The sequence below is a fragment of the Terrabacter sp. Ter38 genome (assembly GCF_024519435.1).
Taxonomy (GTDB): Bacteria; Actinomycetota; Actinomycetes; order Actinomycetales; family Dermatophilaceae; genus Terrabacter.
In genome coordinates, this window is the sequence record NZ_JALJRZ010000001.1 from 460,044 (window position 1) to 515,961 (window position 55,918).

At 71.7% G+C, this 55,918-nt stretch carries 55 protein-coding genes and 1 riboswitch (2 of these 56 only partly in view); of the genes, 18 read left to right on the forward strand and 37 right to left on the reverse strand.

The annotated features are described in order from the left end of the window. The 4 genes from NR112_RS02135 to NR112_RS02150 form a co-directional block, all read right to left on the reverse strand. Positions 1-177, reverse strand: partial view of a regulatory protein RecX gene (locus NR112_RS02135; protein WP_256792332.1) — the start only. 738 nt of this gene lie to the left of the window's left edge; the window shows 177 of its 915 coding nt (coding positions 1-177); the start codon lies at positions 175-177; the stop codon falls past the left edge of the window. Positions 178-179: 2 nt separating this feature from the next. Further along, the gene (gene recA / locus NR112_RS02140; protein WP_028785358.1) at positions 180-1,229 is read right to left on the reverse strand and encodes a recombinase RecA; all 1,050 of its coding nucleotides are present in this window, start codon (positions 1,227-1,229) and stop codon (positions 180-182) included. Between the two features lie 219 nt (positions 1,230-1,448). Further along, positions 1,449-1,997, reverse strand: a complete 549-nt coding sequence (locus tag NR112_RS02145) for an O-acetyl-ADP-ribose deacetylase (protein WP_256792333.1) — start codon at positions 1,995-1,997, stop codon at positions 1,449-1,451. Next, a complete protein-coding gene (locus tag NR112_RS02150; RefSeq protein ID WP_256792334.1) occupies positions 1,997-2,245 on the reverse strand; it encodes a DUF3046 domain-containing protein in 249 nt (82 codons plus the stop codon). The genes NR112_RS02145 and NR112_RS02150 overlap by 1 nt, the downstream gene beginning before the upstream one ends. Positions 2,246-2,401: 156 nt before the next feature. Between NR112_RS02150 and NR112_RS02155 the strand changes: the two genes are divergently transcribed. Next, a complete protein-coding gene (locus NR112_RS02155; RefSeq protein WP_256792335.1) occupies positions 2,402-4,012 on the forward strand; it encodes a DUF3352 domain-containing protein in 1,611 nt (536 codons plus the stop codon). 66 nt (positions 4,013-4,078) lie between these two features. On the opposite strand, the gene NR112_RS02160 is transcribed toward NR112_RS02155, so the two are convergent. Genes NR112_RS02160 through rimO form a run of 6 tightly spaced genes read right to left on the reverse strand, consistent with a single transcriptional unit; the run spans position 4,079 to position 9,171 of the window. After that, positions 4,079-5,185: a dipeptide epimerase gene (locus NR112_RS02160; RefSeq protein WP_256792336.1), complete on the reverse strand. Its 1,107-nt coding sequence runs from the start codon at positions 5,183-5,185 to the stop codon at positions 4,079-4,081. Position 5,186: 1 nt separating this feature from the next. Beyond that, positions 5,187-6,071, reverse strand: a complete 885-nt coding sequence (locus NR112_RS02165) for a serine hydrolase (protein WP_256792337.1) — start codon at positions 6,069-6,071, stop codon at positions 5,187-5,189. 17 nt (positions 6,072-6,088) lie between these two features. After that, on the reverse strand, positions 6,089-6,391 hold the full coding sequence (locus NR112_RS02170) for a helix-turn-helix domain-containing protein (protein ID WP_020142618.1): 303 nt from the start codon (positions 6,389-6,391) through the stop codon (positions 6,089-6,091). 11 nt (positions 6,392-6,402) lie between these two features. Then, positions 6,403-6,987 (reverse strand): CinA family protein, encoded by a 585-nt coding sequence (locus tag NR112_RS02175; protein WP_256792338.1) that lies wholly within the window; start codon positions 6,985-6,987, stop codon positions 6,403-6,405. A gap of 1 nt (position 6,988) precedes the next feature. Further along, positions 6,989-7,705 (reverse strand): CDP-diacylglycerol--glycerol-3-phosphate 3-phosphatidyltransferase, encoded by a 717-nt coding sequence (gene pgsA / locus NR112_RS02180; RefSeq protein ID WP_256792339.1) that lies wholly within the window; start codon positions 7,703-7,705, stop codon positions 6,989-6,991. Continuing rightward, a complete protein-coding gene (gene rimO, locus NR112_RS02185) occupies positions 7,702-9,171 on the reverse strand; it encodes a 30S ribosomal protein S12 methylthiotransferase RimO (protein ID WP_256792340.1) in 1,470 nt (489 codons plus the stop codon). Before rimO ends, pgsA begins: the two co-directional genes overlap by 4 nt. Positions 9,172-9,208: 37 nt before the next feature. Between rimO and NR112_RS02190 the strand changes: the two genes are divergently transcribed. Beyond that, the gene (locus NR112_RS02190; RefSeq protein ID WP_256792341.1) at positions 9,209-10,420 is read left to right on the forward strand and encodes a dipeptidase; all 1,212 of its coding nucleotides are present in this window, start codon (positions 9,209-9,211) and stop codon (positions 10,418-10,420) included. 69 nt (positions 10,421-10,489) lie between these two features. Here NR112_RS02190 and NR112_RS02195 read toward each other — a convergent pair whose 3' ends face one another. Next, the gene (locus tag NR112_RS02195) at positions 10,490-11,236 is read right to left on the reverse strand and encodes an ion channel (RefSeq protein WP_256792342.1); all 747 of its coding nucleotides are present in this window, start codon (positions 11,234-11,236) and stop codon (positions 10,490-10,492) included. Positions 11,237-11,337: 101 nt separating this feature from the next. On the opposite strand from NR112_RS02195, the gene NR112_RS23155 reads away from it, so the two are divergent. The 6 genes from NR112_RS23155 to NR112_RS02220 are packed head-to-tail and all read left to right on the forward strand — an operon-like array spanning position 11,338 to position 19,168. Further along, complete coding sequence (locus NR112_RS23155; RefSeq protein WP_374511446.1) at positions 11,338-11,424, forward strand: potassium-transporting ATPase subunit F; 87 nt, start codon at positions 11,338-11,340, stop codon at positions 11,422-11,424. After that, positions 11,424-13,070, forward strand: a complete 1,647-nt coding sequence (kdpA, locus tag NR112_RS02200; protein ID WP_256792343.1) for a potassium-transporting ATPase subunit KdpA — start codon at positions 11,424-11,426, stop codon at positions 13,068-13,070. The genes NR112_RS23155 and kdpA overlap by 1 nt, the downstream gene beginning before the upstream one ends. Next, positions 13,067-15,235 (forward strand): potassium-transporting ATPase subunit KdpB, encoded by a 2,169-nt coding sequence (gene kdpB, locus NR112_RS02205; protein ID WP_256792344.1) that lies wholly within the window; start codon positions 13,067-13,069, stop codon positions 15,233-15,235. Before kdpA ends, kdpB begins: the two co-directional genes overlap by 4 nt. Positions 15,236-15,255: 20 nt before the next feature. Then, the gene (gene kdpC / locus NR112_RS02210) at positions 15,256-15,828 is read left to right on the forward strand and encodes a potassium-transporting ATPase subunit KdpC (protein ID WP_256792345.1); all 573 of its coding nucleotides are present in this window, start codon (positions 15,256-15,258) and stop codon (positions 15,826-15,828) included. 17 nt (positions 15,829-15,845) lie between these two features. Next, a complete protein-coding gene (locus tag NR112_RS02215) occupies positions 15,846-18,494 on the forward strand; it encodes a sensor histidine kinase KdpD (RefSeq protein ID WP_256792346.1) in 2,649 nt (882 codons plus the stop codon). Next, a complete protein-coding gene (locus tag NR112_RS02220) occupies positions 18,491-19,168 on the forward strand; it encodes a response regulator transcription factor (RefSeq protein WP_256792347.1) in 678 nt (225 codons plus the stop codon). The genes NR112_RS02215 and NR112_RS02220 overlap by 4 nt, the downstream gene beginning before the upstream one ends. Positions 19,169-19,302: 134 nt before the next feature. Here the strand turns inward: NR112_RS02220 and NR112_RS02225 are convergent, their stop codons facing one another. Further along, entirely contained in the window at positions 19,303-22,233 is a 2,931-nt protein-coding gene (locus NR112_RS02225) for a DNA translocase FtsK (protein WP_256792348.1), read from the reverse strand. 202 nt (positions 22,234-22,435) lie between these two features. Further along, positions 22,436-22,560: riboswitch (SAM riboswitch) on the forward strand. Positions 22,561-22,596: 36 nt separating this feature from the next. Between NR112_RS02225 and NR112_RS02230 the strand changes: the two genes are divergently transcribed. Beyond that, positions 22,597-23,994: an aminotransferase class V-fold PLP-dependent enzyme gene (locus tag NR112_RS02230; protein WP_256792349.1), complete on the forward strand. Its 1,398-nt coding sequence runs from the start codon at positions 22,597-22,599 to the stop codon at positions 23,992-23,994. 114 nt (positions 23,995-24,108) lie between these two features. Here the strand turns inward: NR112_RS02230 and NR112_RS02235 are convergent, their stop codons facing one another. From NR112_RS02235 to NR112_RS02255, 5 genes are all read right to left on the reverse strand, one after another. Then, on the reverse strand, positions 24,109-25,194 hold the full coding sequence (locus NR112_RS02235) for an endonuclease/exonuclease/phosphatase family protein (RefSeq protein ID WP_256792350.1): 1,086 nt from the start codon (positions 25,192-25,194) through the stop codon (positions 24,109-24,111). Position 25,195: 1 nt separating this feature from the next. Then, positions 25,196-26,881, reverse strand: a complete 1,686-nt coding sequence (locus tag NR112_RS02240) for a ribonuclease J (RefSeq protein WP_256792351.1) — start codon at positions 26,879-26,881, stop codon at positions 25,196-25,198. 54 nt (positions 26,882-26,935) lie between these two features. Then, entirely contained in the window at positions 26,936-27,850 is a 915-nt protein-coding gene (gene dapA, locus NR112_RS02245; RefSeq protein WP_256792352.1) for a 4-hydroxy-tetrahydrodipicolinate synthase, read from the reverse strand. Positions 27,851-28,053: 203 nt separating this feature from the next. Continuing rightward, positions 28,054-28,533 carry a dihydrofolate reductase gene (locus NR112_RS02250; RefSeq protein ID WP_256792353.1) on the reverse strand — a complete coding sequence of 160 codons (480 nt, stop codon included), beginning with the start codon at positions 28,531-28,533 and terminating at the stop codon, positions 28,054-28,056. Between the two features lie 28 nt (positions 28,534-28,561). Further along, positions 28,562-29,377, reverse strand: a complete 816-nt coding sequence (locus NR112_RS02255; RefSeq protein WP_256792354.1) for a thymidylate synthase — start codon at positions 29,375-29,377, stop codon at positions 28,562-28,564. Positions 29,378-29,551: 174 nt separating this feature from the next. Here NR112_RS02255 and NR112_RS02260 point away from each other — a divergent pair, with 174 nt between their 5' ends. After that, complete coding sequence (locus tag NR112_RS02260; protein WP_256792355.1) at positions 29,552-30,526, forward strand: type IV toxin-antitoxin system AbiEi family antitoxin domain-containing protein; 975 nt, start codon at positions 29,552-29,554, stop codon at positions 30,524-30,526. Between the two features lie 69 nt (positions 30,527-30,595). Here NR112_RS02260 and paaE read toward each other — a convergent pair whose 3' ends face one another. Genes paaE through paaA form a run of 5 tightly spaced genes read right to left on the reverse strand, consistent with a single transcriptional unit; the run spans position 30,596 to position 34,579 of the window. Beyond that, positions 30,596-31,756: a 1,2-phenylacetyl-CoA epoxidase subunit PaaE gene (gene paaE, locus NR112_RS02265; protein ID WP_256792356.1), complete on the reverse strand. Its 1,161-nt coding sequence runs from the start codon at positions 31,754-31,756 to the stop codon at positions 30,596-30,598. Next, the gene (paaD, locus tag NR112_RS02270; protein WP_256792357.1) at positions 31,757-32,251 is read right to left on the reverse strand and encodes a 1,2-phenylacetyl-CoA epoxidase subunit PaaD; all 495 of its coding nucleotides are present in this window, start codon (positions 32,249-32,251) and stop codon (positions 31,757-31,759) included. An 11-nt stretch (positions 32,252-32,262) separates the two neighbouring features. Further along, positions 32,263-33,174: a 1,2-phenylacetyl-CoA epoxidase subunit PaaC gene (paaC, locus tag NR112_RS02275; RefSeq protein WP_256792358.1), complete on the reverse strand. Its 912-nt coding sequence runs from the start codon at positions 33,172-33,174 to the stop codon at positions 32,263-32,265. Continuing rightward, entirely contained in the window at positions 33,171-33,512 is a 342-nt protein-coding gene (gene paaB, locus NR112_RS02280; protein WP_020142640.1) for a 1,2-phenylacetyl-CoA epoxidase subunit PaaB, read from the reverse strand. The genes paaC and paaB overlap by 4 nt, the downstream gene beginning before the upstream one ends. Further along, positions 33,509-34,579: a 1,2-phenylacetyl-CoA epoxidase subunit PaaA gene (gene paaA, locus NR112_RS02285; RefSeq protein ID WP_256792359.1), complete on the reverse strand. Its 1,071-nt coding sequence runs from the start codon at positions 34,577-34,579 to the stop codon at positions 33,509-33,511. Before paaA ends, paaB begins: the two co-directional genes overlap by 4 nt. Before the next feature lie 93 nt (positions 34,580-34,672). Between paaA and NR112_RS02290 the strand changes: the two genes are divergently transcribed. The 4 genes from NR112_RS02290 to NR112_RS02305 are packed head-to-tail and all read left to right on the forward strand — an operon-like array spanning position 34,673 to position 36,803. Beyond that, on the forward strand, positions 34,673-35,446 hold the full coding sequence (locus tag NR112_RS02290) for a GNAT family N-acetyltransferase (RefSeq protein WP_256792360.1): 774 nt from the start codon (positions 34,673-34,675) through the stop codon (positions 35,444-35,446). After that, positions 35,443-36,132 carry an AzlC family ABC transporter permease gene (locus tag NR112_RS02295; protein ID WP_256792361.1) on the forward strand — a complete coding sequence of 230 codons (690 nt, stop codon included), beginning with the start codon at positions 35,443-35,445 and terminating at the stop codon, positions 36,130-36,132. The genes NR112_RS02290 and NR112_RS02295 overlap by 4 nt, the downstream gene beginning before the upstream one ends. After that, positions 36,129-36,443: an AzlD domain-containing protein gene (locus tag NR112_RS02300; RefSeq protein ID WP_256792362.1), complete on the forward strand. Its 315-nt coding sequence runs from the start codon at positions 36,129-36,131 to the stop codon at positions 36,441-36,443. Before NR112_RS02295 ends, NR112_RS02300 begins: the two co-directional genes overlap by 4 nt. A 3-nt stretch (positions 36,444-36,446) precedes the next feature. Next, entirely contained in the window at positions 36,447-36,803 is a 357-nt protein-coding gene (locus tag NR112_RS02305; protein ID WP_256792363.1) for an MmcQ/YjbR family DNA-binding protein, read from the forward strand. A 111-nt stretch (positions 36,804-36,914) separates the two neighbouring features. Here NR112_RS02305 and NR112_RS02310 read toward each other — a convergent pair whose 3' ends face one another. Together NR112_RS02310 and dapB are read right to left on the reverse strand one after the other, a co-directional pair. Continuing rightward, positions 36,915-37,778, reverse strand: coding sequence for a rhodanese-related sulfurtransferase (locus NR112_RS02310; RefSeq protein ID WP_256792364.1), 864 nt, complete (start codon positions 37,776-37,778; stop codon positions 36,915-36,917). Between the two features lie 26 nt (positions 37,779-37,804). Further along, positions 37,805-38,593 carry a 4-hydroxy-tetrahydrodipicolinate reductase gene (gene dapB / locus NR112_RS02315; RefSeq protein WP_256792365.1) on the reverse strand — a complete coding sequence of 263 codons (789 nt, stop codon included), beginning with the start codon at positions 38,591-38,593 and terminating at the stop codon, positions 37,805-37,807. Positions 38,594-38,720: 127 nt separating this feature from the next. Here dapB and NR112_RS02320 point away from each other — a divergent pair, with 127 nt between their 5' ends. Continuing rightward, positions 38,721-40,325, forward strand: a complete 1,605-nt coding sequence (locus NR112_RS02320) for an FG-GAP-like repeat-containing protein (RefSeq protein WP_256792366.1) — start codon at positions 38,721-38,723, stop codon at positions 40,323-40,325. Positions 40,326-40,489: 164 nt separating this feature from the next. Here NR112_RS02320 and NR112_RS02325 read toward each other — a convergent pair whose 3' ends face one another. Further along, entirely contained in the window at positions 40,490-42,733 is a 2,244-nt protein-coding gene (locus NR112_RS02325) for a polyribonucleotide nucleotidyltransferase (protein ID WP_256792367.1), read from the reverse strand. 170 nt (positions 42,734-42,903) lie between these two features. After that, a complete protein-coding gene (gene rpsO / locus NR112_RS02330; protein WP_020142650.1) occupies positions 42,904-43,173 on the reverse strand; it encodes a 30S ribosomal protein S15 in 270 nt (89 codons plus the stop codon). Between the two features lie 262 nt (positions 43,174-43,435). Between rpsO and NR112_RS02335 the strand changes: the two genes are divergently transcribed. Continuing rightward, entirely contained in the window at positions 43,436-43,591 is a 156-nt protein-coding gene (locus NR112_RS02335) for a DUF6131 family protein (RefSeq protein WP_196805932.1), read from the forward strand. Positions 43,592-43,778: 187 nt separating this feature from the next. Here NR112_RS02335 and NR112_RS02340 read toward each other — a convergent pair whose 3' ends face one another. Next, positions 43,779-44,570, reverse strand: a complete 792-nt coding sequence (locus NR112_RS02340; RefSeq protein ID WP_256792368.1) for a hypothetical protein — start codon at positions 44,568-44,570, stop codon at positions 43,779-43,781. A gap of 22 nt (positions 44,571-44,592) precedes the next feature. Further along, positions 44,593-45,990 (reverse strand): dihydrolipoyl dehydrogenase, encoded by a 1,398-nt coding sequence (lpdA, locus tag NR112_RS02345; protein WP_256792369.1) that lies wholly within the window; start codon positions 45,988-45,990, stop codon positions 44,593-44,595. Between the two features lie 175 nt (positions 45,991-46,165). On the opposite strand from lpdA, the gene NR112_RS02350 reads away from it, so the two are divergent. Together NR112_RS02350 and mctP are read left to right on the forward strand one after the other, a co-directional pair. Then, complete coding sequence (locus NR112_RS02350) at positions 46,166-46,471, forward strand: DUF3311 domain-containing protein (RefSeq protein ID WP_256792370.1); 306 nt, start codon at positions 46,166-46,168, stop codon at positions 46,469-46,471. Next, positions 46,468-48,141: a monocarboxylate uptake permease MctP gene (gene mctP, locus NR112_RS02355; protein ID WP_256792371.1), complete on the forward strand. Its 1,674-nt coding sequence runs from the start codon at positions 46,468-46,470 to the stop codon at positions 48,139-48,141. Before NR112_RS02350 ends, mctP begins: the two co-directional genes overlap by 4 nt. 148 nt (positions 48,142-48,289) lie before the next feature. Here the strand turns inward: mctP and NR112_RS02360 are convergent, their stop codons facing one another. The 9 genes in view from NR112_RS02360 to NR112_RS02400 are tightly spaced (at most 48 nt apart) and all read right to left on the reverse strand, a layout consistent with a single transcriptional unit that may run on beyond the window. Beyond that, positions 48,290-49,426, reverse strand: a complete 1,137-nt coding sequence (locus NR112_RS02360; RefSeq protein WP_256792372.1) for an aromatic acid exporter family protein — start codon at positions 49,424-49,426, stop codon at positions 48,290-48,292. Between the two features lie 48 nt (positions 49,427-49,474). Continuing rightward, positions 49,475-51,481, reverse strand: a complete 2,007-nt coding sequence (locus NR112_RS02365) for a penicillin-binding protein 2 (RefSeq protein WP_256792373.1) — start codon at positions 51,479-51,481, stop codon at positions 49,475-49,477. Further along, on the reverse strand, positions 51,478-51,978 hold the full coding sequence (locus NR112_RS02370) for a rod shape-determining protein MreD (RefSeq protein ID WP_256792374.1): 501 nt from the start codon (positions 51,976-51,978) through the stop codon (positions 51,478-51,480). The genes NR112_RS02365 and NR112_RS02370 overlap by 4 nt, the downstream gene beginning before the upstream one ends. Then, a complete protein-coding gene (gene mreC / locus NR112_RS02375; RefSeq protein WP_256792375.1) occupies positions 51,975-52,799 on the reverse strand; it encodes a rod shape-determining protein MreC in 825 nt (274 codons plus the stop codon). Before mreC ends, NR112_RS02370 begins: the two co-directional genes overlap by 4 nt. 4 nt (positions 52,800-52,803) lie before the next feature. Continuing rightward, complete coding sequence (locus NR112_RS02380; RefSeq protein ID WP_256792376.1) at positions 52,804-53,838, reverse strand: rod shape-determining protein; 1,035 nt, start codon at positions 53,836-53,838, stop codon at positions 52,804-52,806. Between the two features lie 18 nt (positions 53,839-53,856). Continuing rightward, complete coding sequence (ndk, locus tag NR112_RS02385) at positions 53,857-54,285, reverse strand: nucleoside-diphosphate kinase (RefSeq protein WP_256792377.1); 429 nt, start codon at positions 54,283-54,285, stop codon at positions 53,857-53,859. Further along, positions 54,282-54,701 carry a DUF4233 domain-containing protein gene (locus NR112_RS02390; protein WP_256792378.1) on the reverse strand — a complete coding sequence of 140 codons (420 nt, stop codon included), beginning with the start codon at positions 54,699-54,701 and terminating at the stop codon, positions 54,282-54,284. The genes ndk and NR112_RS02390 overlap by 4 nt, the downstream gene beginning before the upstream one ends. Before the next feature lie 40 nt (positions 54,702-54,741). Continuing rightward, on the reverse strand, positions 54,742-55,188 hold the full coding sequence (locus NR112_RS02395; protein ID WP_256792379.1) for a ribosomal protein L7/L12: 447 nt from the start codon (positions 55,186-55,188) through the stop codon (positions 54,742-54,744). A gap of 36 nt (positions 55,189-55,224) precedes the next feature. Further along, on the reverse strand, positions 55,225-55,918 hold the 3' end of the coding sequence (locus tag NR112_RS02400) for a folylpolyglutamate synthase/dihydrofolate synthase family protein (RefSeq protein WP_256792380.1). The gene runs 698 nt beyond the window's last position; the window shows 694 of its 1,392 coding nt (coding positions 699-1,392); the start codon falls outside the window, past its right edge; the stop codon is at positions 55,225-55,227.

Genomic DNA, 55,918 nt, shown 5'->3' on the forward strand with positions numbered 1-55,918 from the left:
CCACGGCACTCCGGGTAGGCTCGCGACGTCCTCGGACGCCGACTCCCCCGACGCTGCGCTCGAGCCGTCACCCGACGCGCCGCCGGCTCGCACCCCCGCCACCCCCTCGGCCTGCGCCAGGGCGGCCGCGGCGCGAGCCAGACGGTCCCGTGCGGTCTCCTCTTCGGAGAGACCCATGGTCAGAAGTCGACAGGCACGTCCGAGACCTCGGCGGGCTGGTCGACGCGCGGCCCGACGCCGAGCTTCTCCTTGACCTTCTTCTCGATCTCGTCGGCGAGGTCGGGGTTGTCCTTGAGGAAGTTGCGGGCGTTCTCCTTGCCCTGGCCGAGCTGGTCGCCGTCGTAGGTGTACCAGGCACCGGCCTTGCGGACGAAGCCGTGCTCGACGCCCATGTCGATGAGGCCGCCCTCACGCGAGATGCCGTGGCCGTAGAGGATGTCGAACTCGGCCTGCTTGAACGGCGGGGAGACCTTGTTCTTGACGACCTTGACGCGGGTGCGGTTGCCGACCGGCTCGGTGCCGTCCTTGAGGGTCTCGATGCGACGCACGTCGAGGCGGACGGAGGCGTAGAACTTCAGCGCCTTGCCACCGGTCGTCGTCTCGGGCGAGCCGAACATGACGCCGATCTTCTCGCGGAGCTGGTTGATGAAGATCGCCGTGGTGCCGGTGTTGTTGAGGGCACCGGTGAGCTTGCGCAGCGCCTGGCTCATGAGTCGCGCCTGCAGACCGACGTGGCTGTCGCCCATCTCGCCCTCGATCTCGGCGCGCGGCACCAGAGCAGCCACGGAGTCGATGACGATGATGTCGATGGCGCCCGAGCGGATCAGCATGTCGGCGATCTCGAGAGCCTGCTCACCGGTGTCGGGCTGCGACACGAGCAGGGCGTCGGTGTCGACACCGAGCTTCTTCGCGTAGTCCGGGTCGAGCGCGTGCTCGGCGTCGATGAACGCGGCGATGCCGCCGGCCTTCTGCGCGTTGGCGACCGCGTGGAGCGCGACGGTCGTCTTGCCCGAGGACTCCGGGCCGTAGATCTCGACGACGCGTCCGCGCGGCAGGCCGCCGATGCCGAGGGCGACGTCGAGGGCGATCGATCCGGTGGGGATCACCTCGATGGGCGGACGGATGTCGTCGCCGAGGCGCATCACCGCGCCCTTGCCGTAGCTCTTCTCGATCTGGCCCATCACCGAGGAGAGGGCCTTGTCCTTGTCCTTTTCCTGCACCGAAGCCATGTCGGTCACCTATCTGCCGTCTGCGTTGCGGTCGTCTACCTTCGACCCGGGCCACGGCCTCGTGCTGCGAGGTCCGCTGTCGGGTCAGACGCTAGGTGCCGGCGCCGACATCGGGAGGATCCACGAGACGGCCTGTGGACGATGCGGGTGGTGGCGCAGGACCTGTGGAGAACACTACCGAACAGGTGTTCGAAGTCCGCACGACACGCCGATCCCGGGTCAGCGTGTCTCTCTCAGCTGCCTCAGCGCCCGGTCGAACGCGGCGTAGGCCGGGTCGGAGAAGAGCCAGAACCGCGCCTCGCGCACCCCGACGTGCACCGTCAGCGCGGCCGCGAGCGCCTCGAGCGAGACCGCCGCCGCCGCGTCGAGCGGGTAGCCGTAGACCCCGCACGAGACGGCGGGAAAGGCGAGCACCGCGCAGCCGGCGGCGTCGCCCACCTCGACCGACCGCACGTAGCAGCTCGCCAGGAGCTCCGGCTCACCGGCCCCTCCCCCGCGCCAGACCGGGCCGACCGTGTGGATGACGTGCCGCACGGGCAGCCGCCCGGCGCCGGTGATCTTCGCGTCGCCGGTGTCGCACCCGCCGAGCAGCCGGCACTCGGCGAGCAGGGCCGGTCCCGCCGCCCGGTGGATCGTCCCGTCGACACCGCCGCCGCCCAGCAGGGACCGGTTCGCGGCGTTGACGATGGCGTCGGCCGAGTCGTCGCTCGTGATGTCGCCGTGCCGCAGGGTGATCCGCGACAGACCGGGGTCGAGCGGCGCCGGCATCAGCGACCGGCCTGACCGCCCTGGGCTCCCCGGGCGACGCGGGTGTCACGTCCGAGACGTCGCTCCGGTGGCACGTCCATGTCGACGCACAGCGCCTCCCACACGGCGCGCGGCGCCTCGCCCTCGGCGAGGGCCCGCACCACGGTGCGGTTGCCGAGCGCACCCAGCACGTGGTCACGGGCGAGCGACCCGGCATACGCCGCGCCGAACTCGTCGTCCATCAAGGTCCAGAAGTGGCTGATCCGCACCACTGCAGTGTGCCACCCGTGGCACCGGAACCGTTCCGCGCGAACCCGTCGTCGGAGCGTTACCGGAACCGGCCGCGAACGTCCGGCGCTGCCGGTATCGTCCTCTCGTCCCGCGCGCAGCCGCGAGGCACATCGAACTCTTCAGGGGAGCACACCATGACCGAGCCCACGAGGCCCAGCGAGCCCACCGACCCCAGCGCCGAGGCGCACGGAGCGAGCCGGCCCTACACCTACCCGACTCCCACCGAAGCAGCCGAGACCGTCCCCGGCGAGGTCACCCTCACGGACGACCCGCAGCCGCCCACGTCCGGAGGCCGCAGGCGCACGGGTCTGATCGTCGGCGGCGTCGTCACCGCCCTCGTCCTCGGCGGCGCGGGCGCCTTCGCCTTCCAGACGCTGAGCGGCGGTGGCTCCCAGCCGGCCGACGTGCTGCCCGGCGACGCCTACGCCTACTTCCGTCTCGACATCGACCCGTCCGCCGGCCAGAAGATCGCCGCCGTGCGCTTCCTGGGCAAGCTGCCCCAGGTCAAGGACACGCTCGGTGCCGACGACCCCCGCAAGCAGCTGTGGCAGCTTGCCTCGAAGGACGCGAGCAACGACTGCGTCGCCAAGTTCGGCTACGACACGGACATCGCGCCGTGGCTCGGTGACCGTGTCGGCGCCGCGATCCGTCCCGGGGGCACGGCGGACGCGCCCAACGTCGCCATCGCGATCCAGGTCAAGGACGAGTCCGCCGCCAAGGACACCCTGACCCGGCTGTTCGCCTGCGACAAGGGTGGGTCCGACACCGAGCTGCGGATGAAGGACGGCTACGCCATCGTCACGCCGCGCGGCGTGGGCGACGCCACCCTCGCGGCTGCCACCAAGGGCACGCTCGCGCAGAATGCCGACTTCACCTCCGACATGGCGGCCCTCGGCGAGCAGGGCATCCTGTCGGCCTGGTTCGACATGGGCACCGGCCTGAAGGAGATCCAGAAGTTCAGCGGCACGACCGGTATGGACGCGACGGCCCTGGCCTCGGCCAAGGGACGCTTCGCGACGGCGGTCCGCTTCGACGCCGACTACGTCGAGATGGCCGGCGTCGTGCGCGGCGCCGACGCGACGAAGTCCGTCAAGGGCGACGGCAGCGAGGTGGCCTCGCTGCCCGCCAACACGATGGCTGCCGTCAACGTCTCCGGCGCCGACCAGATGCTCGACTCGGCGTGGCCCCAGCTGAAGAAGCAGATCGAGAGCCTCGCCGCCGCCGACGGTGAGTCCGACCCGATCGGCATGGTCGAGAAGCAGCTCGGCATCACGCTGCCCGACGACCTCAAGGTGCTGCTCGGCCGGTCCTTCACCCTGGCCATGCCCGAGCAGGACCTCAAGAGCGACGTGCCGGTCCTCGGCGCCAAGGTCGTCTCGAGCGACGCCAAGCGCGCCGACGAGCTCGTGGGCCGACTCATGGAGTCGGCCGGTGTCGGCAACGACGTGCTGACCCACAAGGTCGAGGGCGACAAGGTCTTCGTGGCGACGACGCCCGACTACGCCGACGACCTCAAGGCGGGGGGCAAGCTCGGCGACAGCGACACCTTCAAGGTCGCCGTGGGTGACGTCAGCAACGCGACGGCGACGCTTTTCGTCGACCTCGACAAGGTCGACGCCATGGTCAAGGGCGACGTCCACGGCGAGGCCAAGTCCTTCCTCGAGTCGATGCGTGCCGTGGGCTTCACCGCCACCAACACCGGCAACGGTGAAGGCTCCTTCACGCTGCGCGTCCTGGGCGACTGACAGCATCGGCAGCACACGAAGGGCCCCGCTCCAGCAGGGCCCTTCGTGCGTGCGGCGTGCGATGCGTCAGTCGCGGTGGACGAATCCGCTGATCCCCAGACCGTCGGCCATCGGCACCCGGATCTGGTTGCCCGAGTAGTCGATTCCGCCGACGACGGGTGAGGTGACCGACCACCAGGCGGCGTCGAGGTCGCTCACCTCGGTCGTGGGTTCGGCAGCCACGAGCGCTGCCGCGGCCCCGACCCCGACGTGGCTCTCCATCATCGATCCCACGATGGTGCGCAGGCCTGCGTCGTGGGCGCGGCGCAGCATGTCGCGCCCCACGGTGAGCGATCCGCACTTGGCGAGCTTGACGTTGACGAGGTCCGCCGCGCCGAGTCGGATGATCCGCTCGAGGTCGTAGAGCCCGTAGCAGGACTCGTCGGCCATGACCGGCAGCCCGACGCGCTGCCGCACCCACGCCAGGCCCTCGACGTCGTCCGCCACGACCGGCTGCTCGACGAACTCGACCCCGAGGTCGGCGACCTCGAGCGCGCGGATGACCTGGACGGCCTCCTCGCGGGTCCACCCCTGGTTGGCATCGAGCCGGATGGCGACGTCGGGTCCGACGGCGTCGCGCACCGACGCGACGCGCTGCACGTCGGTGCTCGCGTCGGTGCCCACCTTCATCTTCAGGGTGCGGAAGCCGTCGGAGACCCGCGCACGGGCCGTGTCGGCAAGCGCGTCAGCCGCACCTGCCGACAGGGTGACGTCGGTCGTCAGCACGTCGCGTATGCCGTCCGGCCGAGTCGCGAGCAGCGCCGCCACCGACGTGCCCTCCGCCTGGGCGACGAGGTCGTGCAGGGCCGCGTCGACAGCGGCCTTGGCACCGAAGTTGCGCGCCACGGCCCGCTGGACGGCGGCGGCGGCATGGGCGAGGTCGCTGCGGTCGTCGAGCCGGTGGCCCGTGACGGCGGGCGCAAGCATCTGCTCGACGCACGCCGTGGCGCTCGCGAGCGACTCACCCGTCACCTGCCACACCTGGGGCGCCTCGCCCCAGCCCGTGCGGCCGTCGCTGTCGGTGACCGTCACGACGACCGTGTCGGTGGTCTCGGTGCGGCGCAGGGCCGTGACGAACGGCGTGTGGAGCCGCACGGACGAGGTCGTCGTCGTGACCCGCGCGACGGTCGTCATGTCAGCTCTCCTCGGTGGGGTGCTCGGCGCGCCAGAGGTCCCGGGCGATGCCGGAGACGAAGACGGCAGCCTCCGTCTCGTCGAGGTCGATCGTCGTGCAGACGGCGATGACGAACGGTTCCTCGCCCACCGGCCGCACGAGCGCGACGTCGTGGGAGACGCCCGGGATCCAGCCCGACTTGCTCGCGGTCGGGGTGCCGGGCGGCAGGCCTGCCGGCACCTGGTCGACGTGCACCTGGCGGGCCAGCATCTCCTCGACGGGCGCCAGCACCTCGTCGCCACCGAGCGCGGGCTCGCGGCGCCCGACGGCGGCCATGACGAGCCCGAGGTCGGCGGCGGTCACGGTGTTGGTGATACCGGCTCGACGGGCCACGGCGTCCTCGATGCCGCGCCCGACCACGGTGGCCGGCGAGCAGCCGACGATGCGCAGCACCTCGGCGACCTCGTCGAGACCGACGGCGTCGACGAGCAGGTTGGTCGCGATGTTGCTCGAGTGGGTGATGGCCCGCTCCGCCAGCTCGCCCAGCGTGCAGCTGCCACCGAGCGCCGCCCACGTCTGCGGGTCCTGGTCCTCGGACTCGTCGAGGTCGAACGAGGAGCCGTCGTGCACGGAGGCGAAGGTGCCGGTCACCGTGACCGGCGCGTCGAGGTCGAGCTCGCCTCGCACGACGCGCCGGAAGGCCGCGATGACGAGGGGGAGCTTCATCGTGGACGCGGCGTAGTGCGGCGTCAACGCGTCGTGCTCGTAGCGGGGCCGGCCGTCGAGGTCGCCCAGCCACACCGACACCGCGGCGTCAGGGTTCGAGGGGTTCGAGGGGTTCGAGGGGTCCGAGGCGGACACGGCGCGGTCGAGACGTGAGTCGAGGTCCGAGAAGGGGCTGGGCACCCCAGCACGGTAGACGATCAGGCAGCGGAGGCGGACACCACGTCGCCCGACGGGACGGGCAGCGAGACGGTCGGGGCGAGGCCCTCGCTCTCGGCCATCCGGCTGGACACGTCGATGAGGACCTGCGACAACGGCAGGGCCAGCGCCCCGCAGATCGAGGCGAGCAGCTCGGACGAGGCCTCCTTCTCGCCGCGCTCGACCTCGCTGAGGTAGCCGAGGGAGACGGAGGCCGTCGCGGAGACCTCACGGAGGGTGCGGCCCTGGGCGCGCCGGCGCTCACGGAGGACGTCGCCGAGCTCGCGCCGCAGCAGTGTCGTCATGTCGTCCTCCTTCAGGTCGCTGGTGTCGTGCGTCCAGATGCCGTGCCGTCGTCAGGGTGACCCGACAGACCTACCGTACCCCGAGGCTCCCACGGCGGCGCAGGTGTTTGGCGCGTGGCGCCCGTCTCCTCCACCGCGAGCCGGAGCACCGCGTCGACGGTGGCCGACCGGATCTCGGCCCTGGTCCCGTTCAACTCCAGCGCACGCGTCACTGTTCCCGACGGACCGGAGACGGCCACGTGGACGGTGCCCGCGGGCTTGCCCTCCGAGGGTCCCGGGCCGGCCACACCGGTGGTGGCAAGGCCCCACGTGGAGCCGAGCCGACGGCATACGCCCTCGGCCATGAGCGCAGCCACCTCGGGGTCGACGGTGCCCACCCGCGCGACGAGGTCGGCGGGCACGTCGAGCAGCGCCGTCTTCACCTCGGCGGCATACGCGACGACCCCACCCAGGAGCACCACGGACGCGCCGGGGGTGTCGGCCACCGTGGCGGAGACGAGTCCCGCGGTCAGCGACTCGGCGCAGGCCACGGTCTCGCGCGCCTCGGTCAGCAGGGCCACGAGACGTGCCCCTGGCGCCTCGGACACGTCGTCCACGTCAGTCCCGCTTCGCCGTCCGAGGCGGTGCCGGGTCGCCCGTGGAGCCCTCCGGCCTCTCGGACCTCGCCTCCCGGGCGGCGGCGCGCGCGGCCCGCCGGGCCAGCGTGCGCTCGCTCGTCTCGCGCAGCCGTGCCGCCTTGAAGACGTAGTCGACGCCGCTGACCACGGTCATGACGAGCGCCGCGCCGAGCACGACGTAGGCCACGAGCAACCACGCACTGCCGAACGGGAGCACCCAGAGCGGGAAGGTGAGGGCCCCGAGAGACAGCGTCTGGAGCATCGTCTTGAGCTTGCCGCCGCGACCGGCCGGCATGACGCCGTGCCGGATGACGACGAAGCGCAGCACGGTGATGCCGATCTCGCGGACGAGGATGACGACGGTCACCCACCACCAGACGACCCCGAGCAGCGACAGCCCGATGAAGGCCGTACCGGTCAGCGCCTTGTCGGCGATGGGGTCGGCGACCTTGCCGAAGTTCGTGATCTCCCCACGTCGCCGCGCGATCTTGCCGTCGACCCCGTCGGTGACGGCAGCGAGCGCGAAGACCACCCAGGCCCAGAAGCGCCACCACGGCTCGTCGCCGCCGTCCTGGAAGAGCAGCACGGCGTAGACCGGGACGAGCAGGAAGCGCAGGACCGTCAGGGCGTTGGGCAGGTTCCAGTCGGTCGGTCGGGGCGCCGGCCCCTCCCCCCGGTGGAAGGTCTGTGGCGTCATCGCGGCTCCGCGACGAGGTCGATCCCCTCGGTGCCGACGACGACGGCCGGCACGAGGTCGCCGACCTGAGGGGCCGGAGCGCCCTCGGGGACGTGCACGATGGTGACGCCGTCGACGTCGGGGCCCTGGAAGTCGGCGCGGCCGACGACGGTGCCCTCCTCGTCGTCGATCTCCTCGACGAGGACGAGGACGCGCTCGCCGACGCGCTCCTCGGCGCGCTGGGCGTTGAGCTCCTCGACGAGGCGGGTGAAGCGGTCGAGGCGCTCGGCGACGACCTCGGGGCCCAGCTTGCCGGCATACCCCTCGGCCTCGGTGCCGTCCTCGTCGGAGTAGCCGAAGACGCCGACGACGTCGAGGCGGGCCTCGGTGAGGAAGGCCTCGAGCTCGTCGAGGTCGGCCTCGGTCTCGCCGGGGAATCCGACGATGACGTTGCAGCGGATGCCGGCCTCGGGGGCGTCGGCGCGCACCCGGCCGAGGAGCTCGAGGAAGGCCTCCCGCGAGCCGAACCGCCGCATCGAGCGCAGGAGCGGCTCGGACGCGTGCTGGAAGGAGATGTCGTAGTAGGGCACGACCCCGGGGGTGTCGGCCATGGCGCGCAGCAGGCCCGGGCGGATCTCGGCCGGCTGGAGGTAGGAGACGCGGACGCGCTCGATGCCCTCGATCGCGGTCAGCTCGGGGAGCAGCTTCTCGAGCAGGGCGAGGTCGCCGAGGTCCTTGCCGTAGCTCGTGGAGTTCTCGGAGACGAGGAAGAGCTCCTTGACGCCCTGCTCGGCGAGCCAGCGGCCCTCGGCCACGATGTCGGCGGGACGGCGGGACAGGAAGGCGCCGCGGAACATCGGGATGGCGCAGAACGAGCAGCGCCGGTCGCAGCCCGACGCGATCTTGAGCGGCGCCCACGGGCGGCCGTCGAGGCGAGCGCGGATGACGCGGGGACCGGAGGCGGGGGTCGGGACGTCGCCGAGGTCGGGGCGGGCGTCGCCGTGGCCCGGCAGGGCGACGGACGCGGAGCCCTGCTGGCGCTCGACCGGGGTCAGCGGGAGCAGCGTGCGGCGGTCGCCGGGTGTGTGGCTCTCGACGTGGCCGCCCGCGAGGATCGTCTGCAGGTGTGCGCTCATGTCGCGGTAGGAGTCGAAGCCGAGCACGGCGTCGGCCTCGGGCAGCTGGTCGGCGAGCTCCTTGCCGTAGCGCTCGGCGAGGCAGCCGACGGCGACGACCTTCTGCGTGCGGCTGCCCTCGCCCTTGAGGTCGGAGGCCTCGAGCAGGGCGTCGATGGAGTCCTTCTTGGCCTGCTCGACGAAGCCGCACGTGTTGACGACGGCGACGTCGGCCTCGGACGCGTCGTCGACGAGACGCCATCCCTCCGCGAGCAGCCGACCGGCCAGCTCCTCGGAGTCGACCTCGTTGCGCGTGCACCCGAGGGTGACGAGTGCGACGCTCTTGTCGGCGCTCGGGTGGGGAGGGGTCATGCGTCCACTCTAGATGCCGGGGTGTTCAATGGCCGACATGCTCGGAACCGCCCCCCACGGCCACGACGACCTGCTCACGAAGGCGCGCGACCTGCTGCGAGCGCACCCCCTCGTCGACGGCCACAACGACCTCCCGTGGGAGGCGCGCGAGCAGACCGGCTACGACTTCGAGACCCTCGACATCTCCGGGCGCCTCACGACGACGCAGACCGACCTGCCTCGCCTCACCGAGGGCGGGGTCGGCGCACAGTTCTGGTCGGTCTTCGTGCCGAGCACGCTCCAGGGCGACTCGGCCGTCACGGCGACGCTCGAGCAGGTCGACGGCGTGCACCGGATGATCGGGTCGTATGCCGACCGGCTGGCGCTCGCCCGCACCGCGGACGAGGTGGAGGCCGCCACCGCGACGGGCCGCGTGGCGTCGCTCCTCGGCGCCGAGGGCGGGCACTCGATCGGCTGCTCGATCGGCACCCTGCGGATGCTCCACGTGATCGGCGTGCGCTACCTGACGCTGACGCACAACGACAACACGCCGTGGGCCGACTCGGCCACCGACGTCCCCGTCGTCGGCGGGCTCAGCGAGTTCGGCCGCGAGGTCGTGCGCGAGATGAACCGCCTCGGGATGATGGTCGACCTCAGTCACGTCGCGGCGACGACGATGCGGGACGCGCTCGCGACGACCGACGCACCGGTCATCTTCAGCCACTCCTCGGCGCTGGCTCTGTGCGACACCCCTCGCAACGTGCCCGACGACGTGCTCGGCGCGCTGCCCGCCAACGGCGGCGTGTGCATGGTGACCTTCGTCCCCGAGTTCGTCTCTCCCGCGACCGCCGCCTGGCGCGTCGAGGCCGCTGCCGCCGCGGCGGAGGTCGGCGTCGAGGCTCGCGACTGGGAGGCGTTCGGCCGCTTCACCGCCGGCTGGCAGCGTGAGCACCCCAAGCCCGACGCGACGGTCGAACAGGTCGTCGCCCACCTGGAGCACGTCCGCGAGGTCGCCGGCATCGAGCACATCGGCATCGGCGGGGACTACGACGGCACCGACACCTTCCCCGTCGGGCTCGAGGACGTCAGCGGCTACCCGCGACTCGTCGCCGCCCTGCTCGCGCGGTCGTGGTCGGAGTCCGACGTCGTCCAGCTCGTCCGCGGCAACACGTTGCGCGTCATGCGCGACGTCGAGGCCGTGGCCCGCGACCTCCAGACGACCCGCACCCCGAGCCTGCGGACCTTCGCCGAGCTCGACGGCACCCGCTGAGCCGGCCGCCGAGCACCGCTGCAGCGCGACCCGGGCACACGGCATACGCCCTCGGTGGGGCGTGATCCGCTACTGACGGAAGCGGGCGATGGTGAGCCCGACGAGGCGGGCGACGACGAGGGCGACGTAGAGCATGCCGGCGATCTGCTGGAGCAGCACGAACGAGCGGGCGTGCGGGGTCACGGCGTAGATGTCGGAGAGGCCGGTGGAGGTCATCGTCGTGATCGAGAGGTAGAGCAGCTCGTACCAGGTGCGCACCCCCGGCAGGGTCTCGCCGTAGATGGTGAACGAGTTCGGCCAGAGGAACTGCACGGCGACGTAGAGGTAGGCGAAGCCCCAGGCGACCACGGTGAACGTCGCGCCCGTGGCATAGAGCTCGTCGCGGGTCACCCAGTTGTCGGCGAACATGTACCGCAGCAGGCCGTAGCCCGTGTAGAAGTAGAAGAACGCGTGCAGCAGGGCGCTCCAGAAGGCGATCGGGTCGCTGTCGGGCCAGACCGCCTCCGCCACGGTGAGCAGGACGACCGGTCCGCCCAGCACGACGGCGACCCACGTGAGCGCAGGGGTCGCCCGCACCGCGCGCACGGCGAGGAAGAGCACGAGCAGGCCGATGAGGCCGAAGACCGCGCGTCCCGCCTCGCGGTAGTCACCGAGGGTCGCGGTCTCGACGAAGGGGTAGGCCAACAGCGCACCCAGCTGGACGAAGAGGAGCAGGGCGCACGGCAGCTCGTTGACCTTGCGCCGCAGCTGGTCGAGCCGTGAAGGCGGCCCGGCGCGACGGGGCGATGACGGCCAGAGCTCCAGCGACGCACTCACGACTCGGACTCTAGTGGCGGGCCCGTCAAGAACGCGTCAAGAGCCGTCAGCGCGCGGTCAACGGCTGCAGGGCGCCCGGCGGGCGACCTTAGGAAGGAGTCATGTTCACCTCCCTCCTCCTGTTCGTGGTCGGGGTCGCCGTGCTGGTGTACCTCGTCCACGTGCTCCTCCACGCGGACCGCTTCTGATGAGCGACACCGTCAGTGGGCTGCTCACGATCGCCGTCCTCGTCGCCGCCCTCGCCGCCGCCCACGTGCCCCTCGGGTCGTGGATGGCGAGGGTCTTCACCGACGCGCGCCACTGGCGGGTCGAGCGCCTCGTCTACCGCCTGTGCCGTGTCGACCCGTCGTCGGAGCAGCGCTGGAGCACGTATGCCGTCGCCGTCCTCGGCTTCTCCGTCGTGGGGGTCGTCCTGCTCTTCACGCTCATCGCCCTGCAGGGTGTCCTGCCGTTCGCGCGCGGGGCGACGATGAACCTCGACACCGCGCTCAACACGGCCGTCTCGTTCGTGACGAACACGAACTGGCAGTCGTATGCCGGTGAGTCCGGCACGTCCCCGCTCGTCCAGACGCTCGGACTGACCGTCCAGAACTTCGTCTCCCCGGCCGTGGGCCTCGCGGTGGCCGTGGCGCTCGTGCGCGGCCTCGCGCGCTCGAGCGGGGCCGAGATCGGCAACTTCTGGGTCGACCTCGTCCGCGGCACCGTGCGCGTGCTGCTGCCGCTCGCCGTCGTCGGTGCGGTCGTCCTGCTGCTCGGCGGCGTCATCCAGAACCTCGCGTCGCCGACGGAGGTCACGACCCTCTCCGGCGGGTCGCAGGTCATCCAGGGTGGCCTCGTCGCGTCGCAGGAGGCCGTCAAGGAGCTCGGCACGAACGGCGGTGGCTACTTCAACGCCAACTCGGCCCACCCCTTCGAGAACCCCACCGCCTTCACCAACCTCGTCGAGATCTTCCTGCTGCTCGTCATCCCGTTCTCGCTGCCGCGGACCTACGGGATCCTCGTCGGCGACCGCCGGCAGGGCTGGACGGTGCTCGGCTTCATGGCCACCCTCTGGGGGCTCATGGTGGCCGCCGTGACGTGGGCCGAGGTCAGCGCGGCGAGCGGCCCGCTCGGCGGCCTCGAGGGCAAGGAGGTGCGTTTCGGCGTCTGGCCGTCCGCCCTCTTCGCGGCGAGCACGACCGGCACGTCGACCGGCGCCGTCAACTCGATGCACGAGAGCTACAGCGCCCTCGGCGGAGGCGGCGCACTCTTCTCGATCCTCCTCGGCGAGGTCTCCCCCGGTGGCGTCGGCTCCGGGCTCTACGGCGCGCTGCTGCTGGCCGTGCTGACCGTCTTCATCGCGGGCCTCATGGTCGGGCGCACTCCCGAGCTGCTCGGCAAGCAGGTCGGTCGCCGAGAGATCACCCTGGTCGCGCTGGCCCTGCTCGTCATGCCGTCGCTCGTGCTCGTCTTCACGGGCATCGGCATGGTTGCGCCCCTGGTGTCGTCGCAGATGCTCGCGAGCGGCCCGCACGGGCTCACCGAGGTGATGTACGCGTACGCCTCCGCCGCCAACAACAACGGCAGCGCGTTCGCCGGCTTCTCGGCCGACACGCCGTACACGAACCTCACCCTCGCCCTGTGCATGTTCCTCGGCCGCTTCGTGCCGATCGTCCTCGTGCTCGCCCTGGCCGGTTCCCTGGTGGCGCAACGACGTCGGCCGGTCAACGCCGGCACCCTCCCCACCCACACACCCACGTTCGCGGGCCTCTTCGTCGGAGTGGCGATCATCGTCGCGGGACTCACGTTCTTCCCGGCACTGGCCCTCGGTCCCCTCGCGGAGGCACTGTCATGACCCCGTCCCCGACGACGACCCCGTCGTCCCCCGACGCCACTGCCCCGCATGTCGGCGGCGCCCACGGCGGCTCGACCCACCGACGCGGGGACTCCGTCCGCGAGACGTCCCTCATCAGGTCGGGAAAGGCGCTGTCGCTCGGCACGCTCGCGCGCCAGCTGGTCGCGACCTTCCCCGAGGCCGTGCGCAAGCTGGACCCGCGTCACGTGTGGCACAGCCCCGTCGTCTTCGTCGTGTGGATCGGGTCGCTCCTGACCACGGTCGACGCCGTCGTCGACCCTTCGTGGTTCGCGTGGAGCATCACCGTGTGGCTGTGGGCCACGGTGCTCTTCGCCAACATGGCGGAGGCCGTCGCCGAGGGCCGTGGCAAGGCGCAGGCGGCCACCCTGCGCGCCACCCGGACCACGACGACCGCGCAGCGCCGGCGCGCCGACGGCTCCGTCGAGGCCGTGGCTGCCTCCGACCTCACGATCGGCGACGTCGTCGTCGTGCGTCCAGGCGAGGTCATCCCCGGCGACGGGGACGTCGTCGAGGGCATGGCCACCGTCGACGAGTCGGCGATCACCGGTGAGTCCGCTCCCGTCATCCGTGAGTCCGGTGGCGACCGCTGCGCCGTCACGGGTGGCACGACGGTGCTCTCCGACGGCATCACCGTGAGCATCACCACCCGCCCCGGCGAGACGTTCATCGACCGGATGATCGCCCTCGTCGAGGGCGCCGCCCGGCAGAAGACGCCGAACGAGATCGCCCTGACGATCCTGCTCACGACCCTGACGATCATCTTCGTCCTGGCCGTCATGGCCATCCAGCCGCTCGCGATCTACTCCGGCCAGGAGCAGTCGGTCGTCGTCCTCGTCGCCCTGCTCGTCTGCCTCATCCCGACGACCATCGGGGCCCTGCTCTCGGCCATCGGCATCGCCGGCATGGACCGTCTCGTGCAGCACAACGTCCTGGCCATGTCGGGACGGGCCGTGGAGGCGGCCGGTGACGTGTCGACCCTCCTGCTCGACAAGACGGGCACCATCACCTTCGGCAACCGGCGCGCCAGCGAGCTGCTCGCGGCGCCCGGGCTTCCCGGCGTGGAGGTCACCGAGGCGGCATACCTCGCGTCACTGGCCGACGAGACGCCCGAGGGGCGCTCGATCGTCGAGCTGGCCGGGCGTGGACTGGCCGACGAGACGCGTGCCCGCCTCGACGGAGTCCGGCGCGAGGGTGCCGTGTTGGTGGAGTTCACCGCCCACACCCGCATGTCGGGGATCGACCTGCAGGACGGCACGGCCGTGCGCAAGGGCGCCTCCGATGCCGTGTGCCGCTGGGCTTCCGACCACGGGGGTGGCGTCCCGTCCGGGGTGCTCACCGAGGTCGCCGGGATCGCCAGCTCAGGCGGCACCCCTCTGGTCGTCGCGTCGATGCAGCCCGGCGAGCCGGCCCGGGTGCTCGGCGTCATCCACCTCAAGGACGTCGTCAAGCCCGGCATGAAGGAGCGCTTCGCCCAGCTGCGCGCGATGGGCATCCGGACCGTCATGATCACCGGCGACAACCCGCTCACGGCACAGTCGATCGCGGCCGAGGCCGGCGTCGACGACTTCCTCGCGGAGGCGACGCCCGAGGACAAGATGGCGCTCATCAAGAAGGAGCAGGCGGGCGGTCGGCTCGTCGCGATGACGGGTGACGGCACGAACGACGCCCCCGCGCTGGCGCAGTCCGACGTCGGCGTGGCGATGAACACCGGCACCTCTGCGGCGAAGGAGGCGGCCAACATGGTCGACCTCGACTCGGACCCTACGAAGCTCATCGACATCGTCTCGATCGGCAAGCAGCTGCTCATCACACGGGGTGCCCTGACGACGTTCTCGATCGCCAACGACATCGCGAAGTACTTCGCGATCATCCCGGCGATGTTCGTCGTGCTGTTCCCCGGCCTCGACGCGCTCAACATCATGGGCCTCTCGACGCCGAAGTCGGCGATGCTGTCGGCCGTCATCTTCAACGCTCTCATCATCGTCGCGCTGATCCCCTTGTCGCTGAGGGGCGTTCGCTACCGGCCATCCGGCAGCACCGCCCTGCTTCGACGCAACATCCTCGTCTACGGCCTCGGGGGCGTGATCGCCCCCTTCATCGGCATCAAGCTGATCGACCTCGTCGTGAGCCACCTCCCGCTGTGAACAGGAATGATGTGAGACTCGTGAACACCGTCATCAGGCAGTCCGTCGCCGGCCTCCGGGCCATGCTCGTCCTCACCGTGCTGCTAGGCGTGCTCTACCCCGCGGTCGTGTGGGGCGTCGGCCAGGTCGTGGCTCGCGACCAGGCCGCCGGGTCCCCCGTGTCGTTCGGCGGGAAGGTCGTCGGGTCGAGCCTCCTCGGCCAGCAGTGGCAGGGGGACGAGTGGTTCCACGGTCGCCCCTCGGCCAGCGACTACGCCGGGGACACGAGCGGTGGAACCAACCTCGGGCCCGGTGCTGACCTCGACGCCGAGGTCAGCACGCGCGCTGCAGCAGCGGGTCTCGACCCATCGACCGCTCCCGCCGACGCACTGACCGCATCGGGCAGCGGGCTGGACCCCCACATCACCCCGGCCTATGCCGCGGCGCAGGTCGAGCGGGTCGCCGCAGCCCGTGGCCTCGACGTCGGGCAGGTGCGATCGCTCGTCGTCTCGCAGACACAGGACCGCTCGGTCGGCTTCCTCGGACAGCCGCGCGTCGACGTCCTCGAGCTCAACGTCGCGCTCGCGCGCCTCACGGCGCCGAGTGCGGGGTGACCTGAGAGGATCGACGCATGGGGCGTGGGTCGCTGCGGATCTATCTCGGGGCAGCGCCGGGAGTCGGCAAGACCGTGGCGATGCTGGATGAGGCGCACCGGCGCCTCTCGCGGGGCACGGACGTCGTCGTCGGCTACGTCGAGACGCACGGGCGGCCCCACACGGCGGCCATGCTCGACGGGCTCGAGGTCCTCCCCCGTCGCACGGTCGAGTACCGCGGCAGCCGCCTCACCGAGCTCGACGTCGCCGCTGTCCTCGCCCGCCGACCTCACGTGGTCCTCGTCGACGAGCTCGCCCACACCAACGTCCCCGGATCGCCCGCCGCGTCGGGGGACGGCGACGCGTCGGATGACCGGCACGGGAAGCGCTGGCAGGACGTCGAGGAGATCCTCGAGGCCGGGATCGACGTCATCTCGACCGTCAACATCCAGCACCTCGAGTCACTCAACGACGTCGTCGAGTCGATCACGGGCATCCGCCAGCAGGAGACCGTCCCCGACGAGGTCGTGCGCCGGGCCGACCAGGTGGAGCTCGTGGACATGTCACCCGAGGCGCTGCGCCGTCGGATGGCGCACGGCAACATCTACGGGCCCGACAAGGTCGATGCCGCCCTCGCCAACTACTTCCGCACCGGCAACCTCTCCGCGCTGCGCGAGATCGCGCTGCTGTGGCTCGCGGACCGGGTCGACGAGGCGCTCGAACGCTACCGGGCCGACCAGGGCATCAGCGAGCAGTGGCCCACTCGCGAACGCGTCGTCGTGGCGCTCACCGGGGGCGCCGGCAGCGAGACGCTGCTCCGACGTGGTGCCCGCATCGCCACCCGGGCGGCCGGCGGTGACCTCATCGCCTGTCACGTTCGGTCGTCCGAGGGCCTCACGTCGACCGACCCTGCCGTGCTGGTCCGTCTGCGCCAGCTGGCTCGCGACCTCGGGGCGGAGTTCCAGGACGTCTCGGGCCCGGACGTCGCCGAGGCGATCCTCGACCACGCCCGCGGCGTCAACGCGACGCAGATCGTCGTCGGCGTCAGCCGGCGAGGCAGGTGGCAGCAGATCCTGCGTCCGAGCATCGCCTCCGAGGTCGCCGACGGCTCGGGCGACATCGACGTCCACCTCGTCCCCCACGAAGGGTCGAAGGTCGCCAGCCGTCGCCGGAACGCCACTGGCCTGCCCGCCCGCCGGGTGCTCGGCGGGATGCTGTTCGCTGTCGTGGCCCTCGTCGGCCTGACCGCCGTGCTCGTCGCGACCCAAGAAGGGCACACCCTGTCGCTCGACCTGCTCCTCTACCTCGCGCTGACCGTCGTCTGCGCGCTCGTCGGCGGCATCTGGCCCGCGCTCTTCTGCGCCGTCGTCGGGTCGCTCGTCGTCAACTGGTTCTTCACCGAGCCCCACGGCACCCTGACGATCAGTGACCCACCCAACGCCCTGGCGCTCGCCGTCTTCGTGCTCGTGGCCACGGCCGTGTCGTCCGTCGTCAACGTCGCCGCCCGCCGCACCGAACAGGCGATCTCGGCCGAGCGCGAGTCGTCGGCGCTCGCCGCGATGAGCCGTGACCTGCTCGCGGAGCCGCGCCCGCTGCCCGCCCTGCTCGACCGGGCCCGCGACGACCTGGGCATGCGGGCCGCCGTGCTCGCCGAGATGCATGCTGACAGGCCCTCGACCGTCGTCGCCTCGACCGACCCGAACCTGCCGGCCGGTGGCGTGCTGCCGCCCGGCGGCGCGTGGTCGCTCGACGTGACGGTCGACGACGGCGTGCACCTGCTGCTCGACGGACCGCCCGTGGCGGCAGAGGACCAGCGCGTCGTCAACGCGTATGCCGCCCACGCCGCGATCCTGCACGGCCGCGAGCAGCTCGTCCGGGCTGCCCGCGAGGCGGCCGGGCTCGCCCGCGACAACGCCGCGCGCACGACGCTGCTGGCCGCCGTCTCGCACGACCTCCGCACGCCCCTCGCGAGCATCAAGGCCGGCGTCTCGACCCTGCGCCAGTCCGGTCTCGACCTGACCGCCGACGACGAGGCGGAGCTGCTCGAGTCGATCGAGGAGAGCGCGGACCGCCTCGACGCCCTCATCGGCAACCTCCTCGACCTGTCCCGGCTGGAGACCGGTGCCGTGCGCGCGCACCACCACTCGATCGACCTGCTCGACGCCGTCGTCTCGACGGTGCGCACCACCTCCGCCCCGCAGCGCGTCGAGGTCGACCTCGAGCCGGACCTCCCCCTCGTCCGCACCGACCTCGGGCTGCTCGACCGGGTGCTCGCCAACGTCGTCGAGAACGCCCTGAGGCACAGCGGCGACGCAGAGGTCCGCATCACGGCGGGTCGCATCGGAGACACGGTGCAGCTGCGGGTCATCGACCGCGGACCGGGCGTGTCCGACGCCGACAAGGAGCGGATCTTCGCCGCGTTCCAGCGCGCCGGGGATGCCCCGCAGGGCGACGGTCTCGGCCTCGGGCTGGCCGTCGCCCGGGGGCTGATGACCGTGCTGGGCGGCTCCCTCGAGCCGGAGGACACCCCGGGTGGTGGGCTCACCATGGTCGTCGAGCTGCCGCTCACTCCGGTCCGGCAGACCCCGACCGGCCCCTCGGTTCGAGGTGATGGCGACACCGACGTGGCCGACGGCATCTCCTCGAACGCGCCGACGGAGCCGGCCGACACGAAGGAGGACGCGTGACCCGAGTGCTCGTCGTCGACGACGACCCGCGGCTGCAACGCACCCTGACGATCGCGCTGCGGGCCCATGGCAACGAGGTCGTCACGGCCGCCGACGGTCGCACCGCGGTGCAGTCGGTGCTCGAGGACGCACCCGATGTCGTCATCCTCGACCTCGGGCTGCCCGACCTCGACGGCACCGAGGTGTTGCGCCGCATCCGCGCCGCGTCGGTCGTCCCCGTCATCGTCCTGTCGGCGCGGCACGAGTCCGACGACAAGATCGAGGCGCTCGACCTCGGTGCCGACGACTACGTCACGAAGCCCTTCGGCGTCGAGGAGCTCCTTGCCCGGGTGCGCGCGGCCGTGCGCCGCGGCGGTGACCTCGGCCGACACCTCGGCCCGATCGTCACCGACCACTTCGTCCTCGACTTCGCCGAGCGGAGGGCGACCGTCGAGGGCGAGGACGTCCGGCTCACGCCCACCGAGTGGCGGGTGCTCGAGGCGTTGTGCCGCGAGCCCGGTCACCTCGTCCAGCAGCAGGACCTGCTCCGAGCGGTCTGGGGCCCGTCCTACGGTCGCGAGTCCAACTACCTGCGCGTCTACGCCAACCAGCTGCGCCGCAAGCTCGAGCCCGACCCGGCGAACCCGCGTCACCTCGTCACCGAGCCTGGCCTCGGCTACCGCTTCAACCCCTGACCCCACCTCCACACCGTCGAGGGGCCACGTCCTGCCGTCTCCCGCGCGTCGAGAGGCACTTTCGTACGCGGCGAGTCGTGGCCTCTCGACGGTTGCCTCAGGGCGAGTCGTGGCCTCTCGACGGTTGAGAGGGGTCAGTAGCGCTCGCGGGGGCCGCGATCGGTGAGGTTCCAGGCGTCCTCGGACTCCTCGTCCTCCTCGTCGACGGTGCGCGTCATGTCGCCCGGCGTCCACCGGGTCGTCGGCACCGCGGTCGTCTCGTCCTCGTGGGCGCGCTGCTCGCCCCGCTCGGCGACGAGCGCGGCCGTGCGCTGGGGCGCGGCCGCCTCGGGGTCGTCGGTGTAGCCCGCCGACATGTCCGGGGGCTCCACGTCGACGGCAGGTGCGGCATACGGCTCGGCGGGCTCGATGATCCCGGCGAGCTCGTCGGCGTCGACGGGCTCGTTGGGGTGCGGCACGTCCTCGCCGCGCAACAGCGCGAGCGTCTGCTCGAGGTCGTCCGGGCGCACGAGCACGTCGCGGGCCTTGGACCCCTCGCTCGGGCCGACGACGCCGCGCGACTCGAGCAGGTCCATGAGCCGCCCCGCCTTCGCGAAGCCCACGCGCAGCTTGCGCTGGAGCATCGACGTCGAGCCGAACTGGGTCGTGACGACGAGCTCTGTGGCCTGGAGCAGCACGTCGAGGTCGTCGCCGATGTCGTCGTCGATCTGCTTCTTGGGCGCCGCGACGGTGACGTTCTCGACGTAGTTGGGCTTGAGCTGGGTCGTGACGAACTTGACGACCTCGTGGATCTCGGACTCGTTGACCCACGCGCCCTGGACACGCATCGGCTTGCTCGCGCCCATCGGCAGGAAGAGCGCGTCACCCTGGCCGATGAGCTTCTCGGCCCCGGGCTGGTCGAGCACGACGCGGGAGTCCGCGAGCGAGGACGTCGCGAAGGCCATGCGCGAGGGGACGTTGGCCTTGATGAGGCCCGTGACGACGTCGACCGACGGACGCTGCGTCGCGAGGACGAGGTGGATGCCGGCGGCGCGCGCGAGCTGGGTGATGCGCACCACCGACTCCTCGACATCGCGCGGGGCGACCATCATGAGGTCAGCAAGCTCGTCGACGACGACGAGGAGGTACGGGTAGGTCGTGATCTGGCGCTCCGAGCCCGGCAGCGGCTTGACCTTGCCGGCACGGACCGCCTTGTTGAAGTCGTCGACGTGCTTGAAGCCGAAGGCCGCCAGGTCGTCGTAGCGCTGGTCCATCTCCTTGACGACCCAGGCGAGGGCCTCGGCAGCCTTCTTCGGGTTCGTGATGATCGGCGTGATGAGGTGCGGGATGCCTTCGTAGGCCGTCAGCTCGACGCGCTTCGGGTCGACGAGGATCATCCGGACCTCCTCGGGCGTCGAGCGCATGAGGATCGAGGTGATCATCGAGTTGACGAAGCTCGACTTACCGGAACCGGTGGCGCCGGCGACGAGCAGGTGGGGCATCTTCGCGAGGTTGGCGATGACGTAGGCGCCCTCGACGTCCTTGCCGACCCCCATGACCATCGGGTGCTCGTTGGTGCGGGCCGTGTTGCTGCGCAGCACGTCGCCGAGCGACACGTTCTCGCGGTCGAGGTTCGGGATCTCGATGCCGATGGCGGACTTGCCCGGGATGGGGCTGAGGATGCGCACGTCGGCCGAGGCGACGGCATACGCGATGTTCTTGGAGAGCGCGGTGACGCGCTCGACCTTGGTGCCGGAGCCGAGCTCGACCTCGTAGCGCGTCACCGTCGGACCACGGGTGAACCCGGTGACGGCGGCGTCGATGTCGAACTGGTCGAAGACGTTGGTCAGCGACTCGACGACGCGGTCGTTGGTCTCGCTGCGCGTCTTGTGCGGCGGGCCCGGCGTCAGCATCGAGTGGTCGGGCAGCTGGTAGGTGATGTCGCCGCCGAGGCTCAGCTGCTCGACACGAGCCGGCAGGTCGGACATGGGCGGCGGGATGAGCTCGGCCTTGGGACCGACCTTGCTCGTGTCGGGGGCGCCGAGGGTCTTGGGGTCGGTGGCGTCGATGACGCGCTCGGCGCCCTTCTCGCCGCCGGGGCGCGGAGCGAGCAGACCGGGGGGCGTCGGGCGCTTCTCGCCCGGTCGCAGCTGCGTCGTCGCTTCGTCCTCGAGCGCCTTCTGCGCGGCCTGGCGGAACGCCTCGTCACCGTCGCGGTCGGCGAGGTCGACGGCCTTGCGTCGCGCCCGCTTGACCGCGGCAGCGGGGGCGTCGAGCGTCTCGTCGGGCCGCTCGTCGACGTGGTCGCGGTCGATGACGAGGGCTCGCAGCTGCCGCAGGCGGGTCGGGATCATGTTGACCGGCGTCGCCGTGATGACGAGCAGGCCGAAGAGCCCCAGCAGGATGAGCAGGACGAGCGCGCCGTAGGTCGAGACGGCCGCCGCGAGGGGGCTCGACGCGAGGAAGCCGAGGATGCCGCCGGCGGCCCGCATGCCGTCGGCGCCGTCGGGCGGGTTGGGGATGCCGTCGGCGAGGTGCGAGAGGCCGCACGCGGCGAAGGTCAGCGCGATGGTGCCGACGACGATGCGGTTGGTCGCCGCGTCGTCCTGCGAGGCGCGCAGCATGCGCAGGCCGAGGGCGAGCAGCACGAGCGGGACGGCGTACGCGACGCGGCCGAAGGTGCCGGCGAAGACGGCGTGCACGACCTGACCGAAGGTGCCGGAGACGCCCCACCACTCACGGGCGGCGACGACGACGGCGAGCGCGATGAGCGCGAAGCCGATGCCGTCGCGGCGGTGCTCCGGCTCGAGGTCGGCGGCGCTGTGGCCGACGCGGCGCACCGCTCCCCCCGCCATGTGCGAGACGCCCATCCACGTGTTGCGCATCGCCCCCAGCGGGAAGGGGAGGCCGCCGCCCCGCGTCTTGGACGCGGCCTTGGCGGCAGGCTTGCGGGCCGCGGGCTTGCGCTGCGCGGGCCGGCCACCCCGGGCTGCCGGAGGGCGCGACGAGGCGCTGCCCGCCGACCCCTTGGCGCGGGTGGCCGCGGCGGAGCTCGAGCGCTGGCTGGTGGACGGACGTGACGCCATGCTGGCACCGTACGTCAACGCACCCCTGAACTCACGCGTCACACGCGCAACAGGACTGACCAGTCGGACAGGTCGCGGCATGCCGTGGACGCACCGGTCGGCCGGGACGGGCCTCCCCTCGCCACGGTCGGCGTCTCAGATCGCGACACCCACGGACCGACGGGTGGACAGGCGCCGACCGAGCCCTTTATCGTCGTGCGCAGGTCATGAGTGCCAGTGACAAGCCCCGGCTCGCTGGCCAGCAACCCTCCTCCGCGGTGGGGTGCTCCGGGTGACGACCAGGCCGCCCTCGGTCCGATACGTCATCGAGGTCGGCAAGCGCGGACCTGCACCGGGCGGGTCCCATGACCCAGGAGCACTCCCATGTCGGTCCTTCCCTCGACGCACCCCGCCGCCTCCCTCTGCGGCGGCTCGCCCGCACCCGTCGTGCGCACCCGCGCCCTCCACGTCGTTCCCGAGGCGCGAACCCTGCCCTCCGTCGTGGGCGCGGGACTGCGCGTGCCCACCCTCCACGGCGAGACGGCATACGCCAACCTCGACCACGCGGCCTCGACACCGGCGCTCGAGACGGTCAAGGCCGCCGTCGACCGCGCTCTCGAGACGTACTCCTCCGTGCACCGCGGCGCCGGCTTCGCCTCGCGGCTGACGAGCGCGTGGTACGAGCAGGCCCGCGCCGAGGTCGCCGCCTTCGTCGGCGCCCGCGAGGGTGACGCCGTCATCTTCACCCGGACGACGACCGACTCCTGGGCGTTGCTGAGCAAGGCGCTGCCGAGCCGCACGACGGTCTTCGTCTTCGGCACCGAGCACCACTCGACCCTGCTGCCGTGGGGCCGCTTCCGCACCGTGCGCCTCCCCGTCCCGCAGACGGTCGAGGACGCGCACGCCCTGCTCGAGGAGGCGCTGGCCGACCACCCGTCGCGCCACCGCCTCGTCGTCGTCGCGGCCGCCTCGAACGTGACCGGCGAGGTCTGGCCGATCGAGCGCTTCGCCACCCTGGCCCACGAGCACGGCGCCCGGATCGCCGTCGACGCCGCCCAGCTCTCGGCGCACCGCCCCATCGACCTCGCCGCGTGGGACGCCGACTACGTCGCGTTCTCGGGGCACAAGACGTACGCCCCGTACGGCGTGGGCGTCCTCGCCGGGCGCTCAGACTGGCTCGACGCCGGCAACCCCTACCTGCTCGGTGGCGGCGCGACGCGCTCGGTGACCGAGGACGGCACGACGTGGGCCACGGGTCCGGCGCGCCACGAGGGCGGCAGCCCCAACGTCATCGGCGCCATCGCCCTCGCGGCGGCCTGCTCGACGATCAGCCGTCACCGCGAGGCCATCGAGGAGCACGAGACCCGCCTGCTCGAGCGGCTCCGCGCCGGTCTCGAGGGTGTCGCCGGTGTCGAGGTGCTCTCGATCTTCGGTGACGACAGCGACCGGGTCGGCGTCGTGGCTTTCACCATCGACGGCTGGGACTCCTCGCTCGTCTCGCAGGTCCTCTCCGTCGAGCACGGCATCGGCGTGCGGGACGGTAAGTTCTGCGCCCACCTGCTCATCGACGAGCTCCTCGAGGACCCGTGGGGCGAGCGATCCTCCACCGCCGTCCGCGCCAGCATCGGCCTGGGCAGCACGCTCGAGGGGGTCGAGCGTCTCGTCGCGGCCGTCGCGACGCTCGTCGAGCACGGCACCGACGCCGACTGGACGCTCACCGAGAGCGGTTGGGCGCTCGAGGGCACCGACCCGCGCGACGTCGAGGTCGAGCGACCCTGGTGAACGCGGGCCGACGGTCCTGAACCGGTCCTGAGCCGGTCCTGAGCCGGTCCTGAGGTGGACTGCCCCTGTCAGTGCGCTTGCGCTGCCAGGGAGTTCGGGGTCTCTGGTGTCAAGTCAGCGCGCCGGCAGGGCGTAGCTCGCCCAGACCGCGGCGTGGTCGGCCCGGTTGAGAGCCACCTGCCCGGCCTCGACGACGGTGAGGCCGCGGCTCAGCACGTGATCGAGCTGCACGAAGGCCGGGAGCCGGTTGCCCGCGAAGGGCCAGGTGCGCACCCACCCCTGCCCGTCCGTGCGCTGCGCGTCGTCGAGGCCCGCGGCGAGGTCGCGGAAGCCGGGGTGGCCGAAGCCGGCGTTGAAGTCGCCGGTCATGACGAGGAGCTCGTCGCCGTCGAGACGCTGCTTCCACGACTGGAGCGCCCGCAGGCCCGCGCGCCACTCGACGGTGTCACCGGGCACGGGCGCCGCGGGATGGGCGACCTTGAGACGCACCGTGCCGTTGGGAACGGTCACGTCGACCTCGGGTTGGACGCTCCGGGTGCCCTCGATCGCCGGGTCGGTGCCGAGACTGCGCACCGAGAGCGGGTAGCGCGACAGGACCATCGTCCCCGTGGAGGTGCTGGCCCGGGCGACACCCTGCCGTTGGCTGAAGTAGTCGGCCGCACCCTCGGCATCGAGCCGCCGCAGGAACGCCGGTGTCGCCTCGGTGAGGACGAGGACGTCGACGGAGTGGAAGTGCACGGCATCCATGAGCTGGCCCGCGTTGGCAGACCCGATCCAGACGTTGGCCGACATGACCGTGAGGTCGCGGTCGGCCTTCGGCGAGGTGGTGGCCCGGAAGGCCGGCGCCGCGACCGTCGTCGCCACGACGAGCGCGACGACGACGGGGACGACCATCCACCACCGCCGCAGCACGAGCGTCGCAACGGCGAGCAGGCCCAGGCCGATGACGACGAAGGGCCCTGCCGTCTGGAGCACGACGACGACGTATGCCGTCGAGTCGTACCAGCGCAGCGCGCCGACCGCGACGAGCCCCAGCAGGACGACGCCGATGACGACGTCGAGCCATCGCCGGCGGGGACGACGCCCGAGGGGCTCCGCCGTCGACGACTCGGCGGGCTCCCCCGGTGGACCGGGGGGCCCGTCGTGGGCGTCGTCGCGGTCGACGTGCTCGGTCTCCCCGGCGACCTCCTGCACCGTCACGTCAGGCCTGCAGCACGACCGGGATGATCATCGGCCGGCGCCGGATCTTGCCACCGACCCACGAGCCGACCGCGCGCCGGATGACCTGCTGCAGCTGCTGGTCGTCGCGGACACCCTTCGAGACGGCCTCCTCGATGGCTCGCTCGACCTTGGGGATCACCTGCTGGAAGATCTCGTCGTCCTCGACGAACCCGCGGGCCGTGATCTCCGGGCCGCTCGCGATCTTGCCGGTTGCGGCGTCGAGCACCACGACGCAGGTGATGAAGCCCTCGTCGCGCAGGATCCGGCGGTCCTTGAGCAACGCCTCGTCGGCACCGCCGACGCTGCTGCCGTCGACGTAGACGTAGCCGCACTCGACGACACCGCTCACCTCGGCGACCCCGTTGACGAGGTCGACGACGACGCCGTCCTCGGCGAGCACGACGTTGTCCTCGTGGACGCCGGACGCGATGGCGAGCTGGGCGTTGGCATACATGTGCCGCCACTCGCCGTGGACGGGCAGGACGTTGCGCGGCTTGACGATGTTGTAGCAGTAGAGCAGCTCGCCGGCGCTGGCGTGGCCCGAGACGTGCACCTTGGCATTGCCCTTGTGCACGACGTTGGCGCCGAGGCGCATCAGGCCGTTGATGATGCGGTAGACGGCGTTCTCGTTGCCGGGGATGAGGCTGCTCGCGAGCAGGACCGTGTCGCCGGGACCGACGTCGATGCGGTGCTCGCGGTTCGCCATCCGCGAGAGGGCGGCCATCGGCTCACCCTGGGAGCCGGTGCAGATGAGGACGAGCTCGTCGTCGCGCAGGCTGTCGATCCTCTTGATGTCGATGAGGATGCCGTCGGGCACCTTGAGGTAGCCGAGCTCGGCGGCGATGCCCATGTTGCGCACCATCGACCGGCCGACCATGGCGACCTTGCGTCCGGCCTTCTCCGCGGCGTCGAGCACCTGCTGCACGCGGTGCACGTGGCTGCTGAAGCAGGCGACGATGATCCGTCGCTCGGCGTGCCGGAAGACCTTGTCGATGGCCGGTGCGATCTCGAGCTCGGGCGTCGTGAAGCCGGGGACGTCGGCGTTCGTCGAGTCGGTGAGGAAGAGGTCGACGCCCTCCTCGCCGAGGCGGGCGAAGGCACGCAGGTCGGTGAGGCGGCCGTCGAGCGGCAGCTGGTCCATCTTGAAGTCGCCGGTGTGCAGCAGCGTGCCGGCCTCGGTGCGCACGAAGACGGCGAGCGCGTCGGGGATCGAGTGGTTGACCGCGATGAACTCGAGGTCGAAGACGCCGAGCTTCTCGCGCTGCCCCTCCTTGACGGCCATGGTGTACGGCCGGATGCGGTGCTCCTTGAGCTTGGCCTCGATGAGCGCGAGGGTCAGCGTCGAGCCGATGATCGGGATGTCGCCCTTGAGCTTGAGCAGGTAGGGCACCGCGCCGATGTGGTCCTCGTGGCCGTGCGTCAGGACGATGGCCTCGATGTCGTCGAGCCGGTCGGCGATGTAGGTGAAGTCCGGCAGGATGAGGTCGACTCCGGGGTGGTGGTCCTCGGGGAAGAGCACGCCGCAGTCGATGACGAGCAGCTTGCCCTTCGTCTCCAGCACGGCCATGTTGCGGCCGACCTCGCCGAGCCCACCGAGCGCGACGACCCGCAGGCCGTTGTCGGGGAGGGCGGGGGGTGTGGTCAGCTCAGGGTGGGGGTGGCTCACAGGTGTCCTGTCATTCGATGGTGCTGCCGGGCCGTCAGGGGCTCCGGTCGGAGGTCAGGGGGCGGTCGTCCGACCGCCCGGGTGGGCCGCGACGGTGGCGAGAGCGGCGCGGACAAGCGCGGTCTGATCCTCGTCGGCAGGCACGAGCGGCAGGCGCACGGCCGCCGACTCGATGATGCCCTGCTCGGCGAGGCCGGCCTTGGCCATGATGGCGCCCTGGGTGACGTTCATGACGGCGTTGACGATCGGGGTGAGGCGTCGGTGCACGGCGCGGGCGTCGTCCCAGCGCCCGTCGACCACGGCGTCGGCCATCGCGCGGTAGGCCGCCGGGGCCACCTGCGACGTGACGCCGACGAAGCCGACCGCCCCGTTGACGAAGTGGCCGAGGTTCATGGCGTCGTCGCCGGAGTACCAGTCGAGGCCGGTCTCCTGCATCATCTCGCTCGCGAACCACAGGTCGCCGCGGGCGTCCTTCACGGCGGCGATGCGGTCGTGCTCGGCGATGCGCAGGTAGGTCTCACGCGCGATGGCGATGCCCGAGCGGCCGGGGATGTCGTAGACCATGACGGGCAGGTCGCTCGCGTCGGCGAGCGCCGTGAAGTGGGCGACGAGGCCGGCCTGCGGCGGCTTGTTGTAGTACGGCGTCACGGCGAGCACGGCGTCGGCACCGGCCTTCTGCGCGTGGCGCACCGCCTCGACGCTCTTGGCGGTGTCGTTGCTGCCGGCTCCGGCGATGACGACGCAGCGGTCGCCGACGGCCTCGATGACGGCGCGGAGCAGCTCGTCCTTCTCGTCGGACGAGGTGGTGGGCGACTCGCCGGTGGTGCCCGAGACCACGAGGCCGTCGTGACCGGCCTCGACGAGGTGGGTCGCGACCCGCTGGGCGGCGTCGAGGTCGATCGAGCCGTCAGGCCGCATGGGCGTGACCATCGCCGAGAGAACACGTCCGAGGGCGGGTGCGTCAGCCATGAGGCCAAGGTTAGCGCCCGGGCCCTCGCTCACGACGCCACGCCCACGCCGCAGGCCCGGGCCGCTTCGCTGGGGGCAGGACAGAGGCGAGGCACTACTCGCTCGGGGGTCCGAGTAGTGCCTCGCCACTCCTACATCGGCGGGTTCGCCCGGGTGTTACAGCCTGATCCGGGTTTTCTTTCCGAGAGATCGCGTATGCCGTGTCAGCCGCGCCGCTCGTAGGTGACCCAGGCGAAGCCCGGCCGCTCGTCGCGGGCGGTCTCGGTCCAGATGGCAGGGTCGATGGCCGGGAAGGTGACCGAGCCCTCCGGGGACTGGTCGACGTCAGTCACGAGGAGGCGGACGGCATACGGCATGGCCTGGCGGTAGATCTCTCCCCCGCCGACGACGAAGACCTGCTCGGCGTCGGCCACGAGCGCGAGCGCCTCGGTGAGGGAGTGCGCCACCTCGACGCCGGGAGCGCTCCAGTCGCGCTGTCGGGTGACGACGACGCTGCGCCGGCCGGGGAGCACACCCATCGAGTCGAAGGTGCGCCGACCCATGACCATCGGGTGGCCCATCGTCGTTCGCTTGAAGAACCTCAGGTCCTCGGACAGGTGCCACGGCATCGTCAGCCCGTCGCCGATGACGCCGTTGCGTCCGACGGCGGCGATCATCGTCACGTTCGGCAGCGCGGTGGTCATGGCGGCAAGGGTCCCAGACTCGGACCGCTCAGACGGCGATGGGGGCCTTGATGCCCGGTTCGGCGACGTAGTCGACGAGCTCGAAGTCGTCGAGGTCGAAGTCGTCGATGTTCGTCTTGCCGGGCGTGATGCGCATCGTCGGGAGCGCATGCGGCGTGCGGGTCAGCTGCAGGCGGGCCTGGTCGAGGTGGTTGAGGTAGAGGTGGGCATCGCCGAGCGTGTGCACGAACTCCCCCGGCTCGAGATCGGTCAGCTGGGCCACCATCTGCGTCAGCAGGGCGTAGCTCGCGATGTTGAACGGCACGCCGAGGAAGATGTCTGCGCTGCGCTGGTAGAGCTGGCACGAGAGGCGGCGGCCGCCGTCGGGTCCGGGCGGCGAGACGTAGAACTGGAACATCGTGTGGCACGGCGGCAGGGCCATGTCGTCGACGTCGGCGACGTTCCAGGCCGAGACGATGAGGCGGCGGCTGTCGGGGTTGGTGCGGATCTGCTCGATCACCTTGGCGATCTGGTCGACCCGGCGGCCGTCGGGCGTGGGCCACGAGCGCCACTGGTAGCCGTAGATCGGGCCGAGGTCACCCGTGTCGGGGTCGGCCCACTCGTCCCAGATCGAGATCCCCCGCTCCTGGAGCCAGCGCACGTTGGTGTCGCCCCGCAGGAACCACAGCAGCTCGCCGATGATCGAGCGCAGGTGCAGCTTCTTCGTCGTCATGGCCGGGAAGCCGTCGGCGAGGTCGAAGCGCATCTGGTGGCCGAACACGCTGAGCGTGCCCGTGCCCGTCCGGTCGGACTTCTCCTGACCGTGGGTCAGGACGTGGTCGAGGAGATCGAGGTACTGCCGCACGATCCGCAGCCTAACCCTGACCCCGACGCCCACCGCCGTAGGCCGCCGCCGACGCACCGTCATGTGTGCACCGATGGGTGCCAGGCCCACGATCCGTGCACACACCGGAGCCTCGAGTGGACTGCCTGTGCACGGCGGAAGCGGCGCGGCGCGAGCGGTCGGCAGCATGGTCGCGTGCTCGCCGACCGTGTCATCGAGGAGTCGCCCCGGCTCCGGGCCCGGGTGTCCGGCCAGTCCGGGCTCATCAGCCGTGCTCAGGCCCTCGAGGCGGGGATCGGCGGCGAGGCCATCCGGTGGGCCGTCGCGTCCGGCCGTTGGACCACGTCGCACCCGGGTGTCTACCTCACCACCCCGGGCCGGGACGACTGGGAGGTCCGGGCCGTCGCCGCCCTGCTCTTCGTGGGGCGCCCAGCCGCCCTCGCCGGACCGAGTGCAGCACTGGCCTGGGGGCTGGAGCGGCGCGAACCGGAGTCGGTCCACCTCGTCGTCCCGGCCGGCCGGCGGGCGAGCACCCGCGGCGGCATCGACGTCATGCGGTCGAGACGCTTCGACGAGCGCATCGACGACCGGGCGTGGCCGCATCGGACCACGGTCGAGCACACGGTTCTCGACCTCGGCATGCGCTCACCCCTGGATCGGGTGCTGGCGCTCGCCGCTCGAGCGTGCCAGCAGCGCCTCACCGACGAGGCTCGACTCGCGCAGGCGCTCGCAGGCCGCCCGGACCAGACGCACCGCGCCCTGCTCCGGGAGTGCCTCACCGACCTGGGCACCGGCGCCGAGAGCGCCGCCGAGGTGCGCTACATCCGCGACGTCGAGCGCGCGCACGGTCTGCCGACCGCACTGCGGCAAGAACACATCGGGTCCGGCCGTCGCTGCGACAACCTCTACGACGCCGAGCAGGTCGTGCTCGAGGTGGACGGGAGGCTCGGGCACGAGGGGTGGGCCGCACGGGTCCGCGACGGCATCCGTGATCGCGGCTCGGCGCGGCTGGGACGGGTCACGGTGCGGGTCTTCTGGACCGACGTGGCCGTCACTCCCTGCGAGCTCGCGGCGGAGGTCGGCGACCTGCTGCGCGTCCGAGGGTGGCGAGGTTCGGTGCGGCCGTGCCGCAGACGCGGTTGCTCGTCGATCATGCGTACTGCGGCCTGACTCCCGCTGTGTGCACGGACCGGCGTCCTGGCACCAATTGGTGCACACGGCGGACGTGGCCCGGGCCGGTCAGGCGTCGTAGTCGAGGCTGACCTCGTCGGTGACCGGGTGGGACTGGCAGGCGAGCACGATGCCGGCCGCCACCTCCTCCGGCTCGAGCGCGTAGTTGCGGTCCATCCGGACCTCGCCCGACACGAGCCTGGCCCGACAGGTGCCGCACACGCCACCCGTGCACGAGTAGGGCGCGTCGGGCCGGGCGCGCAGGGTCGCGTCGAGGATCGTCTCCTCGCGGCTCGGCATCGGGATGACGGTCGTGCGCCCGTCGAGGTTGACCGTGACCATGGCCTCGGGAGGCGCGCCGGCGTCGACGACGACCTTGCGCTTCGGCTCGGTGCCGTCGTCGACGTGGAAGATCTCGTGGTGGATGTGCCGCGGGTCGACGCCCTGACCGGTGAGCAGGGCCTCCGCTCCGGTCACCATGCCGAACGGCCCGCAGAGGTACCACTCGTCGACGGAGCCGACCGGCAGCAGCGTGCCGAAGATCGCCTCGAGCCGCTCCGTGTCGAGCCGGCCGTGGAAGAGCTCGACGTCCTGGGCCTCACGGGACAGGACGTTGACGAGGTGGAAGCGCCCCGGGAAGCGGTTCTTGAGGTCCTCGAGCTCTTCGAGGAACATGATCGAGCTGGTGCGGCGGTTGCCGAAGAGCAGCGTCGCGCGCGACCCGGGCTCCTCCTCCAGCGCCGTCGTCAGCAGCGAGATGACGGGCGTGATGCCCGAGCCGGCCGCGATCGCGACGTGATGGCGTATGCCGTCCGGCCGGGTCGGGCACGTGAACGAGCCCGCTGGCGTCATGACCTCGACGACGACGCCGGCCGAGACGCCGTCGTTGAGCCAGTTCGACATGCGACCCTCGGGCACGCGCGCAGCCGCGACCCGGAGGCTGCGTCCAGCAGGGTCGGCCCGGCGTGACTGGCAGATCGAGTAGGACTGGCGCACCTCCTCACCGCGGATCTCGGCGCGGAGCGTCAGGTGCTGGCCTGGCTCGAAGACGAACTCGTCGACGAGGTCCTCGGGCACGGCGAAGGTGACCGCGACGGCCTCGTCGGTGAGGCGCTCGACCGACGAGACAGCCAGCCGGTGGAAGCGCGCGCGGTGGCGGACGCTCGTGGCCTGGCCAGGGGCCGCGTCCGCGGCGGGACCGGTTGCGGTGGGGGTGGAGACGTCGGTCATTCAGATGGCCTTGAACTCGTCGAAGGGCTCGAGACACGCGTTGCAGCGGCGCAGGGCCTTGCACGCGGTCGAGCCGAAGTGGGCGATCTCGGTCGTGTCGGCGGAGCCGCACCGCGGGCAGGCGACGACGTGGCGGCTCAGGGTGACGGCCACGGGACCGTGCGGCTCCCCCGCCGGCACAGCGCCCGGGGGCGCGATCCCGAAGCGCAGCAGTGCCGCTCGCCCTTCGTCGCTCATCCAGTCGGTCGTCCACGCCGGCGACAGCTGCGTGCGGACGTCGGCGGCATACCCCATGCGGTCGGCCTCGAAGACGATGCGCGAGGCGATCGCCTCCATGGCGGGGCACCCGCTGTAGGTCGGGGTGATCGTCACGGCGACGGTGTGCGCCTGCTCGTCGACCTCCACGGCTCGCAGGATGCCGAGGTCGGAGATGCTGATGACGGGCACCTCGGGGTCCGGGATTCGCGAGATCGTCTCCGCGACAGCGGACTCCACGGCCACGGTGGTCACCACGTCGCGCCGGGATGCGACCGTGCGATGTGCTGCATCTCGGCCAGGAGTGAGCCCATGGGGCGTGAGTGGATGCCGGCACGGCCTCCGCGCGAGCGCCACCGTGACCCGTCGGGCAGCCTCAACGTCGCCTGCTCGACGACGCGCGCGACCCGGGCCACGACGGCGTCATGGAGGGTCGAGGGCAGCACGCCGACCTCGAGGCCGGCCGCGAGCACCGAGGCCTCGTCGTCGTCGAAGAGCTCGGGCAGGTGCGGTAGGACGCGCTCGAGCGCCGCCTGCATACGGCGGTGCGACTCCCCGGTGCCGTCGCCGAGGCGCACGACCCAGAGCGAGGCATGGTCGAGGTGGTAGCGCACCTCCTTGAGCGCCTTGCCTGCCACGCCCGCCACGACGTCGTCCCCCGAGCCGCTCAGGCCGGTGTGCAGCTCGACCTGGTAGGCGGAGAACCAGAGCAGCCGGGCCATCTCGTCGGCGAAGTCACCGCGCTCCTGCTCGACGAGGTGGACGTTGCGCCACTCCCGCTCGTCGCGCTGCATGGCGTAGTCGTCCTCGCCGCGACCGGTGCCGTCGATGGAGCCGATGTAGGGGTAGAGCCCGCGCGCCTGACCGAGGAGGTCGAGTGCGATGTTGCCGAGCGCCATGTCCTCCTCGATCTGCGGGGCGTTCGTCATCCACTCGCCGAGGCGCTGGGCGTAGACCATGGCGTCGTCGGCGAGCCCGAGGAGGTAGGCGCCGTACGGCTTGGCGCCGGGGTCGCCGCCGGTGTTCTCGGCAGCCCCGGGCAGCGGCTCACGCTGCGCGGACTCCGAGGCGGAGGCCGCCGCGCCGGTGACCGGCTCGGTGACCGGCTCGGTGACCGACGTGGTGCCGGTGTCGGTCGGGGTCGGGGTGGCTGGGGTGCTCACAGGTACTCGACATCCTCGGGCACGTCGTAGAACGTCGGGTGTCGGTAGATCTTGTCGCCGGCCGGGTCGAAGAAGGAGTCCTTCTCGGACGGGCTGCTCGCGGTGACGTCGTCGGCCTTGACGACCCAGATCGAGACGCCCTCCTGACGGCGGGTGTAGACGTCCCGGGCGTTGCGCAGGGCGAGCTCGGCGTCGGGGGCGTGGAGCGAGCCGACGTGCACGTGCGACAGTCCGCGCTTGCCACGGACGAACACCTCCCAGAGGGGCCAGCTGCGCTCCCCCTGGGCAGGCTCGGACGGGGCCCCGGCACCGGTGGACGGGGTGGTGGCTCCGCTCACGCGGCACTCTCCTTCTGCTGCTGCTGCTCCCGCTCGCGGGTGGCCTGCTTGGCGGCGTACGCGTTGGCGGCCTCGCGCACCCAGGCGCCCTCGTCGTGGGCCCGGCGGCGGTGCTCGATGCGCTCGGCGTTGCACGGGCCGTCGCCGCGCAGGACCTGCCAGAACTCGTCCCAGTCGATCTCGCCGAAGTCCCAGTGGCCGCGCTCGTCGTTCCAGCGCAGCTCGGGGTCGGGCAGCACGATGCCGAGCTTCTCGGCCTGCGGCACCATCATGTCGACGAACTTCTGGCGCAGGTCGTCGTTGCTGAAGCGCTTGATGCCCCAGGCCATCGACTGCTCCGTGTGGCCACCCTTGGCCGCTTCACCGGTGTCGGGCGGCCCGAACATCGCGAGCGCCGGCCACCACCAGCGGTCGGCGGCGTCCTGGGCCATCGCCTTCTGGGACTCGGTGCCGCGCATGAGGTTCCAGAGGATCTCGAAGCCCTGCCGCTGGTGGAAGGACTCCTCCTTGCACACGCGGACCATGGCGCGGGCGTACGGGCCGTAGGAGCAGCGGCACAGCGGCACCTGGTTCATGATCGCCGCACCGTCGACGAGCCAGCCGATGGCGCCGCAGTCGGCCCACGTCAGCGTCGGGTAGTTGAAGATCGAGGAGTACTTCTGCTTGCCGTCGTGGAGCCGCTCGAGCAGCTCCTGCCGGTCGATGCCGAGCGTCTCGGCCGCGGAGTAGAGGTAGAGCCCGTGGCCGGCCTCGTCCTGGACCTTGGCGATGAGGATCGCCTTTCGGCGCAGCGAGGGGGCGCGCGTGATCCAGTTGCCCTCTGGCTGCATGCCGATGATCTCGGAGTGCGCGTGCTGGGCGATCTGGCGGATCAGCGTCTCGCGGTAGTCGTCGGGCATCGCGTCACGCGGCTCGATGCGCTGGTCGGCGGCGAGCAGGGCGTCGAAGTCGTCGCCGACGGCGTCCCGACCGTCCCGCTGGTCGTCGTGCTCGGCCGCCGCGTCGTAGTCGGCGGTCTCGGCCGCGTTCAGCGGTTCGTTCGGGTCGATGACGTCATTGCCATACATGAGTCCAGTATGCGAGATGCAGCCGAAGGCGTCCAAAGCCGGGGTGCGCCGGGGGTGGACAGCGGGCGCGTCCACGCCTGAGAGGATGCCGGGGTGGCACACGAGGACGCGAACGCACACCGGCACGGGCACGACCACGGACCCGACGAGGGACACGACCACGCGCACGAGCGCGGGCCCGTCGCCGACGCGTCGGTCCGGGTCGCTCGCGGCTCCGACGCCCCCGCGGTGGGCCTCGTGCAGGCCGTCGTGTTCCGGCAGGCGTATGCCGCCGTGCTCGCTCCCGAGGTGCTCGCCACCTTCGAGCCCCGGGCGTTCGCGAACGCCTGGCGCGCGACGCTCGAGGGCGAGAGCTCCGGCGACGGCGTGCTGCTCGTGGCGTGCGCGGGCGAGCAGGTCGTCGGCTTCGCCGCGGTGGGCGCGTCCGATGACGCCGACACCGATGCCGGCACCGCCGAGCTGATCGTGCTCGGGGTCCACCCCGAGGCACGCCGCCAGGGGCACGGCTCGCGCCTGCTGCACGCGGTCGTCGACACGGCCCGCGCTCGTGGGCGCCATGAGCTCACCGCCTGGCTGCTCGCCGCGGACGACGCCACGCGCGGTTTCCTCACGGCTGCCGGGATGGTGGCCGACGGTGCGCACCGCCAGCGCGTGGTGTCGCCGGACGGCGGGACTGCGGGCGAGCTCCGCCTGTCCGCGGTCCTCGCCGACGCCCCTGCCGACGCCCCTGCCGACGCCCCTGCCGACGCCCCTGCCGACGACACCGCCAACGAGACCGCCGAGGCGACCACCGACGCGTCCGCCCGACCGTCCGCCGACGACCAGGCCCCGGCCGCGGCCGACGTCAGGACCCCGGAGGGACCGTGACCGCGACGGCCGACCCGGGGGCACGACGGGCCGTCGTGCGCCAGAGCCTGTCCGTCGGGGTCGCCACCGGCGCCTATGGCATCAGCTTCGGCGCCCTCGCCGTCGCGGCCGGCCTCGACACGTGGCAGGCGATGGCGCTCTCCCTGCTGATGTTCACCGGCGGCTCACAGTTCGCCTTCGTCGGCATCATCGCGAACGGCCTGCACGCCGCACCCGCGGCGATCGCGGCCTCGTCGATGCTCGGCATCCGCAACGGCCTCTACGCCCTCGAGCTGACGCACCTGCTCGGCGTCCGTGGCACCCGTCGGGTCGCGGCCGCGCACCTGACCATCGACGAGTCGACGGCGGTCGCCGTGGCCCAGGACGACCAGCGCACGTCGCGGCTGGGGTTCTGGCTCACCGGCTTCACCGTGTTCGCCCTCTGGAACCTCAGCACCCTCGTCGGCACCCTCATCGGCACCCACGTCGGCGACCCGCGCACCTACGGACTGGACGCCGCCGCCTGCGCCGCCTTCACCGCCCTGCTCTGGCCGCGCCTGCGCAACCGGGACGCCGTGGCGATCGCCGTCGTCGGCGCCGTCGTGGCGGTGCTGCTGTCACCGACGGTGCCACCCGGCATACCCGTCGTGGCTGCAGCTGCCGCCTCCCTGCTGGCGTGGCGTACCCCCACGAGGGAGCAGGCATGAGCCTCTGGACCGCCGTGCTCGTCGCGGCCGCCATCGCCTTCGGGCTCAAGCTCGCTGGACACCTCGTGCCCGCGCACCTGCTCGGCGCGCCACGCGTCCGCCGCATCACGGCCGCCCTGCCGATCGCACTGCTCGCCGCCCTCGTCGCCACCCAGGCGTTCACCGGACCCGGCGGGTCGTTCGTCCTCGATGCGCGGGCGGCTGCCGTGGGCGTCGCGATCGTGGCGCTCCTGCTGCGCGCCCCGTTCATCGTCGTCGTCGTGCTCGGCGCCGCCACCGCGGCCCTCCTGCGCGCCCTGGGTTGGGCCTGACCGGTGGCTGATCAGGACGACGTGCGCCGGCTCGCCCTCGCGCTGCCCGGCGTCGAGGAGATCGCCAGTGCGGGCTTCGACTTCCGGGTGGGCGGGCACGGCTTCGTCTGGTCCTATCCCGAGCGCGTCCCGGGACAGCGGCGCGTCATCCGCACGGACGTCGCCGTGCTCTACGTCGGCGACGAGGCCGAGAAGCAGGCCCTCGTGCTCGGTGAGCCGGACTTCTTCTTCACGACGCCCGGTTACGACGGGTCACCCCTCGTCATGGTCCGGCTCGAGCGCGTCGACGTCGACCGGCTCGAGGAGCTCGTCAGCGACGCCTGGCGGATGCGCGCCCCCGCCGACCTCCTCGATGACTGAGGCGACCGCTTCGCGGCTGGGCCCCCACGACACATGAACCAGGGCTCGACACGGCCATCGCAGCACCACGGCACCGAGACCGGCCGGGTTGGTGTGTCGGGACGGCCCGCGTCAGGCGTGCGCGTCGCAGACCGGCTGGAGCGGACGACCCGGAAGGTCCTCGCGGTTGTGCATCCGGCTCGTCGGCGCCGCGCAGACGTGGCAGGCCGCGAGGTGGACGGCCTCGTCGCTGAACCCCACGCTCATCCGCTCGTCGAAGACGTAGAGGTGGCCCTCCCAGAGCCCGCGGTCACCCCGCTCCTCGCCGTAGCGCACGATGCCCCCGTCGAGCTGGTAGACCTCCTCGAAACCCCTCGCGCGCATGAGGCTCGTCAGCACCTCGCAGCGGATGCCGCCCGTGCAGTAGGTGACGACGGGGCGCCCCTTGAGCTCGTCCCACCGACCGGCGTCGAGCTCGCGCACGAAGTCGCTCGTGTGGCGGATGTCGGGCACGACGGCTCCGCGGAAGCGCCCCACCGCCGCCTCCACGGCGTTGCGCCCGTCGAAGAGCACGACGTCGTCGCCGCGCTCGGCCACGAGGGCGTCGAGCTCGGCAGGGCGCAGCCGGGCACCTCCACCGACGACGCCCTGCTCGTCGACGACGACCTCGTCGGGCACCCCGAACGACACGATCTCCTCGCGCGCCTTGACGACGAGTCGCGGGAAGTCGAGGCTGCGGCCCTCGGCGTCGAGCCCGGTGCCGTCGCTCCACCGGACGTCGACGTCGCGGAAGGGTGCGTACTCCTTCGTCTTGCGGACGTACGTCTTGAGCACGGTGACGTCGCCACCCACCGTCGCGTTGATCCCGTGGCGCGAGAGCAGGATCCGCCCGCGCAGGCCCAGTCCCTCGCAGAGGTCGCGCTGCCAGAGGCGGAGCGCGTCGGGGTCGGCGAGCGGGCGGAACGCGTAGAAGAGGACGACCTTGGGGATGGCCACGTCGGTCTCGTCGGCTGCGCGGCGGCTCAGGCGAGGCCGAGGTAGTGCTCGAGGCCGACGGTCAGGCCGGGGTGGTCGGCGACCGCGCGCACCGCTGCGATGACGCCCGGCATGAAGCTGCCGCGGTCGAAGGAGTCGTGCCGCAGCGTCAGCATCTCCCCCGCGTTGCCGAGCAGCACCTCCTGGTGCGCCGTGAGACCGCGCAGCCGCACGGAGTGCACGGGTATGCCGTCCACCCGGGCGCCGCGGGCACCGTCGGGGTCGTCGGTCGTCGCGTCGGGCACCGGCGCACAGCCGGCCCCGGACCGTGCCCGTCCGATCATCGCCGCCGTGCGCGCGGCGGTGCCGGACGGCGCATCGACCTTCGCCGGGTGGTGCAGCTCGATGACCTCGACGGACTCGAAGAAGGGAGCAGCCTTGGCGGCGAACGACATCATGAGCAGCGCGCCGATGGCGAAGTTCGGCGCGATGAGGACCCCGACCCCGGCACCCGACGACGCCGGGGGTGCGTCGGCGAGGTGGCCGCGGAGCGTCTCGAGGCGCGCGTCGTCCCACCCGGTCGTGCCGACGACGACGTGGACGCCACGCCCGACGCAGTGGGCGACGTTGGCCGGAGAGGCCGCGGGGACGGTCAGCTCGATGGCGATCTCGGCGCCACCGAGGTCGCCGAGGTCGTCGTCCGAGCCGTAGGCACCGACGAGGGTCAGACCGGCGGCGCCCTCGACGGCACGCACCGCCTCCGACCCCATCCGGCCGCTCGCACCGATGACGGCGACCTTGGTGTCGCGGGACGGCTGGCCTGTCGAGTCGCTCACCCGGCCAGCCTAACGAGCCGGCGCGGACACGGAACGAGGCACACGGCATACGGACTCGTGCATCACGAAACCGCGCTGGGAGTTCGCTGTGAGGCGCACACTGGAAGGGACCGAGGAAGTGGTCCGCATGTCCGTCCGTCCGCGCAGCGTCGTCGTGGGCCGGCTCCGTCGCCTGGCCCTCATCCCCCTCGCGGCCATCGGGCTCGTCCTCGGCGTGCTCGTCGCCCCCAGCGCGCAGGCGGCCGTCCTGTTCGGTCACGACATCTCGTGGCCGCAGTGTCCGTCGACCTTCCCGCCGACGTCGACGCAGTTCCTCGTGATCGGCCTGACGAACGGCCTGCCGTTCACCGAGAACCCTTGTGTCGCAACACAAGCCACGTGGGCCGCGAACCACGCAAAGCCCACCCACGCGTACACCATGGCGGGCTTCCCGACGGCCGCGCAGCTCACGACCTACGGCGCGAGCGGCCCGTGGTCGGGCTCGACGCGCGCGGGCCGCCTCAGCAACGTCGGCTACGCCGAGGCGACGTTGGCCGTCGCGACCGTGCGCGACGTCCCCGGCTGGGCGCCGCGGATGGTCTGGATCGACGTCGAGCCGCGGGACACCGAGCCGCGGAGGCAGCCGTGGCCCACGTCGACGTCCGTGCAGCGCCTCGAGAACCGCTACGTCGTCGAGGGCATCATGCGAGGGCTCCGGGCGGCGGGCTACTCCTACGGCGTCTACTCCAACGCCTCCGGCTGGCAGACGATCACGGGGTCCTGGTGGCTGCCCGGTGTGCCCGTCTGGGCGACGGCCGGCGCCCTGAACCACCCCAACGAGGCGCTCGACAAGTGCACCCAGCCGAGCTTCTCGGGTGGCAAGGTCTACCTCGCCCAGTGGTGGGACGCCACCTGGGACTACGACCGGACCTGTGACCCCTACGCGTTCACGCGCCTTCCCGTGGCACCGGCGTCGCTGTCCACCAGCACGGGCGACGTCAACGGCGACTGGAACAACGACGTGCTGGCGCGCTGGACGGCGAGCGCGGCGCTCAAGCTGTACGCCGGCACCGGGACGGGGAGCCTCTCGCTCGGCACGCAGGTCGGCACCGGCTGGGGCGGGATGGCCACCCTCGAGACGCCGGGCGACCTGAGCGGTGACGGCGCGCAGGACGTGCTCGCCCGCGAGACGTCGACCGGTGACCTCTGGATGTACAAGGGCAACGGCGCAGGTGGGTGGCTCCTCCCCCGGGTCCGGGTCGGCACCGGCTGGCAGGGGATGAACACCGTCGTCGGCGTCGGCGACCTCACCGGCGACGGTCGGATGGACATCGTGGCCCGGCGGGCCACCACCGGAGAGCTCTCCCTCTACCCCGGCACGGGCAGCGGCGGGTGGAAGCCCCGGTCGAGCCTCGGCACCGGGTGGAACCGCTACGACGTCCTCGTCGGGCCGGGTGACCTCACCGGCGACGGACGACCCGACCTGCTCGCCCGCGAGACGTCGACCGGCATCCTCTGGCTCGTGCCGGGGACCGGCACCGGCACGCTGGGCACCCGAGTCCAGGTCGGCACGGGCTGGAACGGCATGACGGCGATCATGAGCCCTGGCGACCTCGACGGTGACCGCGTGCCCGACGTGCTGGCTCGTGACGGCTCCGGGCGCCTGTGGCTCTACCCGCGCACCGCCGCGGGAGGGTGGAGCCCGCGCGTGCTCGTCAGCACCGGCTGGACCATCGTCGACGCGATCTTCTGACCCGACGGGTCGACCGACAGCACGCTGCCCTCGGGACCGGGGCTCTTGACCCCGACCGGCGGTTGCATCCTGTTGCTCGACCCGTCGCGGAGACGACGGAGCGGCCCGCCACCCCCTGAGGGGTGACGGGCCGCTTCGTGACCAGGAACGGTCGACCGGTTCGGTCAGGCGTCAGCGGACTCCGTGGCCGGCGCGTCGGTCTCGGCGGCCGAGTCACCGTTGTCGCCCTCGGCGAGGACCGCAGCGAGGCTCAGCTTGCCGCGCGGGTCGATCTCCTTGAGCTCGACCTGGATCTTCTGGCCGATCTTGACGACGTCGTCGACGCTGTCGATCCGCTTGCCGCCGACGAGCTTGCGCACCTCGGAGATGTGCAGCAGGCCGTCCTTGCCGGGCAGCAGCGAGACGAACGCACCGAAGGTCGTCGTCTTGACGACGGTGCCGAGGAAGCGCTCGCCGACCTCGGGCATCGTCGGGTTCGCGATGGCGTTGACCGCCGCGCGAGCCGCCTCGGCCGACGGGCCGTCGACCGCACCGATGTAGACCGTGCCGTCGTCCTCGATCGAGATGTCGGCGCCAGTGTCGTCCTGGATCTGGTTGATCATCTTGCCCTTCGGGCCGATGACCTCACCGATTTTGTCGACGGGGACCTTCACCGTGATGATGCGCGGGGCGTACGGGCTCATCTCGTCGGGCACGTCGATGGCCTCGGCCATGACGTCGAGGATGTGCAGACGCGCGTCGCGGGCCTGGGTCAGCGCGCCGGCGAGGACCGACGCGGGGATGCCGTCGAGCTTCGTGTCGAGCTGGATGGCCGTGACGAACTCCTTGGTGCCGGCGACCTTGAAGTCCATGTCGCCGAAGGCGTCCTCGGCACCGAGGATGTCGGTGAGCGCGGCGTACTGCGTCTCACCGTCGACGGTGTCGGACACGAGGCCCATCGCGATGCCGGCGACCGGGGCGCGCAGCGGCACCCCGGCGTTGAGCAGCGACAGGGTCGAGGCACAGACCGAGCCCATCGAGGTCGAGCCGTTGGAGCTGAGCGCCTCGGACACCTGACGGATGGCGTACGGGAACTCCTCGCGCGTCGGCAGGACCGGCATGAGCGCACGCTCGGCCAGGGCGCCGTGACCGATCTCGCGGCGCTTCGGCGAACCGACGCGGCCGGTCTCACCGGTGCTGTAGGGCGGGAAGTTGTAGTTGTGCATGTAGCGCTTGCGCGTGACGGGGCTCAGCGTGTCGAGCTGCTGCTCCATCTTGAGCATGTTGAGCGTCGTGACACCCATGATCTGGGTCTCGCCACGCTCGAAGATCGCCGAGCCGTGCACGCGCGGCAGGACCTCGACCTCGGCGCCGAGGGCGCGGATGTCGGCGAGGCCGCGGCCGTCGATGCGGACCTTGTCGCGCAGGATGCGCTGGCGGATGAGCTTCTTCTGCACGGAGCGGAAGGCGGCCGAGACCTCCTTGTCACGCCCCTCGAACTGCTCGGCGAGCTGCGCCTTGACGGCGTCCTTGATCTCGTCGAGGCGCTCCTCGCGCTCCTGCTTGCCCGCGATGGTGAGGGCAGCAGTCGTGTCGGCCAGGGTGGCGGACTCGACGGCGGCGTACACGTCGTCCTCGTAGTCGAGGAAGATCGGGAAGTCCTGGACCGGCTTGGCGGCCTCGGCAGCGAGCTGGGCCTGGGCGTCGCAGAGCTGCTTGATGAACTTCTTCGAGGCCTCGAGGCCCTCGGCCACGACCTCCTCGGTCGGAGCCTGCTTGCCCTCGTTCTTGACGAGGTCCCACGTCGACTCGGTGGACTCGGCCTCGACCATCATGATCGCGACGTCGTCACCGACGACACGACCGGCGACGACCATGTCGAAGACCGAGCGCTCGATGTCGGAGAAGTTCGGGAAGGCGACCCACTGGCCGTCGATGAGCGAGACACGCACGCCACCGATGGGGCCCGAGAACGGGAGGCCGGAGATCTGCGTCGAGGCGCTGGCCGCATTGATGGCGAGCACGTCGTACTGGTGGTCCGGGTTCAGCGAGAACACCGAGATGATGACCTGGACCTCGTTGCGCAGACCCTTCTTGAAGGTGGGGCGCAGGGGGCGGTCGATGAGGCGGCAGGTGAGGATGGCCTCCGTCGAGGGGCGACCCTCACGACGGAAGAAGCTGCCCGGGATCTTGCCGATGGCGTACATGCGCTCTTCGACGTCGACCGTCAGCGGGAAGAAGTCGAACTGGTCCTTCGGCTGCTTGCCGGCGGACGTCGTCGACAGGAGCATCGTGTCGTCGTCGAGGTAGGCCGTGACGGCGCCGCCGGCCTGACGGGCCAGGCGGCCGGTCTCGAAGCGGACCGTGCGGGTGCCGAAGCTGCCGTTGTCGATGACGGCCTCGGCGAAGGTGATGTCTGGACCCTCCATGTGGGCCCTCGCTTTCTTTTTCTCATGTGCCCGCGCACATCGTCGTTGTGTGCGTGGTTTCCTTCTTCGGGCCGGCTGGCCCTGGTGCGGCGGACGACGGGCGTCGCACGCCTGCACCTACGACGAAAGGCGGTCTCCGCAGGACGCGGTGACCGCCTTTCGTCACGAACTCATCGACGCAGGCCGAGTCGCTTGATCAGCGAACGGTAGCGCTCGATGTCGGTCGCCTCGAGGTAGCGCAGCATGCGCTTGCGGCGGCCGACCAGCAGGAGGAGACCACGACGGCTGTGGTGGTCGTGCTTGTGGGCCCGAGCGTGCTCGGTCAGGTCCTTGATGCGCTGCGTCAGCATCGCGATCTGGACCTCGGGAGAGCCGGTGTCGCCCTCGACCGTGGCGTACTCGGTCATGATCTGCTTCTTCACGTCAGCGTCCAAAGGCATGGATGAACCGACTCCTTCTCATCTCGTTGCGCGGTGCTCCAGGGCATGTCCACCTGGGCGCTATCGAATCCGCGGCCGTTCGACGGCGTCTCCAAGCGTAACAGCGGGGTTCCTGCCGCCCTAATCGAGCCGCGGAGGGTGGGCCGCACGGCCTGCCGGAGCGCGTGACCGTTTCGTGACCGTCGCCGTGTTGGGTGGGCCGGGCCCGCGGGTACGACAGAGGATGCTCGGGGAAACCCTCTTGAAGGAGAAAAGCGACACCATGATCGTTCTCGGACTCATCCTGCTGCTCATTGGCATCTTCGCCAAGATCAGCATCCTGACCACGATCGGCATCATTCTTGTCGTCGTGGGCGCGGTGCTCTTCATCCTCGGCGCTTCGGGTCGCGCCATCGGTGGCCGGAAGCACTGGTACTGATCGGTCTCGCCACCAGCTGGAACCAGACGCCCCCGCGGACTTCCGCGGGGGCGTCCTGCGTCCCCGGCCGGCTCCGACGTGTGCGGGCGGCCCGGTCGTATGCCGTCCGCCCCGGCCGGCACCCCACGACCCCACGCGTCCGGCGGCGTTCAGGACGTCCGGCGGCGTTCAGGACGTCCGGCGGCGTTCAGGACGTCCGCAGCCGCTGGAGCGTGAGGTGGACCGCCCGCTCGGTGCTCGTGGCCGACCACGCACCCCCGTCGAGGGCCACCCAGACGAGCCGGTCCGGCCCCGCGACGAGCAGGGTGCGGACGGGATCGGCGCCGACGAGGCTCTCCTGGCTCGCGACGAAGCCGGAGACGCCGCCGAGCGTGCCGGGCCGGCCGCCGCCGCATCGGCGCATCGCGTCCTCGACGTGCGCTCGGGTCACGGCGAGGCGTGAGTCATCCTCGCGGAAGCGCAAGCTCACGTAGCCGACCGAGAGCGAGCCCGTGCCGGCGTCGGAGGATGCAGCCACCCGGGCACCGGCGAAACCCGACAGCACCCGCTCGGCACCGGTCCACCCGAGCAGCTCCTCGTTCGTCGAGCTCGACCACGCGAAGACGGGCAGGCCGCAGTCGGGCTCCGGCGCCGGCTCCGCGGGGCAGGGCACGCCGGGGCGGGCCCGCACCTCGGTCGCCCGTCCGCCCGTGGCGGAGGCACCAGGCCACAGGTCGGCGGGCCGTACCGGCAGACCGGCCCCGCGCTCGGTCCCGGCAGCGCAGGACGAGTCCTCCGGGACGGCGGTCATGTCGCCGCCGGGCGCCGGTGTCCCCACGGCGGGGTCGCCCAGCTGGACCCCCGGTGCGGTGCCGACCCACGGGCCGGTCGGGCTGCCTTGCGGCCGAGGCTGATCAGTCGTGCAGGCAGCCGTCCCGAGACAGAGCGCGAGGGCACCCCCGACGAACGGGAGTGCCCTCGCGAGCAGGCGGGACGGCATACGCCCCCTGTCCGAGCGATGCTCAGAAGTTGATCATGTGGCCGGCGATGCCGTGGACGGCCTCCTTGACGGCCTCGCCGAGCGTCGGGTGCGCGAAGACCGTGCGCGACACCTCGTCCGCGGTGAGGTCCCACGTCTGCGCGAGGTTGAGGACCGGGAGCAGCTCGGTGACGTCGGGGCCGATCATCGCGGCGCCGAGGATCTCGTTGTGCTCCGCGTCGGCGATGACCTTGACGAAGCCGACGGGCTCGCCGAGGCCCATCGCCTTGCCGTTGGCAGAGAAGGGGAACGTGGCCGTCTTGACGTCGTGGCCGGCCTCCTTGGCCTGTGCCTCCGAGAGACCCATCGAGCCGATCTGCGGCTGGCAGTAGGTCGCCCGCGGGATGAAGGCGAAGTCGATGGCCATCGTCTCGACGCCGGCGATCGTCTCGGCGGCGACGATGCCCATGGCCTCGGCCACGTGGGCGAGCATGAGCTTGGCCGTCACGTCACCGATCGCGTAGACGTTGGGGACGTTGGTGCGGCCGTACTCGTCGATGGCGATGGCGCCGCGCTCGGTGAGCTCGACGCCCGTCGCCTCGAGGCCGAAGCCCTCGGTGCGCGGCGCGAAGCCGATGGCCGACAGCAGGCGGTCGGCCTCGAGGACCTGCTGGTCGCCGCCGGCCGCCGGGCTGACCGTGACCTTGACGCCGGAGCCGGTGTCCTCGACGGACTCGACCTTGGTGCCCAGCATGACCTTCACGCCGAGCTTCTTGTAGTGCTTGAGCAGCTCCTTGGAGACGTCGGCGTCCTCGGTGGGGACCATGCGGTCGAGGAACTCGACGATCGTGACGTCGACGCCGAAGTTCTTCATGACGTAGGCGAACTCGACGCCGATGGCGCCGGACCCCGCGATGATGATCGAGCCGGGCAGCTCGGGGTCGAGGATCTGCTCCTCGTAGGTGACGACGTTCTTGCTCACCTCGACGCCGGGGATCATGCGGGTGACCGAGCCGGTCGCGAGGATGAGGTTGTCGAAGGTGATCGAGCGCTTCTCGCCGGAGTGGAGGGCGACGTCCATGGAGGACGCCGACGTCAGGGTGCCCCAGCCGTCGATCTCCTCGATCTTGTTCTTCTTCATGAGGAAGTGGACGCCCCGGACGATGCCCTCCGAGACCTTGCGGCTGCGGGCGTGCGTCGGGCCGAAGCTCATCGTGGCGTCGCCCTCGATGCCGTACTTCGCCTTCTCGTGGGTCAGCGTGTGCGCGAGCTCGGCGTTCTTGAGCAGGGCCTTGCTCGGGATGCAGCCGACGTTGAGGCAGACGCCGCCCCAGTACTGCTTCTCCACGACGGCGACCTTCTTGCCGAGCTGGGACGCGCGGATCGCCGCGACGTAGCCACCAGGACCGGCACCGAGCACAACGACATCGAAATCAGCCATGGCGACAGCCTATCCGTGAGCGGGATCGCTCCGAGACGGTGCCCGCCCGCACATCACGATCTGCGCAGAAGTGAACGTTTTGCTGTGTCGCAGACCACATCGCGGGTACTCGCAAGAGTAAGTTTCCGCCACGCACGGCCGAATCCGTCCGGCCCGACCAACGGAGGTCATCCGCGTGAGCACCACTCCGCATCGCCACGAGGCGCCACCGGCGAACAAGGGCCTGCTCGCCCTTGCCGGCGTGCTGCTCGCCATCCCCATCGTCGCCCTGATGCTCGTGGGCACCTACGCGAAGGACGAGCCGCGTCTCGCCGGCTTCCCGTTCTTCATCTGGTACCAGTTCCTCTGGGTGGTCATCTGCTCCGTGCTCACCTACACGGCCTACCGGATCGTGCTCAAGGCACGTCCGCACGTGCCGATGAACCCCGAGGGCGATGCCTTCGTCGATGACGACGCGTCCCGAAAGGACGGCCCCCGATGACCGCCGTCGCACCGGCCGCCGACACCGGCGGCGTCAACGGCGTCGCGCTCGCCGTCCTCATCTTCTTCTTCGTCGTCGTCGCGGGGGCCGGCTTCTGGGCCGCCCGCTGGCGCCGTCCGGAGAGCATGGAGAGCCTGGAGGAATGGGGCCTCGGCGGGCGCTCGTTCGGCACGTGGGTCACGTGGTTCCTGCTCGGCGGCGACCTCTACACGGCCTACACCTTCGTTGCGGTGCCCGCCGCGATGTGGGCCTTCGGGGCCGTCAACGGCTTCTTCGCCGTGCCCTACACGATCATCCTCTACCCCATCATCTTCATCTTCATGTCGCGCCTGTGGTCGGTCTCGCACCGTCACGGCTACGTGACGCCGGCTGACTTCGTCCACGGGCGGTCCGGCTCGCGGGGCCTGTCCCTGGCCGTCGCGGTCACGGGCTTCCTGGCGACGATGCCCTACATCGCGCTGCAGCTCGTCGGCATCCAAGCCGTACTCGAGGTCGCCGGCGTCGGCAGTGGCGGCAACTGGATCGCCAAGGACCTGCCGCTCTTCATCGCGTTCCTCGTCCTCGCGCTCTACACCTACACCTCTGGACTGCGGGCGCCGGCGCTCATCGCCTTCGTCAAGGACATCCTCATCTACATCGTCATCATCGTCGCCGTGATCTACCTGCCCTCGAAGGTGGGCGGCTGGGGTCACGTCTTCGACGCGGCCGAGCACAAGATGACGACGACGACCAACCCGGCGACGGGCAACCCCAACGTCTTCATCCCCGGGCCGAAGGCCTACTGGGCCTACGCGACCCTCGCCCTCGGCTCGGCGATGGCGCTGTTCATGTATCCCCACTCGGTCACGGCGACGCTGTCGGCCAAGGGCCGCAACACGATCCGCAAGAACGCCGCGATCCTCCCGGCCTACTCCTTCCTCCTCGGCCTGCTGGCCCTGCTGGGCTGGGTCGCGATCGCCGCCGGCACCAAGCCCGTCGGCCTCGACGGCAAGGTCAACGGCCAGCTCGTCATTCCGCAGCTCTTCGAGGACATGTTCCCGGCGTGGTTCGCCGGAGTCGCCTTCGCCGCCATCGCCATCGGTGCGCTCGTGCCGGCGGCGATCATGTCGATCGCGGCGGCCAACACCTTCACGCGCAACATCTACAAGGCGTGGCTCAAGCCCGACGCGACGGTGCAGCAGGAGGCCAAGGTCAGCAAGCTCACCTCGCTGGTCGTCAAGGCGTTCGCGCTGATCTTCGTGCTGACGCTCGACAAGAGCAACGCGATCAACTTCCAGCTCCTCGGCGGCATCTGGATCCTCCAGACGTTTCCGGCGCTGGTGTTCTACCTCTACACGCGGTGGTTCCACCGGTGGGCGCTGCTCGCCGGCTGGGCGGTCGGCATGGTCTACGGCACCCTCGCTGCCTACAACGTGACGAACAAGGCGACCGGGGCGCCCTTCGCGGGGTCCGTGGCCAACATGCCGGTGGTCGGCCAGCTCGGCTACATCGCGGTGACGGCCTTCGCGTTCAACGTCGTCGTGGCCGCGGTGCTGACCCTCGTCCTGCGCGCCATGAAGGCGCCCGAGGGCAAGGACGAGACGATCCCCGCCGACTACTTCGCCGACGCCGGTGACCCCAAGGTCGAGAAGATCGAGGTCGGTCCGCACGAGCTGACGCCGTCCGCCTGACGCGTCGGGGCACGTGTGCCGCAGGGCCGGGTCAGCCATGACCCGGCCCTGCGCGCATCTCCCACCGTCGGGTGAGCGCCCGGCCCCAGACGAGCGGGGCGGGGCGCTCACGCCAGTAGGACGGAGCGCTCGCTCGACGGGGTGTCGGTCAGGCGTCGCGGGGGCGCTCGGGCGGGAGCGCGGCGATGGCCTCGTCGACGTCGAGACCGGTGACCTGGAGCAGGTCGACGACGGTGGAGCGGACCTGGGCGAGCACCGTCTCCGTGGCAAGGCTCGGCGTGCGCGGCACCTCCCCCGTCGCCGCGGCCACCGCCAGCAGGGCAGACCGGCCGATCTCGGGTGAGGCGTTCTCGGACAGGGCCCGTCCGATGACGTCCGTCGCCGACGCGAGCTCGAGCAGCAGGGTCTCGTAGCCGGGCGGCAGCTGCTCCCCCCGCCCGACGGCGACCGTGACGCGGCGCACGAGCACGCGCGTGCTCCGCACCGCGCGGTCGAGCGGCTCGACGAGGTCGACCATCTTGCGCACGCCGGCCGCGTGGTGACGCTTGAAGGGCGACGAGCTGATGACCGACAGGCCCTCGTCGGCGGCCTGCCGCAGCTCGCGCAGCAGCGATTCGGTGCCTCGGGCCGAGGCCAGCACCTCGGCCGCCCCCTCGACGTCGCCGTCGTGCGCGCTCGCGGCCGCCCGCCGGAGCAGCTCACCGATCTTGCGGACGGCCTCGGCCGCCGCGACCCGGGGGCGCCGCAGCGGCGCCTGGGGCACGACCGTCGCCGCGACGAGGGCGATGCCGCCGCCGATGAGCGCGTCGGTCCACCGGCCGAAGGCCTGGCCCGGGCTCGCGACGAGGGCCGCGATGACGATGCCCTGGACGGCCGACTGGGTGACGATGACCGGGCCGCCGTCGAGCAGGGTGGCGATCGCCATCGACACGAGCACCACGGCGGCGATCTGCCACGGCCCGCTCCCGGCCACGTGCACGAAGACGTCGGCCGTGAAGACCCCGACGGCCACGCCGATCGCGACCTCGAAGACCCGGCGCAGCCGCTGACCGTAGGACATGCCGAGGCAGACGACGGCGACGATGGGCGCGAAGAAGGGGGACCTGTGGCCGAAGACGTCGGTCGCGAGCCACCACGCCACGCCCGCCGAGACGGCGCACTGGACGAGGAGGAAGACCCTGGAGCGCAGCCGCTCGAACCGGGTGCGGACGCTGAGCCGGCTCCGGTCCCAGGCCCGGTCGAGCGCCTCGACGACCGGGGCGTCGCTCCTCAGGTAGTCGTCCACGAACGCGCCTCTCGGTCGGTCCCTGCGGCGGGTGCCACCAGGAGGGGGCTAGAGCCCCAGGGCAAGGATCGCATCGAAGATGTGTCGCACGGCAGGGGCGGCCACCTTCGAGCCGGAGCCACCCTGGCCGACGACGACCACGACGGCATACTTCGGCTTCGTCGTCGGTCCGTAACCGGCGAACCAGGCGGTGGCCTGCTTGCCGAAGACCTCACACGTCCCCGTCTTGCCCGCGAGCGGGTAGCGGTCCTGCGGGAAGCCCGTGAAGGCCGTGCCCGCCGAGCCGCCCGGTCGGGTCACGTCGCCCAGGGCTGAGCGGACGTATGCCAGTACGTCGCGTCGCAGGGGCACCGTGGCCACGCGCTTCGGCGCGATCACCGTCGTCGCCCCGGCGGCCGTGCGGTAGCCGGCCGCCACCTGGGGCTGCCACAGGGTGCCACCGTTGGCGATCGCGGCGTAGACCCCCGCCATCTGGAGGATCGTCACGGCCGTGTCGCCTTGCCCGATGGAGAAGTTCACGGCGTCGCCGGCACGGTACTGGTAGCCGGCCGAGCAGTTCTCGGTGGCGAGCCGCTTGAGGTAGTCGGCACGCGCCCGGTCGGTGCGGGCGATCTCTGGATAGCCGGTGCTCGCCCGGCGGCACGTCTCGCTCTTCGTCGCGAGCCAGTACTGCTCCTTCCAGGCTCGGTCGGGGACCCGTCCAGCCGCCTCGCCCGGCACGTCCACGCCGGTGCGCCGCCCGAGTCCGAAGGCCTTCGCCATCGTGACGAACGGGTCGGCGGCGCTGACCGGCGCCGCGAGGCCGCCCTGCTCGAGCCACGCGGCATACGCGAGGCGGTAGAAGACGGTGTCGCACGAGACGACGAGGGCGCGGTGGAGGTCGATGGGGCCGTAGCCCCGCGACTCGAAGTTGTTGAAGAGCCGACCGCCGACGGAGACGTTGGGCGAGCAGTCGTACGTGCCGTCGAGCCGGGCCCCGGAGTTGACGGCGGCGGGCACCGAGATGACCTTGAAGGTCGACGCCGGTGGGAACGTTTCGGCGGTCAGCCGGGAGCGCAGTGGCGTGCCGGCCCGCTCGTCGGTGAGACGGGCGAGCTCGGTCGTGCTGATGCCGCCGGTGAAGACGGCAGGGTCGTAGGACGGGTAGCTGGCTGCCGCGACCACGGCACCGTTCGTCACGTCGAGCACGACCGCGGCCGCCGTGTCGGCGCGCAGCTGCTGCGCCCGGGCCGATGCGACCGCTCGCACGAGCGCGGTCTCGGTGCGGGCCTGCAGCCGGGCGTCGAGGTGGGTCACGACGTCGCGTCCGGCAACCGGGGCGGTCGAGCTGACGGTGTCGGTGACGATGCCACGGGGATCGATCGCGACGACGGTGCTCCCGTTCGTGCCGCGCAGCACCCCGTCGTACTGGGCCTCGAGTCCGGAGCGCCCGACGACGTCCTCGGCATCGATGCGTCCGCCGCTCCCGGCCACGTCATCGGCGCCGGCTCGGGCGACCCAGCCGAGCAGGTGGGTGGCGAGGGCTCCGTCGGGCCGGGGGTAGGCCCGCGCGGGCTCGGTCGTGACGCCGACGCCGGGGTACTTCTCGGGCTGCTCGAGCAGCGTGAGCGCCCGGCGCGCGTCGACGCTCGTCGCGACGGGGATCGGCACGTAGGGCGACCCGTTGAAGCACGCGGGTGCCGGCGGCGCCCCCGCAGTGCCGCACAGCATCGTCTTGCCCCACAGGCGCTCGAACGGCTGCCCCACGGCGGTCGCGAGACGGGTCACCAGGTCGCGGCCTCCGTCGTCCGCCCCGACGAGCACCGAGCGTTGCACCGTGACGACGGTGTCGAAGGTGTTGTCGACGAAGGGCATTCCGGTGCGGTCGAGGATCCGGCCGCGCAGGGCGTGCTCGGTGACGGTCCGCGTGTTGACCGTGACCGCAGCACGGGCGAGCTCTGGCCCGTCGACGAGCTGGAGCTGTCCCAGACGGCCGAGCAGCAGCCCGAAGAGCGTGACGAGCAGGACGAGAACGACACCAGCGACGCCGACCCGACGGCGCGGGCCGCGCCTCACCCGAGCCTCCGACGCACGAGGGCCCGGTCGAGGGCGAGGAGGGCCGGCAGCAGCAGACCGCCGACGAGCACCGTCACGAGCAGCCGCCACAGCCCGTCGGTCAGCTCCACGCTGCCCTCGGAGAGCACGGCCGAGCCGAGGCGTCCGACGAGGACGACCGCAGCAGCGGCGAGCAGCGCCGCGGGGGCACGCAGCGGCGAGCGCGAGGACGACCTGCGGAACAAACCCGCGACGAGCCCCGCGAGCATCATGACGAGCGGAGTCAGCCCGAGCGGGCTGCCGACGGGTGGCACGAGCTCGACGACCCACCCGGCCAGCAGCCCCACGAGGGCACCGTGCACCGGACCGCGGAGCACGGCGGTCGCCACGACCCCGACGAGGACGAGGTCGGGCACCCACCGGGGCTCTGCACCGAGTCGCGGTAGCAGCGTCGCGACGACGAGCGCCGCCACGAGGACGTATGCCGTCCGCAGCAGTCCCAGCAGCGACGGCCTCATCGTCGGGCGCCCGTCGGCGTGCGCGGGGTCGAGCGCGCGGCGGGGACGAGGACGGCGACGACGTCGATCGCGTCGGGGTCGACGCTCGGCCGGACCGTGGCACCCCGTGCCAGCTGGCCCCGATCGGGGTCGACGGCGGTCACGGTGCCGACGACGATCCCGGCGGCATACGGCGTCTCGTCAACGCTGCCGAGGGTGCGCACGACGTCCCCGACGACGGGCGTGGACGGCGCGATGCCCACGAGCCGCAGCGAGCCGCGGGGACGGGACTCCGAGTCCCCGGGCGCCGGCGGCGAGACCGTGCCGAGCGTGCCGGCGGGCCCGACGCGCACCGCCACGACCGACGCGGCGCTGCCGAGCACCTGCACGTCGCTCGTCCACGGCGACACGGACACGACGCGACCGACGAGACCGTCCGCGGCCACGACCGTCGAGTCCGTCCGGACGCCGTCCCGGGAGCCGACGTCGATCGTCACGCTCCGACCGCCGAGGGCGCTGACGTCGGTGGCGACGACGCGGGCCGGGAGGAGGGTGCGCCCCGTCGTGGCGCCCCCGCCCAGCAGCTCGTCGAGCCGTCCGAGCTCGTCGAGGCGGTGCTGCTGCTCGGCGGCCACGGCACGCAGGCGGACGTTCTCGCTCTCGAGGGCGGCGAGGTCGTCCCGCGGGGCCCCGGCGAGGGCACGTTGGACGGGTCCCAGCACGAGCCCGCCCGCCCGGCGCACCCCGTCGGCGACCGTCAGGTGGGCGAGGTCGGCGACGAGCAGGGCGACGGTGAGCGAGGCGAGGACGACGAGGAGACGGCGGCGGACGGTCGGCTGCATGCGACTAGAGGCGGTGGTCCCCGACGAGGACGCGTTCGAGACCGGCGAACTCGTCGACACAGCGGCCGGCGCCGCGGGCCACGGCTCGGAGCGGGTCGTCGGCGACCTGGACCGGCACGCCGAGCTCGTGGCGCATCCGCTCGTCGAGGCCGCGCAGCAGCGCGCCTCCGCCGGTCAGCGTGATGCCGCGCTCGAGGATGTCGCCGGCGAGCTCGGGTGGGCACACGTCGAGGGTCGCGCGGACGAGCTCGATGATCTGCAGGACCGGCGTCTCGATGGCCCGGCGCACCTCGACCGAGCTCACCTGCACCGTCTTGGGCAGGCCGGTCACGAGGTCGCGTCCGCGCAGGCGCGTCGTCAGCTCCTCCCGCAACGGGAAGACCGACCCGACGGCGACCTTGATGTCCTCCGCGCTGCGCTCACCCAGCAGGAGGGAGTACTCGCTCTTGACGTAGCCGATGAGAGCCTCGTCGATCTCGTCACCGGCGATCCGCAGCGAGTTCGACGTGACGATGCCGCCGAGGCTGATGACGGCGACGTCGGTCGTGCCCCCGCCGATGTCGACGACCATGCTCGCGGCCGTCTCGTAGACGGGCAGGCCGGCACCGATGGCGGCCGCCATCGGCTCCTCGATCATGTAGACGCGGCGAGCGCCGCACCGGGTTGCGGCGTCCTCGAGGGCCCGGCGCTCGACACCGGTCACGTCGCTCGGCACGCAGAGCACCATGCGGGGACGGACGAGTCGCGAGGTGCGCACCTGGTCGATGAACCATCGCAGCATGCGCTCGGTCTCGTCGGCGTCCGAGACGACGCCGTCCCGCAGCGGCCGGACCGCCCGGATGGTGCCCGGCGCGCGGCCGAGCATCTCCTTGGCCCGGGTGCCGGCGGCGACGAGCCGACCGGTGCCCACCTCCACCGCCACGACCGAGGGCTCCTCGACGACGACCCCGCGACCCCGGACGTGGATCAGGGTGTTGGCGGTGCCGAGGTCAATCGCGAGGTCACGCCCCAGGGGGCGCAGCCACGGTCGGGAGGTCATGCCGCGATTGTGCCCCGATCAGCCCTCGAGATCGGGGAACCAGATGCCGATCTCGCGTGTGGCGGACTCGTGGGAGTCGGATCCGTGCACGATGTTCTGCTGCACCTTGGTGCCCCAGTCGCGGCCGAGGTCACCGCGGATCGTGCCGGGTGCGGCCTCCGTCGGGTTGGTGGCGCCGGCGAGGTTGCGGAAGCCCTTGACGCAGTCCTGGCCCTCGACGACGGCCGCCGTGACGGCACCCGAGCTCATGAACTCGACGAGCGGCTCGTAGAAGGGCTTGCCCTCGTGCTCCGCGTAGTGCGCCGTGAGCTGCTCGCGGGTCGGCGTCAGCACGGAGAGGGCGACCAGTCGGTAGCCCTTCCCCTCGATGCGACGCAGCACCTCACCGGTGAGGCCGCGCTGGAAACCGTCGGGCTTGACGAGGACGAGGGAACGTTCGGTGGTCACCCGTCCACCCTATCGGCCGCCTCGCCGTCGGCCGCGGCCGCTTCACGACGGGCCATGACGGCGTCGACCTGGGTGCCCTTGACGAGACAGGTGACCCAGAGCGCGAGGAAGAAGAGTCCGACGATGAGCATCATCGGCACGACGATGGCGCTGAGCAGGGTCAGCGCCTGGACGACCCAGCCGAGCGTCACGCCCCACGGTCGCCGCATGAGCCCGGCGGCGACGATGCTCAGCGCGCCGAGCCCGAGGCCGACGACGAGGTAGGCCGTGCTCGGTCCGCTCCCCTCGTCGGTGGCCGCGATCGCCCGAGCCACGAGGGCACCGAGCAGGATGCAGATGGCCTGGCCGCCGAGCACCGTCGCGAGCATGCGGAAGGTGAACCTGCCGGTCCGGCCGTAGAAGATGATCGAACGCATCGGAGTGGGTCTCGCCTCGTGGGTCTCGTGGCCGGTGGGCTCAGTAGTTCTGGGTGGTGTCCCAGGTGCGGATGATGGCCTGGGCCTCGGCCCCGCTCGCCCCCGTCGCCTCGGCGTAGAGGCTCATCGCGTCCTCGCGGCGACCGGCGAGGATGAGCTCGCTGATGCGCGACCGGGCCTCGTCGGTGAGCCGGCCGTCGGTGTAGGAGGCCGCAGCGTCGCGCACGCCCGGTCCCTGGCCCGGGACGAACCAGCTGTCGACCGCCCGCTTGGCGTCGGCGAGCGGTGCCCCGGTCGCCTCGCGGTAGATCTTGATGGCGTTGATCTTGTGACCGGCGCTGATCTCGCGGCTCACCTTGGCGCGGACCGTGTCGGTCAGGCCGACGAGCTCCCGGTCGGGGTCCTTGCGTCCCATGATTCGTCCCCAGACGACGATCGCGAGGACGACGATGATGACGATGAGGACGAGCTTCACCAAGGGGTGCATGGGGCCAGCCTAGGTCGGGGTCGAGGGGCGGTCGGGTCAGAGGTCGGTGTGGCCGAGGAGCATCCGGACCTCGCCCGCGGTGATGACCGACCCGGTGGCGACGACACCCCCGCCCATGCCCTCGGACTCGGCGATCGTCACGGCCTGCTCGAGGGCGTCCGGCAGGTCGCGGACCACCGTGACCCGGGACTCGCCGAAGAGCTCCACGGCGAGCGCGCCGAGGGCCTCGGGCCGCATCGCGCGCGGTGAGGAGCTGCGGGTGACGACGATGTGGTCGAGTGCCGGCTCGAGCACCTCGAGCATCCCGGCGGCGTCCTTGTCGGCGACGATGCCGACGAGCCCGACGAGACGCGTGAAGGAGAACGCCTCCCCCAGTGCGGCCACGAGCGAGCGAGCACCGTGCGGGTTGTGGGCCGCGTCGACGAGGACGGTCGGCGACCGTCGGACGATCTCGAGGCGCCCCGGCGAGGTCATGCCCGCGACGGCCGCGGTCAGCACCTCGGGCTCGATGCGCTGCTCGCCGCCACCGAGGAAGGACTCGACCGCCGCGACGGCGGTGGCGAGGTTGCTCGCCTGGTGCGCGCCGTGGAGCGGGAGGAAGAGGTCGGCGTACTCCCCCGCGAGACCCCGGACGGACACCTGCTGGCCGCCGATCGCCACCTCGCGCGCCAGGACCCCGAAGTCGTTGCCCTCGAAGACGATCCGGGCTCCGCCCACCTCCTCGACACGG

What these genes read in the sequence shown, in the direction of transcription:
- recA (WP_028785358.1), bottom strand. Translation starts at nt 1,229, where the DNA reads ATGGCTTCGGTGCAGGAAAAGGACAAGGACAAGGCCCTCTCCTCGGTG.
- NR112_RS02145 (WP_256792333.1), bottom strand. Translation starts at nt 1,997, where the DNA reads ATGCCGGCGCCGCTCGACCCCGGTCTGTCGCGGATCACCCTGCGGCAC.
- NR112_RS02155 (WP_256792335.1), top strand. Translation starts at nt 2,402, where the DNA reads ATGACCGAGCCCACGAGGCCCAGCGAGCCCACCGACCCCAGCGCCGAG.
- NR112_RS02160 (WP_256792336.1), bottom strand. Translation starts at nt 5,185, where the DNA reads ATGACGACCGTCGCGCGGGTCACGACGACGACCTCGTCCGTGCGGCTC.
- NR112_RS02170 (WP_020142618.1), bottom strand. Translation starts at nt 6,391, where the DNA reads ATGACGACACTGCTGCGGCGCGAGCTCGGCGACGTCCTCCGTGAGCGC.
- pgsA (WP_256792339.1), bottom strand. Translation starts at nt 7,705, where the DNA reads ATGACGCCACAGACCTTCCACCGGGGGGAGGGGCCGGCGCCCCGACCG.
- rimO (WP_256792340.1), bottom strand. Translation starts at nt 9,171, where the DNA reads ATGACCCCTCCCCACCCGAGCGCCGACAAGAGCGTCGCACTCGTCACC.
- NR112_RS02190 (WP_256792341.1), top strand. Translation starts at nt 9,209, where the DNA reads ATGCTCGGAACCGCCCCCCACGGCCACGACGACCTGCTCACGAAGGCG.
- NR112_RS23155 (WP_374511446.1), top strand. Translation starts at nt 11,338, where the DNA reads ATGTTCACCTCCCTCCTCCTGTTCGTGGTCGGGGTCGCCGTGCTGGTG.
- kdpA (WP_256792343.1), top strand. Translation starts at nt 11,424, where the DNA reads ATGAGCGACACCGTCAGTGGGCTGCTCACGATCGCCGTCCTCGTCGCC.
- kdpB (WP_256792344.1), top strand. Translation starts at nt 13,067, where the DNA reads ATGACCCCGTCCCCGACGACGACCCCGTCGTCCCCCGACGCCACTGCC.
- NR112_RS02215 (WP_256792346.1), top strand. Translation starts at nt 15,846, where the DNA reads ATGGGGCGTGGGTCGCTGCGGATCTATCTCGGGGCAGCGCCGGGAGTC.
- NR112_RS02225 (WP_256792348.1), bottom strand. Translation starts at nt 22,233, where the DNA reads ATGGCGTCACGTCCGTCCACCAGCCAGCGCTCGAGCTCCGCCGCGGCC.
- NR112_RS02230 (WP_256792349.1), top strand. Translation starts at nt 22,597, where the DNA reads ATGTCGGTCCTTCCCTCGACGCACCCCGCCGCCTCCCTCTGCGGCGGC.
- dapA (WP_256792352.1), bottom strand. Translation starts at nt 27,850, where the DNA reads ATGGCTGACGCACCCGCCCTCGGACGTGTTCTCTCGGCGATGGTCACG.
- NR112_RS02250 (WP_256792353.1), bottom strand. Translation starts at nt 28,533, where the DNA reads ATGACCACCGCGCTGCCGAACGTGACGATGATCGCCGCCGTCGGACGC.
- paaE (WP_256792356.1), bottom strand. Translation starts at nt 31,756, where the DNA reads ATGACCGACGTCTCCACCCCCACCGCAACCGGTCCCGCCGCGGACGCG.
- paaA (WP_256792359.1), bottom strand. Translation starts at nt 34,579, where the DNA reads ATGTATGGCAATGACGTCATCGACCCGAACGAACCGCTGAACGCGGCC.
- NR112_RS02300 (WP_256792362.1), top strand. Translation starts at nt 36,129, where the DNA reads ATGAGCCTCTGGACCGCCGTGCTCGTCGCGGCCGCCATCGCCTTCGGG.
- NR112_RS02320 (WP_256792366.1), top strand. Translation starts at nt 38,721, where the DNA reads ATGTCCGTCCGTCCGCGCAGCGTCGTCGTGGGCCGGCTCCGTCGCCTG.
- NR112_RS02325 (WP_256792367.1), bottom strand. Translation starts at nt 42,733, where the DNA reads ATGGAGGGTCCAGACATCACCTTCGCCGAGGCCGTCATCGACAACGGC.
- rpsO (WP_020142650.1), bottom strand. Translation starts at nt 43,173, where the DNA reads ATGCCTTTGGACGCTGACGTGAAGAAGCAGATCATGACCGAGTACGCC.
- NR112_RS02335 (WP_196805932.1), top strand. Translation starts at nt 43,436, where the DNA reads ATGATCGTTCTCGGACTCATCCTGCTGCTCATTGGCATCTTCGCCAAG.
- NR112_RS02340 (WP_256792368.1), bottom strand. Translation starts at nt 44,570, where the DNA reads ATGCCGTCCCGCCTGCTCGCGAGGGCACTCCCGTTCGTCGGGGGTGCC.
- lpdA (WP_256792369.1), bottom strand. Translation starts at nt 45,990, where the DNA reads ATGGCTGATTTCGATGTCGTTGTGCTCGGTGCCGGTCCTGGTGGCTAC.
- mctP (WP_256792371.1), top strand. Translation starts at nt 46,468, where the DNA reads ATGACCGCCGTCGCACCGGCCGCCGACACCGGCGGCGTCAACGGCGTC.
- NR112_RS02370 (WP_256792374.1), bottom strand. Translation starts at nt 51,978, where the DNA reads ATGAGGCCGTCGCTGCTGGGACTGCTGCGGACGGCATACGTCCTCGTG.
- mreC (WP_256792375.1), bottom strand. Translation starts at nt 52,799, where the DNA reads ATGCAGCCGACCGTCCGCCGCCGTCTCCTCGTCGTCCTCGCCTCGCTC.
- NR112_RS02380 (WP_256792376.1), bottom strand. Translation starts at nt 53,838, where the DNA reads ATGACCTCCCGACCGTGGCTGCGCCCCCTGGGGCGTGACCTCGCGATT.
- NR112_RS02390 (WP_256792378.1), bottom strand. Translation starts at nt 54,701, where the DNA reads ATGCGTTCGATCATCTTCTACGGCCGGACCGGCAGGTTCACCTTCCGC.
- NR112_RS02395 (WP_256792379.1), bottom strand. Translation starts at nt 55,188, where the DNA reads ATGCACCCCTTGGTGAAGCTCGTCCTCATCGTCATCATCGTCGTCCTC.